This window comes from Hydrogenophaga defluvii (assembly GCF_042665235.1).
GTDB classification, from domain to species: Bacteria; Pseudomonadota; Gammaproteobacteria; order Burkholderiales; family Burkholderiaceae_C; genus Hydrogenophaga; species Hydrogenophaga defluvii_A.
This window is the reverse complement of record NZ_JBHTBZ010000010.1, coordinates 1-56,998: the sequence shown is the minus strand read 5'-3', so window position 1 is coordinate 56,998 and position 56,998 is coordinate 1. Positions and strand designations below refer to the sequence as shown.

General features: G+C 66.6%; 47 protein-coding genes, 3 pseudogenes and 1 riboswitch (1 of these 51 cut by a window edge). Of the genes and pseudogenes, 25 read left to right on the top strand and 25 right to left on the bottom strand.

The annotated features are described in order from the left end of the window. The 7 genes from ACFQU0_RS04025 to ACFQU0_RS03995 all read right to left on the bottom strand — a co-directional run. Positions 1-395: the 5' end (the start) of a Rieske 2Fe-2S domain-containing protein gene (locus ACFQU0_RS04025; RefSeq protein ID WP_382198833.1), read on the bottom strand. Its footprint begins 580 nt before the window's first position; only the first 395 of its 975 coding nucleotides appear in the window; the start codon lies at positions 393-395; its stop codon lies off the left edge, out of view. 178 nt (positions 396-573) lie between these two features. Beyond that, positions 574-1,716 (bottom strand): BMP family ABC transporter substrate-binding protein, encoded by a 1,143-nt coding sequence (locus ACFQU0_RS04020; RefSeq protein WP_382198832.1) that lies wholly within the window; start codon positions 1,714-1,716, stop codon positions 574-576. 45 nt (positions 1,717-1,761) lie between these two features. Beyond that, positions 1,762-2,682: an ABC transporter permease gene (locus ACFQU0_RS04015; RefSeq protein WP_382198831.1), complete on the bottom strand. Its 921-nt coding sequence runs from the start codon at positions 2,680-2,682 to the stop codon at positions 1,762-1,764. 1 nt (position 2,683) lies between these two features. Beyond that, on the bottom strand, positions 2,684-3,748 hold the full coding sequence (locus tag ACFQU0_RS04010) for an ABC transporter permease (protein WP_382198830.1): 1,065 nt from the start codon (positions 3,746-3,748) through the stop codon (positions 2,684-2,686). Next, complete coding sequence (locus tag ACFQU0_RS04005) at positions 3,735-5,279, bottom strand: ABC transporter ATP-binding protein (protein ID WP_382198829.1); 1,545 nt, start codon at positions 5,277-5,279, stop codon at positions 3,735-3,737. Before ACFQU0_RS04005 ends, ACFQU0_RS04010 begins: the two co-directional genes overlap by 14 nt. 106 nt (positions 5,280-5,385) lie before the next feature. Beyond that, the gene (locus ACFQU0_RS04000) at positions 5,386-6,687 is read right to left on the bottom strand and encodes an NCS2 family permease (protein ID WP_382198828.1); all 1,302 of its coding nucleotides are present in this window, start codon (positions 6,685-6,687) and stop codon (positions 5,386-5,388) included. A gap of 55 nt (positions 6,688-6,742) precedes the next feature. Then, the gene (locus ACFQU0_RS03995; RefSeq protein ID WP_382198827.1) at positions 6,743-7,693 is read right to left on the bottom strand and encodes a LysR family transcriptional regulator; all 951 of its coding nucleotides are present in this window, start codon (positions 7,691-7,693) and stop codon (positions 6,743-6,745) included. Positions 7,694-7,788: 95 nt separating this feature from the next. On the opposite strand from ACFQU0_RS03995, the gene xdhA reads away from it, so the two are divergent. Continuing rightward, positions 7,789-9,297, top strand: coding sequence for a xanthine dehydrogenase small subunit (gene xdhA / locus ACFQU0_RS03990; RefSeq protein ID WP_382198826.1), 1,509 nt, complete (start codon positions 7,789-7,791; stop codon positions 9,295-9,297). Beyond that, positions 9,294-11,600, top strand: coding sequence for a xanthine dehydrogenase molybdopterin binding subunit (gene xdhB, locus ACFQU0_RS03985; protein WP_382198825.1), 2,307 nt, complete (start codon positions 9,294-9,296; stop codon positions 11,598-11,600). The genes xdhA and xdhB overlap by 4 nt, the downstream gene beginning before the upstream one ends. 14 nt (positions 11,601-11,614) lie before the next feature. Here the strand turns inward: xdhB and ACFQU0_RS03980 are convergent, their stop codons facing one another. Continuing rightward, positions 11,615-12,448 (bottom strand): NmrA family NAD(P)-binding protein, encoded by an 834-nt coding sequence (locus tag ACFQU0_RS03980; protein ID WP_382198824.1) that lies wholly within the window; start codon positions 12,446-12,448, stop codon positions 11,615-11,617. A 111-nt stretch (positions 12,449-12,559) separates the two neighbouring features. Between ACFQU0_RS03980 and ACFQU0_RS03975 the strand changes: the two genes are divergently transcribed. Next, positions 12,560-13,510 (top strand): helix-turn-helix transcriptional regulator, encoded by a 951-nt coding sequence (locus ACFQU0_RS03975; protein ID WP_382198823.1) that lies wholly within the window; start codon positions 12,560-12,562, stop codon positions 13,508-13,510. Positions 13,511-13,520: 10 nt separating this feature from the next. Here the strand turns inward: ACFQU0_RS03975 and ACFQU0_RS03970 are convergent, their stop codons facing one another. Then, on the bottom strand, positions 13,521-14,159 hold the full coding sequence (locus tag ACFQU0_RS03970; RefSeq protein ID WP_382198822.1) for a LysE family translocator: 639 nt from the start codon (positions 14,157-14,159) through the stop codon (positions 13,521-13,523). 48 nt (positions 14,160-14,207) lie between these two features. Between ACFQU0_RS03970 and ACFQU0_RS03965 the strand changes: the two genes are divergently transcribed. Further along, positions 14,208-15,131, top strand: coding sequence for a ketopantoate reductase family protein (locus ACFQU0_RS03965; RefSeq protein WP_382198821.1), 924 nt, complete (start codon positions 14,208-14,210; stop codon positions 15,129-15,131). Between the two features lie 185 nt (positions 15,132-15,316). Here the strand turns inward: ACFQU0_RS03965 and ACFQU0_RS03960 are convergent, their stop codons facing one another. Next, complete coding sequence (locus ACFQU0_RS03960) at positions 15,317-16,960, bottom strand: PAS domain-containing protein (RefSeq protein ID WP_382198820.1); 1,644 nt, start codon at positions 16,958-16,960, stop codon at positions 15,317-15,319. Positions 16,961-17,263: 303 nt separating this feature from the next. Continuing rightward, positions 17,264-18,663: pseudogene (locus ACFQU0_RS03955) on the bottom strand (transposase). A 161-nt stretch (positions 18,664-18,824) separates the two neighbouring features. Further along, positions 18,825-18,933: riboswitch (TPP riboswitch) on the top strand. A gap of 93 nt (positions 18,934-19,026) precedes the next feature. Here ACFQU0_RS03955 and thiC point away from each other — a divergent pair. The 9 genes and pseudogenes from thiC to ACFQU0_RS03910 all read left to right on the top strand — a co-directional run bounded on the left by thiC (position 19,027) and on the right by ACFQU0_RS03910 (position 27,267). Then, positions 19,027-20,934: a phosphomethylpyrimidine synthase ThiC gene (gene thiC, locus ACFQU0_RS03950; RefSeq protein WP_382198819.1), complete on the top strand. Its 1,908-nt coding sequence runs from the start codon at positions 19,027-19,029 to the stop codon at positions 20,932-20,934. Between the two features lie 4 nt (positions 20,935-20,938). Continuing rightward, on the top strand, positions 20,939-22,012 hold the full coding sequence (locus ACFQU0_RS03945) for an FAD-dependent oxidoreductase (RefSeq protein ID WP_382198818.1): 1,074 nt from the start codon (positions 20,939-20,941) through the stop codon (positions 22,010-22,012). Then, positions 22,005-22,211: a sulfur carrier protein ThiS gene (gene thiS / locus ACFQU0_RS03940; protein ID WP_382198817.1), complete on the top strand. Its 207-nt coding sequence runs from the start codon at positions 22,005-22,007 to the stop codon at positions 22,209-22,211. Before ACFQU0_RS03945 ends, thiS begins: the two co-directional genes overlap by 8 nt. A 5-nt stretch (positions 22,212-22,216) precedes the next feature. Beyond that, entirely contained in the window at positions 22,217-23,002 is a 786-nt protein-coding gene (locus ACFQU0_RS03935; RefSeq protein ID WP_382198816.1) for a thiazole synthase, read from the top strand. A 4-nt stretch (positions 23,003-23,006) separates the two neighbouring features. Further along, the gene (thiD, locus tag ACFQU0_RS03930) at positions 23,007-24,575 is read left to right on the top strand and encodes a bifunctional hydroxymethylpyrimidine kinase/phosphomethylpyrimidine kinase (protein WP_382198815.1); all 1,569 of its coding nucleotides are present in this window, start codon (positions 23,007-23,009) and stop codon (positions 24,573-24,575) included. Between the two features lie 32 nt (positions 24,576-24,607). Then, positions 24,608-24,937: pseudogene (locus tag ACFQU0_RS03925) on the top strand (DNA-3-methyladenine glycosylase I); the annotation flags it as partial. A 65-nt stretch (positions 24,938-25,002) separates the two neighbouring features. After that, a pseudogene (locus tag ACFQU0_RS03920) lies at positions 25,003-25,236 on the top strand (DUF1653 domain-containing protein); the annotation flags it as partial. Positions 25,237-25,284: 48 nt separating this feature from the next. Beyond that, the gene (locus ACFQU0_RS03915) at positions 25,285-25,485 is read left to right on the top strand and encodes an oxidoreductase-like domain-containing protein (protein ID WP_382198928.1); all 201 of its coding nucleotides are present in this window, start codon (positions 25,285-25,287) and stop codon (positions 25,483-25,485) included. Between the two features lie 90 nt (positions 25,486-25,575). Continuing rightward, the gene (locus tag ACFQU0_RS03910) at positions 25,576-27,267 is read left to right on the top strand and encodes an AMP-binding protein (protein ID WP_382198814.1); all 1,692 of its coding nucleotides are present in this window, start codon (positions 25,576-25,578) and stop codon (positions 27,265-27,267) included. 31 nt (positions 27,268-27,298) lie between these two features. Here the strand turns inward: ACFQU0_RS03910 and ACFQU0_RS03905 are convergent, their stop codons facing one another. Next, positions 27,299-27,958, bottom strand: a complete 660-nt coding sequence (locus tag ACFQU0_RS03905; protein ID WP_382198813.1) for an FMN-dependent NADH-azoreductase — start codon at positions 27,956-27,958, stop codon at positions 27,299-27,301. A gap of 121 nt (positions 27,959-28,079) precedes the next feature. Between ACFQU0_RS03905 and ACFQU0_RS03900 the strand changes: the two genes are divergently transcribed. The 4 genes from ACFQU0_RS03900 to ACFQU0_RS03885 all read left to right on the top strand — a co-directional run bounded on the left by ACFQU0_RS03900 (position 28,080) and on the right by ACFQU0_RS03885 (position 34,186). Then, a complete protein-coding gene (locus ACFQU0_RS03900) occupies positions 28,080-29,039 on the top strand; it encodes a LysR substrate-binding domain-containing protein (protein WP_382198812.1) in 960 nt (319 codons plus the stop codon). 52 nt (positions 29,040-29,091) lie between these two features. Next, positions 29,092-31,992, top strand: coding sequence for an HD domain-containing phosphohydrolase (locus tag ACFQU0_RS03895; protein WP_382198811.1), 2,901 nt, complete (start codon positions 29,092-29,094; stop codon positions 31,990-31,992). 66 nt (positions 31,993-32,058) lie between these two features. After that, positions 32,059-32,994 carry a hydroxymethylglutaryl-CoA lyase gene (locus ACFQU0_RS03890; RefSeq protein WP_382198810.1) on the top strand — a complete coding sequence of 312 codons (936 nt, stop codon included), beginning with the start codon at positions 32,059-32,061 and terminating at the stop codon, positions 32,992-32,994. Next, the gene (locus tag ACFQU0_RS03885) at positions 32,987-34,186 is read left to right on the top strand and encodes a CaiB/BaiF CoA transferase family protein (protein ID WP_382198809.1); all 1,200 of its coding nucleotides are present in this window, start codon (positions 32,987-32,989) and stop codon (positions 34,184-34,186) included. The genes ACFQU0_RS03890 and ACFQU0_RS03885 overlap by 8 nt, the downstream gene beginning before the upstream one ends. Here the strand turns inward: ACFQU0_RS03885 and ACFQU0_RS03880 are convergent. The 8 genes from ACFQU0_RS03880 to ACFQU0_RS03845 form a co-directional block, all read right to left on the bottom strand. Next, complete coding sequence (locus tag ACFQU0_RS03880; RefSeq protein WP_382198808.1) at positions 34,171-34,662, bottom strand: thioesterase family protein; 492 nt, start codon at positions 34,660-34,662, stop codon at positions 34,171-34,173. The two genes, ACFQU0_RS03885 and ACFQU0_RS03880, sit on opposite strands and share 16 nt — an antisense overlap. A gap of 266 nt (positions 34,663-34,928) precedes the next feature. Beyond that, entirely contained in the window at positions 34,929-36,098 is a 1,170-nt protein-coding gene (locus ACFQU0_RS03875) for an acyl-CoA dehydrogenase family protein (protein WP_382198807.1), read from the bottom strand. Continuing rightward, positions 36,095-38,161 (bottom strand): acetyl/propionyl/methylcrotonyl-CoA carboxylase subunit alpha, encoded by a 2,067-nt coding sequence (locus tag ACFQU0_RS03870; protein ID WP_382198806.1) that lies wholly within the window; start codon positions 38,159-38,161, stop codon positions 36,095-36,097. The genes ACFQU0_RS03875 and ACFQU0_RS03870 overlap by 4 nt, the downstream gene beginning before the upstream one ends. Continuing rightward, entirely contained in the window at positions 38,158-39,330 is a 1,173-nt protein-coding gene (locus ACFQU0_RS03865) for an acyl-CoA dehydrogenase family protein (protein WP_382198805.1), read from the bottom strand. The genes ACFQU0_RS03870 and ACFQU0_RS03865 overlap by 4 nt, the downstream gene beginning before the upstream one ends. A 135-nt stretch (positions 39,331-39,465) precedes the next feature. Beyond that, the gene (locus ACFQU0_RS03860; protein WP_382198804.1) at positions 39,466-40,599 is read right to left on the bottom strand and encodes a DNA alkylation repair protein; all 1,134 of its coding nucleotides are present in this window, start codon (positions 40,597-40,599) and stop codon (positions 39,466-39,468) included. 4 nt (positions 40,600-40,603) lie between these two features. Next, positions 40,604-42,232, bottom strand: a complete 1,629-nt coding sequence (locus tag ACFQU0_RS03855) for an acyl-CoA carboxylase subunit beta (protein WP_382198803.1) — start codon at positions 42,230-42,232, stop codon at positions 40,604-40,606. Then, a complete protein-coding gene (locus ACFQU0_RS03850; RefSeq protein ID WP_382198927.1) occupies positions 42,229-43,110 on the bottom strand; it encodes an SDR family oxidoreductase in 882 nt (293 codons plus the stop codon). The genes ACFQU0_RS03855 and ACFQU0_RS03850 overlap by 4 nt, the downstream gene beginning before the upstream one ends. 2 nt (positions 43,111-43,112) lie before the next feature. After that, a complete protein-coding gene (locus tag ACFQU0_RS03845) occupies positions 43,113-43,772 on the bottom strand; it encodes a TetR/AcrR family transcriptional regulator (protein ID WP_382198802.1) in 660 nt (219 codons plus the stop codon). A gap of 166 nt (positions 43,773-43,938) precedes the next feature. On the opposite strand from ACFQU0_RS03845, the gene ACFQU0_RS03840 reads away from it, so the two are divergent. The 3 genes from ACFQU0_RS03840 (at position 43,939) to ACFQU0_RS03830 (ending at position 47,422) form a co-directional block, all read left to right on the top strand. Then, positions 43,939-45,366 carry an FAD-binding oxidoreductase gene (locus tag ACFQU0_RS03840; RefSeq protein WP_382198801.1) on the top strand — a complete coding sequence of 476 codons (1,428 nt, stop codon included), beginning with the start codon at positions 43,939-43,941 and terminating at the stop codon, positions 45,364-45,366. A gap of 68 nt (positions 45,367-45,434) precedes the next feature. After that, complete coding sequence (locus ACFQU0_RS03835; protein ID WP_382198800.1) at positions 45,435-46,424, top strand: tripartite tricarboxylate transporter substrate-binding protein; 990 nt, start codon at positions 45,435-45,437, stop codon at positions 46,422-46,424. Positions 46,425-46,429: 5 nt separating this feature from the next. After that, positions 46,430-47,422: a TauD/TfdA family dioxygenase gene (locus ACFQU0_RS03830; RefSeq protein ID WP_382198799.1), complete on the top strand. Its 993-nt coding sequence runs from the start codon at positions 46,430-46,432 to the stop codon at positions 47,420-47,422. Between the two features lie 18 nt (positions 47,423-47,440). On the opposite strand, the gene ACFQU0_RS03825 is transcribed toward ACFQU0_RS03830, so the two are convergent. Then, complete coding sequence (locus ACFQU0_RS03825) at positions 47,441-48,136, bottom strand: DUF599 domain-containing protein (RefSeq protein ID WP_382198798.1); 696 nt, start codon at positions 48,134-48,136, stop codon at positions 47,441-47,443. A gap of 21 nt (positions 48,137-48,157) precedes the next feature. Then, a complete protein-coding gene (locus tag ACFQU0_RS03820) occupies positions 48,158-48,859 on the bottom strand; it encodes a pirin family protein (protein WP_382198797.1) in 702 nt (233 codons plus the stop codon). A 117-nt stretch (positions 48,860-48,976) separates the two neighbouring features. On the opposite strand from ACFQU0_RS03820, the gene ACFQU0_RS03815 reads away from it, so the two are divergent. Genes ACFQU0_RS03815 through trmB form a run of 4 tightly spaced genes read left to right on the top strand, consistent with a single transcriptional unit; the run spans position 48,977 to position 52,702 of the window. After that, positions 48,977-49,924 (top strand): LysR family transcriptional regulator, encoded by a 948-nt coding sequence (locus ACFQU0_RS03815; protein ID WP_382198796.1) that lies wholly within the window; start codon positions 48,977-48,979, stop codon positions 49,922-49,924. 44 nt (positions 49,925-49,968) lie between these two features. Further along, the gene (locus tag ACFQU0_RS03810; protein WP_465262186.1) at positions 49,969-51,081 is read left to right on the top strand and encodes an NAD(P)/FAD-dependent oxidoreductase; all 1,113 of its coding nucleotides are present in this window, start codon (positions 49,969-49,971) and stop codon (positions 51,079-51,081) included. Beyond that, entirely contained in the window at positions 51,078-51,965 is an 888-nt protein-coding gene (gluQRS, locus tag ACFQU0_RS03805) for a tRNA glutamyl-Q(34) synthetase GluQRS (RefSeq protein WP_382198795.1), read from the top strand. The genes ACFQU0_RS03810 and gluQRS overlap by 4 nt, the downstream gene beginning before the upstream one ends. A gap of 35 nt (positions 51,966-52,000) precedes the next feature. After that, positions 52,001-52,702, top strand: a complete 702-nt coding sequence (gene trmB / locus ACFQU0_RS03800; protein ID WP_382198794.1) for a tRNA (guanosine(46)-N7)-methyltransferase TrmB — start codon at positions 52,001-52,003, stop codon at positions 52,700-52,702. A 7-nt stretch (positions 52,703-52,709) separates the two neighbouring features. On the opposite strand, the gene ACFQU0_RS03795 is transcribed toward trmB, so the two are convergent. Further along, positions 52,710-53,954 (bottom strand): GGDEF domain-containing protein, encoded by a 1,245-nt coding sequence (locus ACFQU0_RS03795; protein WP_382198793.1) that lies wholly within the window; start codon positions 53,952-53,954, stop codon positions 52,710-52,712. A gap of 3 nt (positions 53,955-53,957) precedes the next feature. Continuing rightward, positions 53,958-55,064: an ABC transporter substrate-binding protein gene (locus ACFQU0_RS03790; RefSeq protein ID WP_382198792.1), complete on the bottom strand. Its 1,107-nt coding sequence runs from the start codon at positions 55,062-55,064 to the stop codon at positions 53,958-53,960. A gap of 113 nt (positions 55,065-55,177) precedes the next feature. Between ACFQU0_RS03790 and ACFQU0_RS03785 the strand changes: the two genes are divergently transcribed. Beyond that, positions 55,178-56,134 carry a pseudouridine synthase gene (locus ACFQU0_RS03785; RefSeq protein ID WP_382198791.1) on the top strand — a complete coding sequence of 319 codons (957 nt, stop codon included), beginning with the start codon at positions 55,178-55,180 and terminating at the stop codon, positions 56,132-56,134. Here the strand turns inward: ACFQU0_RS03785 and ACFQU0_RS03780 are convergent. Then, positions 56,124-56,998 (bottom strand): transglutaminase-like domain-containing protein (locus ACFQU0_RS03780; protein ID WP_382198790.1); only part of this gene is annotated, 875 nt, incomplete at its 5' end. The genes ACFQU0_RS03785 and ACFQU0_RS03780 overlap by 11 nt on opposite strands.

Below are 56,998 nucleotides of genomic sequence, written 5' to 3'. Positions count from 1 at the left end.
TTGCGCAGGCGGCTGTCACTTTCGGTGGAAAACGCGGGCAAGTCCCCACTATCGCCATCCACGCACACCCAAATCAGGCCGTGCGCTTCGCGCACGCCCACGGTGCGCAAACGCTGGCTGGCGGGGGGAACGAAGTCCGGCAGCGCGGGCACATGGCGGCAGGGGCCATCGGCGTCAAAACGCCAGCCGTGGTACGGGCACTCCAACTGACCGTCACACACGCGGCCGAGGGACAGGCGGGCACCCCGGTGTGGGCAACGGTCGTGGGCGGCCGCCAGCCGGCCCTGCCCATCGCGCCACAGCACGAGGTCGTGGTCCAGCAGCCGCACGGGAAACGGCGCCGACACCGCGGCGCTCACCTGCGCCACCGGCCACCAATGTTGAGTTTCGATCATGGGGATTGGGAACAAAAAGGGCCACCCGGAGGTGGCCCTTACGAACTCACGGGTTCGAGGCGTAGCGAGCGGGTGCCAGGCTAGGCGGACGGAGCGCAGGAACCGGAACATACTTCCTGTACGTGAGGATCCCGAGCACCGCCCAACTACGCATGGTGCCCGCGCAGTAGCCGAGCGCTTATTGCGGCACCTTGCCTTCCACGCCCTTGACGTAGAACTTGATGCCACCCAGGAAGGCGTCGTCGGCCTTGGCGTCCTTGGCCAGCACTTCCTTGCCGTCCTGGCCCACGATCGGGCCGGTCCAGGGGTGGAAGCTGCCGTCCTTCAGGCCGGCCTTGACGGCGTCGACCTTGGCCTTGACCTCGGCGGGCACGTCCTCAGCGACGGACACCATGTCGATGGCGCCTTCCTTCACACCCCACCACACCGAGCCGGTCGACCAGGTGCCGTTGAGTGCATCGCCCACGGCCTTCTTGTAGTAAGGGCCCCAGTTGATGACGGCCGAACCCAGGTGGGCCTTGGGGCCGTAGGCGGTCATGTCCGAATCCCAGCCAAAGGCGCGTTTGCCCATCTTCTCGGCGGTTTGCAGCACGGCGCTGGAGTCGGTGTTCTGGAACAGCACATCCACCCCCCCGTTGATCAGCGAGGTGGCGGCTTCGGTTTCCTTTGGTGGATCGAACCAGCTGTTGACCCAGACCACCTTGGTCTTGATCTTGGGGTTGACCGACTGCGCACCCAGCGTGAAGCTGTTGATGTTGCGGATCACTTCCGGGATGGGGATGGAGCCGACCACACCCAGGGTGTTGGTCTTGGTCATGCTGCCCGCGATCACGCCCGCCATGTAGGCACCTTCGTAGGTGCGGCTGTCATAGGTGCGCATGTTGTCGGCGGTTTTGTAGCCGGTGGCGTGCTCGAACTTCACGTTTTTGAAGTCGGCGGCGACCTTGAGCATGGGCTCCATGTAGCCGAAAGTGGTGCCGAAAATCAGCGTGTTGCCTTGTTGGGCCATGTCGCGGATCACGCGCTCGGCGTCGGCGCTTTCAGGCACGCTCTCGACGAAGCTGGTTTTGACCTTGTCGCCGAACTCGGCTTCCATCGCCTTGCGGCCGTTGTCGTGCGCGAAGGTCCAACCGCCGTCGCCCACCGGGCCGACATAGGCGAATGCAATCTTCAGCGGCTCGGGCTTGGGCGCTTCGGCCACCGGGGCCGGTGCGGGCGCAGGCGCCGGCTCTTCCTTCTTGCCGCAACCGATCAGCACCGCGCTGGTGAGTGCCGAAAGGGCCACCGTTTTGAGGATGGTGCGTTTCTTCTGGTCTGTCATGTCGACTCCTGAGGGACGTGGGTTGAAAAACACAAAAACAGCAGATTATGAGCCTGGGTAGAACGGCTTGCCGATGGAGGTGGGCATGTTGACGCGAATCCACACCGGGTTGCGCGAAATCAGCACCAGCACCACCACCGTGGCCAGGTAAGGCAACATGGTCAGGAACTGACTGGGCACGTTCACGCCAATGCCTTGCAGGTGGAACTGCAACATGGTCACACCACCGAACAGGTAGGCTCCCAGCAAGACCCGTGCCGGGCGCCAAGTGGCGAAGGTGGTCAAGGCCAACGCGATCCAGCCCTTGCCGGCAATCATGCCCTCCACCCACAGCGGCGTGTAGACGGTGGACACATAGGCCCCCGCCAAGCCGCACAAGGCGCCACCGGCCACCACCGCCATCAGGCGGATGCGGCGCACCGGGTAGCCCAGCGCGTGGGCCGACTCGGGGCTTTCGCCCACGCTGCGCAGCACCAGGCCCGCGCGGGTGCGGTACAGGAACCAGATCAGACCGAGCGTGAGCGCCACCCCGACGTACACCATGGGGTGGTGTTTGAAGAGCGCATTGCCCAGGAAAGGGATGTCGGACAGCAGCGGAATGGCGTGCTGGGCCTGCTCGGGCAACTTGGCCTGCACGTAGTTGATGCCGGCAAAGGCCGAAAACCCGCCGCCAAACAGGCTGAGCGCCAAGCCCGTGGCGTACTGGTTGGTGTTGAGCCAGATCACCAGCAGGCCAAAAATGGCCGCCAGCACCGCGCCGGCGGCCATGCCCGCCGCAAAGCCCAGAGCGGTGCTGCCAGTGGTCGCTACCACCGCGAAGCCGGCCAGGGCGGCACACAACATCATGCCTTCAGCCCCGAGGTTGACGATGCCGGCCTTCTCGTTGATGAGCAGCCCCAGGGCGGCAATGGCCAACACGGTGCCGGCATTGAGCGAAGCGGCGATCAAAAGTGCGGTGGATTCCATCTCAGACTTTCTTCGCAATGAACTTGATGCGGTAGGCAATCAACGTGTCGGCCGCCAGCAGCGAGAACAGCAGCAGGCCCTGGAACACGCCAGTGATGGATTTGGGCAGCCCCAGGTGCGACTGCGCCAGTTCGCCGCCGATGTAGAACATGCTCATGAGCAGGGCCGAGAACACGATGCCCACCGGGTGCAGCCGCCCCACAAATGCGACGATGATGGCGGCGAAGCCGTAGCCTGCGGGCACATAAGGCGTGAGCTGGCCAATGGGCCCGGCGACCTCCAGCGCCCCCGCCAGACCCGCTGCGGCACCCGAGGTGAGCAGCGCAATCCACAGAGCGGTGCGAGACGAAAAACCGGCGTACCGCGCCGCCGCTGGCGCCAAACCACCCACCTGCTGGGCAAAACCCGAATAGGTGCGGAACAGGAACAGCCAGGCACCTGCGACACCGGCCAGCGCCAGCAGCAGACCGATGTTGACGCGGGAACCGTCGATCAGGCGCGGGATTTTGGTCACCGCGTCAAAGGTTTTGGTCTGCGGGAAGTTGTAGCCCAATGGGTCTTTCCAGGGGCCGTACACCAGGAAGTTGAGCACCTGCACCGCCACGTAAACCAGCATCAGGCTGACCAGGATTTCGTTGGCGTTGAAGCGGTCGCGCAGCAAGGCGGTGATGCCCGCCCAGAACATGCCACCCAGCACCCCGGCCAGCAAGATGGCAGGCACGATCCAGGGGCCAGTCGTCTTGTCGGCCAGCAAGGCAACACCACCGGCGGTGATGGCGCCGATGATGAACTGGCCTTCGGCACCGATGTTCCACACGTTGGAGCGGAAACACACGGCCAGGCCCAGGGCAATGATGAGCAACGGCGTGGCCTTGACCATCAACTCGCCAATGGCGTAGACGTTGCGAATCGGCTCCCAGAAAAACACCTGCAGACCACGCACCGGGTCTTTGCCCAGCGCCACGAACAGGATGACCCCAATGACCACCGTCACCAGCAGGGCCAGGATGGGCGAGGCGTAGCCCCAGAAGCCGGAGGGCTGGGGACGCGCTTCAAGCTTGATCATGGGCCACCTCCGCTTGCACGGCCGCCGCAGCGCCCTGGTTCCACAATCCCGACATCCATTCCCCGATCTGCGTCACCGACGCCTTGCTGCGGTCCACGCTGGGCGACAGCCGCCCTTTCGCCATCACGTACAGGCGGTCGCAAATTTCAAACAGTTCGTCCAGCTCTTCGCTCACCACCAGCACCGCACAACCGGCGTCGCGCAGGGCCAGGATTTCGCCGCGTATCTGGGCCGACGCGCCCACGTCCACACCCCAGGTGGGTTGGCTGACGATGAGCAGCTTCGGGCGGGCCTCGATCTCGCGGCCGACGATGAACTTCTGCAGGTTGCCGCCCGAAAGCGACTTGGCCGCGGCGTCCGGCCCGGCCGTCTTGACCTTGTAGCGGGTGATGATGTCTTGTGCCTGCTCACGCAACAGGCCCAGCTTGAGCCAGCCCCCGGCGCCGATGGCGTCACGGCGCGACAGCAGCAGGTTGTGTGCCAGACCCAGGGTGGGCACCGCGCCACGGCCCAGGCGTTCTTCCGGCACAAAGTGCAGGCCCAGCGAACGGCGCTTGCCCGGCCCGAAACGCGACACGTCCGTGCCGCTCACGCTGATGCTGCCGGTCGGCGCGCGGCGGTCTTCGCCCGACAGGCAAAACAACAGTTCGCCCTGCCCGTTGCCCGACACGCCCGCAATGCCCACCACCTCGCCCGCGCACACGGTGAGCTGCACGCCTTCCAGGTCGGTGCCAAACGGATCGTCGCTTTTCAGGCTCAGACCACGCACCTGCATCACGGCGGCACCGGGCCGCTGCTCGCGCAAGCCCAAGGCTGGCGGTTCGGCCCCGATCATCAGGCGGCTGAGCGACGCGTTGCTCTCCTGCTGGGGGTTGCACACACCTGTGACCTGGCCACCGCGCAGCACCGTGCAGGCGGTGCAGAGCTCGCGGATTTCGTGCAGTTTGTGGCTGATGTAGAGGATGCTGCAGCCCTCGGACGCCAGCTTCTTGAGCACCACAAACAGCTTTTCCACCGCCTGCGGCGTGAGCACCGAGGTGGGTTCGTCAAGAATGAGCAACTGCGGCTGGGTGAGCAGCGCACGGATGATCTCGACCCGCTGCATCTCGCCCACGCTCAGGGTGTGCACCGGACGCTCGGGCGCGATGTCCAGCCCGTACTCGGCGGCCTTGGCGCGGATGCTTTCGGTCACCTCCTCCAGCGTCAGGCTTTTGTCCAGGCCCAGCCACACGTTTTCCGCCACGGTCAGCGTGTCGAACAGGCTGAAGTGCTGGAACACCATGCTGATGCCCAGTGCCCGCGCCTCCTGGGGGTTGCGGATGTGCACCGGTTTGCCATTGAACAACACAGCGCCTTCGTCGGGTTTGACGGAGCCGTAGATGATCTTCATCAGCGTGGACTTGCCCGCGCCGTTTTCGCCCAGCACGGCGTGGATTTCCCCGGGGGCGACGGTCAGGTGCACGTCCTTGTTGGCCACCACGCCGGGGTAGCGTTTGGTGATGCCTGTCAGTTGCAGTCGCGATGTGGTCAATCAGTTCTCCTCGGAGTCAGATCCTGCGTAGTGGGTGGGGCGGCATTTTCGCCGCCCGGCTGGAGAGCGCCAAGCAAACATCGGGCCGATGTGGAACCGCCCCGCCTCAGTGTCCTCCGATATAGACGAATTTGAACAGGAACACGCCACCGATGGCCCACACCATCTTGTGCACTTCCTTCGCCTTGCCGGTGAACAGCTTGAGCACGGCGTAGGTGATGAAACCAAAAGCCAGGCCGTTGGCGATGGAGTAGGTGAAGGGCATGACCAGCGCGGTCACGGCGGCGGGGATCACCTCGGTGGTGTCGTCCCAGTCGAGTTCGGTGAGGTCGCGCAGCATCAGGCAGGCCACAAAAAACAGCGCCGGTGCCGTGGCGTAGGCCGGCACCACGCCGGCCAGCGGCGCAATGAACAGACAGGCCAGGAACAGCACCGCCACCGTCAGCGCCGTGAGGCCCGTGCGGCCACCGGCTTGCACACCCGAAGCACTTTCAACGTAGGCCGTGGTGCTCGACGTGCCCAGCAGCGCACCGGCAAAGATGGCACCACTGTCGGCCAGCAGCGACTTGTTCAAGCGCTCCATCTTGCCCGGCACCAGCAAGCCGGCGCGTTTGGCCACACCCATCAGCGTGCCCGTGGCATCGAACAGCTCGACCAGGAAAAACACCAGCACCACGTTCAGCAAGCCGACCGACATCGCCGCCTTGATGTCCAGTTGCAAAAAGGTGGGCGCGATGGAAGGCGGCATCGAAAAAACGCCGCGGAACTCGTTGCCGGCGAAAAAGAACGATGCGACCGTCACCGCCACAATGCCGATCAGGATGGCGCCTGGCACCTTCAGCTTGTCCAGCACCACGATCAACATGAAGCCGAGCACGGCCAGCACCACCGGTGGCTTGTGCAGTTCGCCCAGCGTCACGAAGGTCGCGGGCGATGGGGCCACGATGCCCGCGCTCTTGAGCGCAATCAGTGCCAGGAACAGCCCGATGCCCACCGTGATCGCGTAGCGCAGCGAATGGGGGATGCCTCGGATGATCAACCCGCGCAGCCCCAGCAGCGTGACCAGCAAGAACAGGCAGCCCGACACGAACACCGCGCCCAGCGCCGCCTGCCAGGTGAAGCCCATGTTCACCACCACCACGTAGGCGAAATAGGCGTTGAGCCCCATGCCCGGCGCGAGCGCGATCGGGTAGTTGGCGTACAGGCCCATGATGGTGGTGCCCAGCGCCGCAATCAGGCAGGTGGCCACAAACACGGCGTCCTTGGGCATGCCCGCATCACCCAGGATGGATGGGTTGACGAAGATGATGTAGGCCATCGTCAGGAAGGTGGTCAGGCCCGCCACCAGTTCGTTGCGCACCGTGGTGCCGTGTTCCTGCAGTTTGAACACGCGTTCGGTCCAGTTCATGGGTTGTGTCTCCTCTTTGTTGTATGTTTTGGTCAGGGGTGCGGCCAGGTGGTGGCTACGCAGCCGCCTCATGCGGCGGCGCGCGCAGCGAGGCCGCCACCGTCTTGATCTGCTCGCGCAGCCAACGCCCCGCCTTGGACGCATGGGTGCGCTCGTGCCAGAGCTGGTAATACATCATGCGAGGGAATTCCACCGGGCAAGGCAGCACGCGCACGGGCAGGCTGGCGGTGAAACGTTCGCAGTACTGGCGGCCCGTCGTCAGCACCAGCAGGCTGCCGGCCACCATGGCCGGGATGAGCGCGAAATGGGGACAACGCGCGGTGATGTTGCGCGCCAAGCCTTGTGCGGCCAGGTGGTCGTCAATGAAGCCCCGTGCACCGGGATGGGTGGGCGTGGGGGCGATGTGTTCAGCGGCGAGCCACGCGGTTTGGTCCCAGCCACGGCGCACCGCCGGGTGGTGTTTGGCCACCAGGCAAACCACCTCGTCGCCAAACAGGCTGCCCAGGTGCAGGTCGTCTGGCGGTTTGGGCCAATTGCCAATCACCACTTCGTAGTGCCCCTGGGCCAGGTGTGTGCGGTAGTCGGCGTCGGCCGACAAGGGGTGGATCTCGATCTGGCAACCAGGTGCCAGGGCCTTGATCTGCGTGACCAATTGGGGCAGGAAGGCGGGGTCGAGGTAGTCGCTGGCGGCCAGGCTGAAGGTGTGGCGGGCGGTGGCCGGGTCGAAGGCGCGCGCATCGGAAAACAGCACCTCGGCGCTGCGCAGGATGTCGGCCGCTGGCGCGATCATGCGCAGGCCGGCTTCGGTGGGCACCATGCTGGCGCCCGAACGCACCAGAAGGGGATCACCCGCGAGTTCGCGCAGGCGCTTGAGCGCCGCACTGACCGCCGGCTGGTACATGCCCAAACGCAGCGCCGCACGCGACACGCTGCGCTCGGTGAGCACGGTGTGCAGCACGCGGATCAGGTGCAGGTCAATCTTGTCGAACATGGGCATGTATTTCATACCTGGACACTGTATGCGTTGATCGTGTTCTGGACATTCCTGTCATATGGCTGAGCATATGTTGTGCCACGGAGCGGGACGCTATGCTGGCGTTCATGAAGTCTCAAACATCCGGACAAACCCTGAGATTCGTGCGCCGCGGCGAGACCGTGACGCTGAATCACGTCGCACCCGACCGCACCCTGCTGGACGTGTTGCGCGAAGACCTGCACCTGAGCGCCACCAAAGAGGGCTGCGGCGAAGGCGACTGCGGCGCCTGCACCGTGGTGCTGGGCGAACTGGTCGATGGCCAGCTGCGGCACAGGGCCATCAACAGCTGCATCCGAATGGCGCATTCGGTGGATGGCATGGCGGTCTACACCGCCGAGGACATCGCGGCGCCCACCGGCGAACTGCACCCAGCACAAGAGGCGATGGTGCAATGCCACGGCAGCCAGTGTGGCTTCTGCACACCGGGTTTCGTGATGAGCCTGTTCGGCATGTACCAGAACACCAACCACGGCCAAGGCATCACCCGCGAGCAGGCCCAAGTCGATCTCTCGGGCAACCTGTGCCGCTGCACCGGCTACCGCCCCATCCTGGATGCGGCGCAACAGATGGGCGACTTGCCCCTGCCCGCCGGTTGCACGGTGGACACCGACGCTACCGTGGCGGCACTCAAGGCGCTGAAGAAGAAGCCCACCACCGACACCCCTTACCTGCGCCCCGCCACACTGCCCGCTTTGTTGCAGGCCCGTGCCGCCCACCCCAAGGCACAGGTGGTGGCCGGCTGCACCGACGTCGGCCTGTGGGTGACCAAACAGCACAAACGTTTTGAGCAGGTGCTGGACGTGACCGCCGCGCGCGAGCTGCAACGCGTCGAAACCTACCAACACCACATCGCCATTGGTGCGGCCGTGTCGCTCACCGACGCGTTTGCGGCGCTGGTGAAGGAACGCCCCCAACTCAAAACCTTCAGCCAGCGTTTTGCAGGTTTGCCGGTACGCAACTCGGGCACCCTGGGCGGCAACGTGGCCAATGGCTCGCCCATCGGTGACTCCATGCCCTTGCTCATCGCCCTGGGCGCCAGCGTGGTGCTGATGCGCTGGAAAAAAACTGCGGCCGGCGGCGAGATCGCCCACCGCGAACTGCGGCTGGAAGACCTCTACACCGGCTACCGCACCAACGTCATGCGGCCCGACGAACTGGTGGCCTGGATCAAGGTGCCCCGTCCCACCCAGGACGAAAAACTGGCCGTCTACAAAATCAGCAAACGCTTTGACGACGACATCTCGGCCATCTGCCTGGCCATCCGGCTGGAGATCGCAGGTGGCGTGGTGCGAAGCGCGTCCATCGGCGCCGGCGGCGTGGCCGCCACACCCGCCCGTGCGCGGCACACCGAGGCCGCTCTGTTGGGCCAACCCTGGACCGAGGACACGGTGATGGCCGCCATGGACACCCTTCGAAGCGAGTTTCAGCCCATCTCCGACATGCGCGCCAGCGCGGCTTACCGGCACACCGTGATGGGCAACCTGCTGCGCCGCTTCTGGCTCGAAAGCCAAGGCCAACAGGCCATCAACCTCGAACAACTGAACGGTCTGAAAAGCCTGGAGGTGACGGCATGAACGCCCCCGATCTCAAACTGGTTGCCGACAGCACCCGCGCTGCTGGCGTCTCGCGTTTCCACGAAAGCGCGCGCGCCCAGGTGGCGGGCACCGCCACCTACATCGACGACATCCCGGAGGTGCGGGGCACCCTGCACGCGGCACCGGTGTGCTCGCCCATCGCCCACGGCAAGCTGAAAGGCCTGGACGCGAGCGCGGCCCTGGCCCTGCCCGGCGTGCAAGGCTTCATCTGCGCGGCCGATATTCCTGGCGACCCCATCCTGGCCGCCTTCGGCCACGACGAACCGGTGTTCGCGCAGGACACGGTGTTGTTCATCGGTCAGGTCGGCGGGCTCATCCTGGCCGACGACGCCATGACCGCGCGCTGCGCCGCACGCCTGGTCAAGTGGGACATCGAGGCACTGCCGCCCGTGCTCACCCCCCAGGAAGCCCACGCCAAACAAAGCTACGTGTTGCCGCCAGTGCATGTCAAGCGCGGTGATGCCGCCGCCGCGCTGGCGCGTGCACCGCACACGCTGGAAGGCCGTTTCGAGGTCGGTGGGCAGGAACACTTCTACCTCGAAGGCCAGATTGCCTACGTGCTGCCGCTGGAGCAAAACCAGTGGTGGGTCTACTCCAGCACCCAGCACCCCGGCGAGGTGCAGCACTGGGTGTCGCACGTGCTGGGCCTGCACAACCACGCGGTGAAAGTGGAATGCCGACGCATGGGCGGCGGCTTCGGTGGCAAGGAAACCCAGGCCGGCCACCTGGCGGTGTGGGCCGCCGTGGCGGCGCAAAAGCTCAAGCGCCCGGTCAAGCTGCGGCTGGACCGCGACGACGACTTCATGATCACCGGCAAGCGCCACCCCTTTGCCTACAGCTACCAGGTGGGCTTTGACGACAGCGGCCTGCTGTGTGGCCTGAAACTGGAGATGCTGGCCAACTGCGGCTTCTCCGCCGACCTGTCCGGCCCCGTTGCCGACCGCGCCATCTTCCACGCCGACAACGCCTACTTCCTCGAAGACGTGGCCATCAGCAGCTACCGCTGCAAGACCAACACCCAGAGCCACACCGCCTTTCGCGGCTTTGGTGGCCCGCAGGGCGTGATCGTGATCGAACGCATCATGAGCGACATCGCCCGCCACCTGGGCCTGGACGCGCTGGACGTGCGCCTGCGCAACCTCTACGGCATCGAGAACCGCAACGTCACCCACTACCAGATGCAAGTGGAGGACAACATCCTGGAGCCGCTGATGACCACGCTGGCGCAGACCAGCCGCTACCGCGAGCGCCACGGAGCAATAGCCGAGTGGAATGCGAGCAGCCCGGTCATCAAACGAGGCATCGCTCTCACGCCGGTCAAGTTCGGCATCAGCTTCACCGCCACGCTGTTCAACCAGGCCGGCGCGCTGGTGCACGTCTACACGGACGGCAGTGTGCAGGTCAACCACGGTGGCACCGAGATGGGCCAGGGCCTGAACACCAAGGTGGCCGCCATCGTGGCCGACGAGCTGGGCGTGCCCTTCGAACGTGTGCTCTCCACCGCCAGCGACACCAGCAAAGTGCCCAACGCCAGCGCCACTGCCGCCTCAAGCGGTACCGACCTCAACGGCCGCGCGGCCCAGTTTGCGGCCCGGAACGTGCGCGACAACCTCGCCAGTTTCGTGGCCGGGCTCGACGGCTGTGGCGCGGGTGCGGTGCGCTTCGTGAACGGGCAGGTCATCAGCCCAAGCAAAACCCGACAGTGGGAGGACGTGGTGGGCGCGGCCTACGCCAACCGCATCCAGCTCTGGAGCGATGGCTTCTACCGCACGCCCAAGATCCACTACGACAAGGTCACCATGCTGGGGCGGCCCTTCTACTACTTCTCGTACGGTGCGGCCTGCACCGAGGTGGCCATCGACACCTTGACCGGCGAGTACCGCGTGGTGGCGGTCGACATCCTGCACGACGTGGGCCAGAGCATCAACCCGGCCATCGACATCGGTCAGATCGAAGGCGCGTTTGTGCAAGGCATGGGCTGGCTCACCACCGAGCAGCTGGTGTGGAACAACAAGGGCTACCTGCAAACCCATGCGCCCAGCACCTACAAAATCCCGGCCACCGGCGACGTGCCCGAGCACTTCAACGTGGCGCTGTGGCCTGAGCCCAACCGCGAGGACAACGTGTTTGGCAGCAAGGCCGTGGGCGAGCCGCCTTTCATGCTGGGCATCAGCGTGTATGAAGCACTGCGCGACGCGGTGGCCCAGGCGGGCGGGCAGCCCGATGCGATGAACGCACCCGCCACCGCCGAGGAAGTGCTGCGCGCCGTGCAGGGCTTTTGACGCCCTGCTGAACCTCAGGCCCAGTGGGCCTTGAAGTCCTGCGCGTACCGCTCCAGGCGGATGGGCGCCTGGCCGGTGATGCGCTGGACGGCGTCGGTGGTGCGCTCGGCAAAGCCGGCCTTGAACGCGCCCAGGATCACCAGCAGGAACTCGGCGTAATCCGCTGGCAGGCCCGCGCCCAGCAACCCTTGGCGCATCGCGTCTTCGGGGATGTCGGTGTAGCCAATGGGGCGGCCCGCCGCCTGCGAAAGGATAGCCGCCACCTGGTGGTGGTCAAACGCCTCGTTGCCGGTGAGGTCGTGGGCCGCGTTCACGAAACTGTCGGACGACAACAGCTTGGCTGCCACGGCGGCCACGTCACGGGTGTCGATGAAGCTGCCTTTTGCATCACCCACCGGCAAGAAGATCTGGCCCTGGCTCTGGATGCCTTCCAACCAGAAGGTGTGGAAGTTCTGCATGAACCAGTTCGGGCGGATCACGTTCCAGGCCAGACCTGAGCGCTCCAGGTGCAGTTCGGCTCGGCGCAGGGGGATGCTCTCGTCGGCATTGGCCCCCATGGCCGACAACATCAGCAGCTTGCGCAAGCCGGCGGTCTTGGCGGCATCGATGGCGGGAATGAGCAGCTCGTGCTGGTTGGCGAAACCGGGTGGGCACATCAGGAACAGCTGATCGGCCCCCGCCAGCGCGGCCGCGAGGCCCTCACCCGTGTCCATGTTGACCGTGACTTCGCCGGCTTGTGTGGCCACGCGGCTGGTGGCGCGCCGAACGGTCTGGCCTTGGGCAGCGAGCAGATCGGCCAGGGTCGAACCGATTTGGCCGCTGGCGCCGATCACGAGGGTGGTGGTCATGAAAAAACTCCGTGTGTGGTTGAACGAGCCCTCAGTGTGTCCGGCATCGACAAGAACCTGAATGCATGAAATGCCACCATTCATGTCTGATCGTCCAGAAAATATGGCGTCATGGACATACTCTCAGACATATTGCATGTCGCTGGATTGAAGCGCCGCCTGCTCGACCTGCATGCGCTCCAACCCGAGGCCGCCCTGCGTTTTCCCTGCGACCGCAGCTTTGGTCTTCACGCGGTCACGCGCGGTCAGGCCTTTGTGCACGCGCCCAACCTCGACGCACCCTTGGCCCTGCAGGCCGGTGACCTGGTGCTGATGGCGAGGGGCTGTGTGCACCACCTGTCGCTGAACGCTGAGCCACCCTCGCACAGCACCACCGTGCCCATCGCCACGTTTGTGGGGGCCGAGCCGTCTGCGCTGCCAGGCCACAGCGGCACGCAGGTGGTCAGCGCCGCCTACCAGCTGTGGCACCCGCCGCTGCACCCTTTTTTGCGCAGCCTGCCACCTTGGTTTGTGGTGCGGGGCCACAGCCTGCCCCAGTTGTCGCCATTGCCGCTGACCCTGGGTTTGCTGGACCGCGAGCTGGGCGGTGAGGGCCTGGGCGCCACCTCGGCCACGCACGGCCTGCTGGACGCGCTGTTTGCCTTCGCGCTGCGCGAGATCGCCGAACGCGAGAACCCGGGGACACCCGGCTGGCACCACGCCATCAGCGACCGCCCCATCCGCCAGGTGCTGGGCCTCATGCACGGCAACCTCGCCCACGGCTGGACCTTGGACGAGCTGGGCCAGCAGGTGGGGCTGTCGCGGTCCGCGCTGGCCGAGCGTTTTCGCAGCGCACTGGGCGACACACCGCTCAACCATCTGCGCACGCTGCGCATGCAAAAAGCCCTGCAACTGCTCGCCGACACCCGCCAGACGCTGGAACAGGTGGCACAGGCGGTGGGCTACCAGGATGCGTTCGGTTTTTCCAAGGTCTTCAAGCGCACCACCGGGCTGTCACCGCGCCAGTTTCGCGAACTGGACGCCAGCGACCGGCAGGCACCCTTCCGCTTTCAGGAAGCGTGAACGGCGCCGCTCAGGCCACGTGGCGCCGATAGCTGGCCAGCAGCAGCGCCAGCAGGCCCATGCCCGCCGCACAACCCCAGTTGAGCCAGCGCAAGCCCGCCTGGGACAGCCAGCGCACCGCCTGCCGCCCCGCCAGGGCGTACGCCACCATGACGGCGGTGTCGATGGCGATGAACAACGCGCCCAGCAACGCGTACTGGGGCGCGAGCGCCTGCGCCGGATCGACAAACTGCGGGAGAAACGCCGCAAAAAACAGCAGGGCTTTGGGGTTGGACAAAGCCACCGTGAGGCTGCGCGTGAAAGCCGCGCGGCCTTGCACCTCACGCCCCGGCACATGGGCCAGCGTGGCCTGCACATCGGCCACCGGGCTGCGCCACAGTTGCACCGCCAACCACAACAGGTAGAGCACGCCCACCACACGCACCATCTCGAACAGCCAGGCCGACGCCAGCATCAGCGAGCCCAGCCCAATGGCCACGACCGAGATGACCACCGCGCTGCCCAGCGTGGCGCCGGCCATGCCCCAGGCGGCCCGGCGCAGGCCACCGCTCATGCCATTGGACAAGGCCAGCAACATGGTCGGGCCGGGAATCACCGCCAACGCCAGGGACGCGGTGGCAAACATCAACAAGGTCTGAAGGCTGGGCATGGTGGCGGGCTCGGCTTCTTGAGAAACAGGGCTCCTAGAATACCGCGCATGACCTCCCCCACCCCCTCCCCGTTGCGTGTTGCCGTCATCGGCGCCGGTGCCGTTGGCTGCTTCTACGGCGGCATGTTGGCGCGCGCCGGTCACGCCGTCACGCTGATCGGCCGCGCGCAGCACGTGCAGGTGTTCGAGCGCGATGGCCTGCGCATGCAGACCTTGTCCTTCGATGAACAGGTGCCGGTGGCCGCGAGCACCGAAGCGGCGGCCGTGGCCGGTGCCGACGTGGTGCTCTTTGCCGTCAAATCGCCCGACACAGAGGCCACTGGCGAGCAGATGCGCCCCCACCTCAAGGCGGGCGCCTTGGTGCTGTGCCTGCAAAACGGGGTGGACAACGCCGAACGGCTGCGCGCCGTGTTGCCCGGCGTGGATGTGGCCGCCGCTGTGGTCTACGTGGCCACCGAAATGGCCGGCCCTGGCCACCTGCGCCACCACGGGCGCGGTGAGCTGGTGATCGAACCCTCAGCCGGCAGCGCGCGCCTGGCGCAGGCGCTCATGGCTGCCGGCGTGCCCACCGAGATCAGCGACAACGTGCGCGGCTCGCTCTGGGTCAAGCTCATCCTCAACTGTGCATACAACGCGCTGTGCGCCCTGGGCAAGCTGCCCTACGGCCCGCTGGTGGAGCGCCCCGGCGTGCGCGACGTGATGGCCGATGTGGTGGCCGAATGCCGCGCCGTGGCCGCCGCCGATGGCGTGACCCTGCCCGGCGACGTGGACCTGGCGGTGCGCCGCATCGCCGAAACCATGCCGACGCAACACTCATCGACGGCGCAAGACCTGATGCGTGGCAAGCCCACCGAAATCGACCACCTCAATGGCTATGTGATGCGACGTGGCGCGGCGCTGGGCGTGCCCACACCGGCCAACCGCGTGTTGTGGACACTGGTGAAGTTGGCGGAACCAGAAGGCCCGCGCTGAGCCGACCGCACGGAACGGCCACGCCTGCACGACAGTGACCGTTTGGCGCGCGGCCGGCGACATCGCCAACGCTGGCAGCTTGATTGACGAGTACGGGCACGAGCTGCCAGGGACGGCTACGCAGCGGTTGCTGCCGGTCGTCAGATAGGCGCCGTCGGATCGCTCTCGGCACCATGAACTGACATTCAGGCGCTGGAGCGACAGGCAGGTTGAAACACGCACACGCCCAATGACTGGCTTTTGGCCTGGTACATGGCGGTGTCTGCGGCACGCAGGTAGTCGTCCACCGTCGCCAGCCTGGATGCACTGCTGACCAGTCCAATACTCGCGCCACTGATCACGGTGTGTTCGCCGACCACGTAAGGCGCTGCGAGGGCGGCAGCGATCTGTTGGGCGCGGTTGCTGGCTTCTGCGGGATCAATGGACTCCAACAGCACATTGAACTCGTCGCCACTCATGCGGGCGACCAGATCAACCGCCCGCACGCAGGATTCGAGCCGCCGCGCCACCTGCTGCAACAGCCGGTCGCCCACATGGTGCCCGTAGTTGTCATTGACGGCCTTGAACCCGTTGAGATCCAGCAGCAGCACGGCGAACATGGTGGCGTCATCGCGTGTGGGCACACCATCACCGTTCGCAGCGTCGTTCTGGTGGAGCGCCATGAGATTCGCGAGGCGATCGCGGAACAAGGGCCGGCCGGGCAAACTGGTCAGCGCATCGTAGGAACTGCCACGGTCAGCCAGATCGCTCAACGAGCCCGCCATGCGCACCGCAACGCCGTCTTCAAACTCGGCGAGCCCGCGCCAATTGACCCACACCAGTCGTCCAGCGGCGTGGAACGCGCGGAAATCCACCGAAAAGTTCGGGCAGTTCCCCGACAGGTGCCTGCGGTAGGCCGCCTGCACACGCACCCGATCTTCGGGATCGATGAGCTGCTCCAGAAAGCTCCAGCCACCGTCGTGAACATGATCGCCGCTGCCCAGCCCGACGATCTGGTGAAAGCGCCCGGACACATGCAGGGCGTCCGTTCGCAAGTCCCAGTACCAGATGCCGTCATTGGATCCGCGCGTCGCCAGCGAATAGCGGTTTTCAGAGCGCAACAACTCGAGTTCGGCGTTCTTCTGCTGGGTGACGTCGATCATCAGGCCGATCATGCGGTTCGGTCGCCCCGGCTCGACCACTGCGCGGCACAGATCGCGCACCCACACGACCTTGCCGGATTTTGCAATCAGCCGATAGCTCATCTCGTAGGCATAGCTGTGCGTGGCGTTGTAGGCGGCATCATCGATAAGCAGGGCCTGTGCCAGATCATCGGGGTGCACATGCGCCCGCCAAAAGCCCGGGTCAGACCGCCACTCCTCCACGGAGTAGCCGAACAACCGTTCGACCTGCGGGCTCAGGAAAGTATTGCCCACGCCGATTTCAGCCTCCCAAACGACGCCATCAATGGTTTCCAGTAAGCGCAAAAAGCGCTGGCGAATCTCCACCAGCACCTGCTCGGTGACCTCGGTGATCTCGATCAGGACACCCTGGCGGCTGATCACCCGCTGCGCCGCATCCGTCTCCGGGTAGAGGTTCAGACGCACCCAGCGATAGTCCGCGTCGGCAAATCGCAACCGAAATACCGGCATGCCCGAGCGCATGGTGCCAATGTCGCCGGGATGCACAAATTCAAGCAGAGACCTGCCGAGCGCTGCTTCCACCGAATGGCCGGTGAGCGTGGTCCACGCCGGATTCAGGTAAGTGATCTCCCACAGCGCATCGGTTTGCATCACCGCCTCGGGCAGCAGTTGCAGCAGTTTTGTGGACGGCGTGAGAGTGGTAGGCATGCAGGGCTGTCGCAAAAAGGGGGTCAGGCGAATCCAACGGATAAGAAAATCAACCACACCAGATTAAGTATGGCAGGGGTTTTGGGCAGGCTCGTGCCATACACCACTGACGAGTCGTTCGTCGATTGGCTGGTCATGACCGAAGCAGTTGCTCAGCCCGTCGAACGTGAATGACTCCAGTCAGCCAATTTTGTTGAAAAACTCGTTTCGACGCCCCGGTCGGGTCGCCGTTTTCTGTCAGTGAGGATGATTTTGTTTGTTGGGTCGCACGCTTTTGGCGACTATCCCTCCACTTGATCCCCTTTACCTCGCTATCGCCGCCTGCATGCCCGGTGCAAGTGGCAACCACTTGGCCATTCTTCGCAGGTTCTGCGCCGTGGCCGCCAAGATGAACTCGTCGCGCGCACCTGCCAAGCCGCGCAGCCGCAGTCGGTCGAGCTTGAGGATGCGCTTGAGATGGGCGAAGAGCATCTCAACCTTCTTGCGCTGTTTGCTCGATTGCTTGAACTCATCTGTTTGTGCAATCTGTCGAGCAACGTCACGAGCACCCTCATAGATACTGCGAGCGATCTTGCGATGCGGGGTATTGGGACAGCACTCCAGTTTGCGCGAGCAATTGCTGCAGTCAAGCGAGCTGGCCCGATACACGATGGTGTCCGCCTGTGTCACATGGTCGCGTGGATTCTTGAACCGCCGCCAGTTCGACTTCAACGGCTTACCTTCCGGGCAACGGTACTCATTGGCGGTCTCATTCCAAAGAAACTCGCTGCTCGACAGGGTCTCGTCCTTGCGCTGGGTTCTGTCCCAGACCCTGACGTGCGGTGCAATCCCTTTGTCGTTGACCATCCAATCAAGCATCGGCGCTGTGCCATAAGCGGTATCGCCCACCAGTCGACTGGGTTTGATACCGAATCGGTCTTGCACACGTTGCACCATGGCCTTGGTGGCTTCCACCTCCAGCGTGCGATGCGCCTGCGTGGCTTCGACATCCACGATGATCCCCGCCTCCAGATCGATGAGATAGTTGGTGGAGTAGGCAAAGAAGGCGGGGCCACCTGGCGCTGCGGTGTATCTGGCTTGTGGGTCCGAAAGAGAAACTGTTCTGGGGTTGGCTATGGGGACCGTATCGCTTGAGACCGGATTGGTATCTTCCAGCGCTGCAAGGTACTCGCGTACCGCAGGACTTGGCTTGTCGCCTCCGGCCAATCCTTGGGATCTTCAGGCGTTGTCACGTTGGCCCGATTGGCATCGGCCTTGATGACGCTGGCATCCACGGCGAAGCCTTCACCACGAACCAGTCCCTCGGTCATGCATCGACCCAGAACGACTTCAAACACATGACGGAAGGCTTCGCTCTCGCGGAACCGGCCGTGGCGGTTCTTTGAGAAGGTGGAGTGATTGGGGATTTTGTCTTCCAGTCCGAGCCGGCAGAACCACCGATAGGCCAGATTCAGATGCACCTCCTCGCAGAGTCTGCGCTCGGAGCGGATGCCGAAGCAATACCCAATGACCAGCATTCGGATCATCAGTTCGGGATCGATGGATGGCCGTCCTGTGTGGCTGTAGAACGGCGCAAGATGTTCGCGCAAAGTGCTGAGGTCGAGGAACTGGTTGATGCCCCTCAGCAAATGGTCGGATGGGATGTGCTCTTCCAAGTTGAAGGCATAGAAGAGCTGATCCTGGTTCGCCGTGTGACCCATCATGGTTTGCACCTCCGTAAAGGAGAAACCGCATGCAAGTCACGGGCCAGACAACTCAAAAATCAGTGTTTTTCAACAGAATTAGCCTGAAGCCGCCAACTGACGAGCAGCCCGCCACGCCCATCTCCGCTCAACCACCGCCCCTCGGATTCCCAAGTACACTTCCACCCGCTCCGGGGTGCACGTATGGCGTGCTGAGATGGCGGACTTGACCGCCGGAACCGCGAACTTGATCTGGTTAGTACCAGCGTAAGAAGAGCTGCAGCGCCGTTGGCGCGTGCGTCCGTCCCTGTGTGGCGGGCATGCGCGCCTGCACCACCGGCGTCGAGGCGGGGCATTTTTCCAACCACTTTGGAGACTGCCTCGATGAACGCCCCCGACAAGCTGCAGCAACTGCTTTCGCTCACCCGCAAACCCTTCCCCCAGTCCCGCAAGGTCCATGTGCCTGGCACGCAAGACGGCGTGCACGTGCCCATGCGCGAAATCGCGTTGACCAATGGCGAGACCGTCACGGTCTACGACACCTCGGGACCCTACACCGACCCGACCGCCCACATCAACATCCGCCAAGGCCTGAAACCGGTGCGCAGCGAATGGGTGGCTGCGCGCGGCGACACCGAGGCCTACACCGGCCGCAGCCGGGTGGCGCTGGACGACGGCGGCAAACACGGCCCGAACGGCGAAGATATGGCGGACACCCGCATCGAAGCCCTGCGCGCCGAGGCCGCCGCGCTGCAACGCACGCCGCTGCGCGCCAAGCCCGGCGGCAACGTCACGCAGATGCACTACGCGCGCCAAGGCATCGTCACGCCCGAAATGGAGTTCATCGCCATCCGCGAGAACGGCAAGCGCGAGTGGATGCGCGCCTACCTGGGCGACGCCGAGCGCGAGGCGCGTCTGAAAGGCAACCCGCTGGGCGCGCGCATCCCCGACATCATCACGCCCGAGTTCGTGCGCGACGAGGTGGCGCGCGGCCGTGCGGTGATCCCGGCCAACATCAACCACCCCGAGCTGGAGCCCATGGTCATCGGGCGCAACTTCGGCGTGAAGATCAACGCCAACATCGGCAACTCGGCCGTCACCTCCTCCATCGAGGAAGAGGTGGAAAAACTGGTGTGGTCCATCCGCTGGGGCGGCGACACGGTCATGGACCTGTCCACCGGCAAGAACATCCACACCACGCGGGACTGGATCGTGCGCAACTCGCCCGTGCCCATCGGCACCGTGCCCATCTACCAGGCGCTGGAAAAAGTGGGCGGCGTGGCCGAGGACCTGAGCTGGGCCATCTTCCGTGACACCCTGATCGAGCAGGCCGAGCAGGGTGTGGACTACTTCACCATCCACGCCGGCGTGCGCTTGGCCCAAATCCCCATGACGGCCAAGCGGCGCACCGGCATCGTTTCGCGCGGCGGCTCCATCCTGGCCAAGTGGTGCATCACCCACCACAAGGAGAACTTCCTCTACACCCACTTCGAAGAGATCTGCGAGATCATGAAGGCCTACGACGTGAGCTTCTCGCTGGGCGATGGCCTGCGCCCCGGCAGCGCCGCCGACGCCAACGACGAGGCCCAGTTCGCCGAGCTGCGCACCCTGGGCGAGCTGACACGGATCGCCTGGCAACACGACGTGCAGACCATGATCGAAGGCCCGGGCCACGTGCCCATGCACCTGATCCAGGCCAACATGGAAGAGCAGCTCAAGCACTGCCACGAGGCGCCCTTCTACACCCTGGGCCCGCTGACCATGGACATCGCGCCGGGCTACGACCACATCGCCAGCGCCATCGGCGCCGCCATGATCGGCTGGATGGGCACGGCCATGTTGTGCTACGTCACGCCCAAGGAACACCTGGGCCTGCCCGACCGTGACGATGTGAAGCAGGGCATCATCGCCTACAAGATCGCCGCCCACGCCGCCGACATCGCCAAGGGCCACCCGGGGGCCCGCGCGCGCGATGACGCCATGAGCAAGGCGCGCTTCGAGTTTCGCTGGCGCGACCAGTTCGCCCTGGGCCTGGACCCGCAGACCGCCGAGGCCTACCACGACGAAACACTGCCCAAGGACAGCAGCAAGGAGGCGCACTTCTGCTCCATGTGTGGCCCCAAGTTCTGCAGCATGAAGATCACGCAGGACGTGCGGGATTACGCAGCGAACCAGGGCGTGAGCGAGGGCGAGGCCCTCGCCCGTGGCATGGCGCAGAAAAGCGCCGAGTTCAAGGCCACCGGCGGCGAGTTCTACGTGCCGCTGGACGCACTGACCACGAAGAAGGCCTGACGCCGTGGCCCGCATAGGCATTGCCGGGGCCGGCGTGCTCGGACGGCTGCTGGCCTGGCGGCTGGGCCACGCCGGGCACGCGGTCACGGTGTTTGACCCGGCGCCCGGCCCCCAGGCGCCGGCCACCGGGCAACTGGCCGACACCACCCCACACGCCGCCGGCTTCACCGCCGCCGGCATGCTCAGCCCGCTGGCCGAGCTGGACAGCGCCGGCCCGGCCATCGCGCGCCTGGGCTGGCGCTCGCTGGCACTGTGGCGCGACATCGCACAGGCGCTGCGCAAGCAAGGTTGTGGGGCACCACTGTTCGCGCAGCACGGTAGCCTGCTGCTGGCGCATGGTGCCGACCTGGGAGCGGCGCGCCGGGTGTTGGCCCGCTTGCAGGCTGCGCCCGACCTGCCCGCGCCGCAGCCGCTGGACCGCGACGCCCTGGCAGCGTTGGAACCCGCGCTCGCACGCGACCTGCACGGCTGGCTGCTGCCCGACGAAGGCCAGGTGATGGCCCGCGACATGCTGCACGCCTTGGCCACCCACGCGCCCGGCGTGGACTGGCGCTGGAGCCAGCGGGTTCAAACCGTAGGGCCCGGTGCCTTGCACACGGACAACGGCACGCCCAGCCGTTTCGATCTCGCCATCGACGTGCGCGGCCTCGGCGCCCGGCCGGCGCTGCCCCTGCGCGGCGTGCGCGGCGAGCTGCTCTGGCTGCACGCGCCCGGCCTGCGCTTGCTGCGCCCGCTGCGCCTGCTGCACCCGCGCCACCGCGTCTACATCGTGCCGCGCCCCGGCAACCTCTTCGTGGTGGGCGCCAGCGAGATTGAGAGCGAGGACCGCTCGCCCGTGAGCCTGCGCAGCGCGGTGGAGCTGATGGCCGCCGCCCACAGCGTGTTGCCCGAGCTGGCCGAGGCCCGCATCGTGCACATGGAAAACAACCTGCGCCCCGCCCTGCCCAACAACGAACCCCACACCCACACAGCGCCCGGCCTGCTGCGCATCAACGGCCTGTTCCGCCACGGTTGGTTGCTGGCGCCGGCGCTGGTGGAGGACGCACTCGCCGCCCTGGGAGATCTCAAGCATGTCTGACACCCTGCACTTCAACGACCAACTCCTGCCTTGCCAGAACGGCCTCACGCTGGCCGAACTGCTGCGCCAGCAAGGCCTGGACGGGGCCGCACTCGCCACCGCCGTCAACGGCCATTTCGTGCCGCGCGAACGCCGTGAGCACCATCCACTGCAAGCGGGCGACCAGGTCCTCACCTTTCAAGCCATCGTCGGAGGTTGACGCGCATGACCCATTCCAACTGGACGCCCTACGGCGTCGAACTCGGCAGCCGCTTTCTGCTCGGCAGCGCCGGCTACCCCTCGCCCCAGGTGCTGGGCGAAGCCATCGTGGCCTCGGGCACGCAGGTCGTCACCGTGGGCCTCAAGCGCAGCTTGGCCGGGGCCGGCGACAATGGCTTCATCGCCGGCATCCTGGCCAGCGGTGTCCGGCTGCTGCCCAACACGGCCGGCTGCCGCAGCGCACGCGAGGCCATCACCCTGGCCCACATGGCGCGCGAGCTGTACGGCACGCACTGGATCAAGCTGGAGGTCGTGGGCGACGAACACACCCTGCAGCCCGACCCCTGGGGCACGGTGGAGGCCGCCGCCGAGCTGGTGCGCGAAGGCTTTGCCGTGTTTCCCTACTGCACCGACGACCTCGTCACCTGCCGCCGACTGCTCGACGCCGGGTGCGAGCTGCTCATGCCCTGGGGCGCGCCCATCGGCTCGGGCCAGGGCCTGCTCAACCCCTTCGCGCTGCGCACCCTGCGCGCGCGCCTGCCCGGCGTGCCACTGGTGGTGGACGCCGGCATCGGCGCGCCCTCGCATGCCGCCGCCGCCATGGAACTGGGCTTTGACGCCGTGCTGCTCAACTCCGCCGTCAGCCAGGCGGTGGACCCGGTGCGCATGGCGCGCGCCTTCGGCCAGGCCATCGCCGCCGGCCGCGCCGCCTTCGAGGCCGGCGTGATGGCGCCACAAGACATGGCCGTTGCCTCCACCCCGGTGCAGGGCCACCCCTTTCTGATCGGATGACCCCATGAACCAGCCCCCCGTGATCTGGAGCGTGGCCGGCACCGACAGCGGCGGCGGTGCCGGCCTTTCGGCCGACCAGCGCACCGCCGACGCCTTGGGTGTGCACCTGTGCCCGGTGGTGGCCGCCGTGACGGCGCAGAACACCGTGGCCGTCACCCACATCCACACCACGCCGCCCGAACTGCTCGACGCGCAACTGGCCGCCCTGGCCGACGACCTGCCCCCGCGCGCCATCAAGACCGGCCTGCTCGGCAGCGCCGCCAACGCACGCGTGCTGGCCCGCTGGGTGGACCGGCTGCGCGAGCGTGGCCCGCTGGCCCTGGTGGTGGACCCGGTGCTGCGCGCCAGCACCGGCGCGGCCTTCGCCGATGCCGAACTGCTGGCCGCCTACCGCAACGAGCTGTTGCCCCGCTCCACCGTCATCACCCCCAACCAGCGCGAAGCCCAGGCCCTGCTGGGCACGGCAGATCAGGATGTGCCGGCCCAGGCCGGCGCCCTGCGCGCGCTCGGCGCCCAGGCGGTCTGCATCACCGGCGGTGACGCCGCCACCCCGGCGCTCTCGCGCACACTCTCACATGACTGGCTGGACACGCCCCACGCGCGCGGCTGGCTGGCCCTGCCCCGGGTGGACACGCCCCACCACCACGGCACCGGCTGCACCTTCGCCAGCGCCCTGGCCGCCGCCCTGGCGCTGGGCTGGGTGGCGGCCGACGCCGCCGTCCTCGCCAAGATGGCCACCACCCACGCCCTGCGCCACGCACGCGCCGTGGGCAGCGGTGCCGGGCCGGTGGTGGCACGTGCCGGCTTCGGCACCGACCCCACACTGCTGCCCCGCCTCTCGCTGGGCTATCAGCCGGTCGCGTGGCGTGCAACGCGCCGAGGCCGCGACCCGGGCCTCTACGCCATCGTCAACAGCGCCGAACGCGCCGAGGCGGTGCTGCGTGTGCGACCCACGGTGGACACGTTGCAACTGCGGATGAAACGCCCGACCCACATCGACGACACCCGCTGGAGCCAACAACTGCACGATGCCATCGTTCGCAGCCAGCGCGCGGCCGACGCGGCCGGCGTCACCCTGGTCGTCAACGACCACTGGCACACCGCGCTGCGGGCCGGCGCCCGCGCCCTGCACCTGGGCCAGGAAGACCTGCTGACCCTCACGCCAGCCGACCACGCCACCCTGCAGGCCGCGCGCGACCGAGGCGTCGAACTCGGCCTCAGCTCGCACAGCCTGTGGGAGCTGTGCCGCGCCGCCGCCCTGGCGCCCGACCTGATTGCCTGCGGTCCCATCTGGCCCACCACCACCAAAAACATGCCGTGGCACCCACAAGGTCTGGACAACCTGGCGTGGTGGGCCCACATGGCCCCCGCGCCGGTGGTGGGCATAGGCGGTGTGCTCGAACCCGGGCAGCTGGCGGACATCGCGGCCACGGGCGCGGCTGGCGGCTGTGTGGTGCGGGGGCTGGGCAAAGACCCGGTCCTCACCCTGCCGGCGTGGCGGGCCGCTTGGCGTAAGGGGCTGGCGCGGCGAAAACCGCCACCTCCCGAGCTGCCGCACCCAACCTTGGCTTGAAGCCCGGGTACCTGCCCCCGTAACATCGCCCAATGAACACCACCCTTCCCGGTCCCGATGGCCGCCCGCGCTGCCGCTGGTGCGCCTCGGCGCCCGAGTTCCTGCCCTACCACGACCACGAATGGGGTTTTCCAGTGGCCGACGACCGCCGCCTGTTCGAGAAGCTGTGCCTGGAGGGATTTCAGTCGGGTTTGAGTTGGCGCACCATCCTGGCCAAGCGCGAGCACTTTCGCCGCGCCTTCGTGGGCTTCGACTTCGAACAACTGGCCCACTTCGGCCTGGCCGATGTCGAGCGCCTGCTGCAGGACCCGGGAATCGTGCGCCACAGGGGCAAGATCGAGGCGGCAGCCGCCCGCGCGCGCTTCAAAGTGCCACAACGGTGACGCGGCCGGGTGGGGGCGACCTCAGGGCATTGGACAATGCCCCCATGACGACCGACCAAGACCTTGCCCCACTGAACAGCACGCCACCCGGCCTGTACCGCCACCACAAGGGTGGCTGGTACGAGGTGCTGGACACCGTGCGCTGCAGTGAAACGCTGCTAGGCATGACGCTGTACCGCGCCTTGTACGGCGCGCACGGCCTGTGGGTGCGGCCCGCTACCATGTTTGCCGAAGAAGGCCAGTGGGGCGGCCGACTGCAGCCGCGCTTCACGCCCATAGCCTGGCGCAGCTTGTTTCCCCAGGACCTGCCCACCGCACAGGCTTTGGTGGCCCACGTCTCGCGCCTGCTGGGGGAGGCCGGGGCCACACACCGCCCGCCCCCGCCCGAACCCGACACCTGCTGTGGCCGTGGCTGCAACGGCTGTGTGTGGGAGGGCTTTTACGCCGCACTCGTGTGCTGGCGTGATGACGCCGCCGCGCTGCTGAGCGCCAGCACACCGCCGGCGCATGTTCAACGCCTGGGGTGACAGGGAAAACCCACTGCACGAAACCCGTCCCCCAAGGTAGCGTCTCGCTCAGGTGCCCGCATCCCGCAACCACAACCCACAGGACGCCCCATGCCATCCGTCTCGCCCGACCTGCTTGCCCTGCAGCGGCTGTACCACTGGGAGCAGGCCGACCCATCGCGCATCACCCTGACCCAGCCCATGGGCGACGGCAACACCCAGACCTGGACCTGGGGCCAGGTGGCCGACCAAACGCGGCGCATGGCCGCGCACCTGCAGGCGCAGGGCTGGGCGCCGGGCTCCAAGGTGGCCATCCTGTCCAAAAACTGCGCCTGGTGGCTGATGAGCGACCTGGCGATCTGGATGGCCGGTTACGTGTCGGTGCCGCTTTACCCCACGCTGGCGGCTGACACGGTTCACCAGATCCTGACCCACAGCGAGGCCAAGGCCTGCTTCATCGGCAAACTGGATGGCTGGGCGGGCATGAAGCCGGGCGTGCCAGCGGGCCTGCCCTGTTTCAGCTACCCGCTGTCGCCCGCCGATGCCGTGGCCGCGTACGACGGCTGGGACGCGATTGTGGGCCGCACCGCACCACTGGCCGGCCGGCCCACCCGCCCCAGCGACGAGCTGGCCACGTTGATCTACACCTCGGGCACCACCGGCAAACCCAAAGGGGTGATGCACAGCTTTGGCAACTTCGCGTGGGCCATCACCAGCGGCCTCCAACGGGTGCCCATGTCGGCCGACGACCGCATGTTGTCCTACCTGCCGCTGGCGCATGTGGTCGAACGGGTGCTGGTCGAACACGGCTGGCTGCAAACCGGCATGAACCTGTACTTCGCCGAATCGCTGGACACCTTTGCCGCCGACCTGCAACGTGCCCGGCCCACCATCTTCTTCTCGGTACCGCGCCTGTGGGTGAAATTCCAGCAAGGCATTCACCACAAAATGCCGCCGGCCAAGCTGCAGCGGTTGCTGGGCATCCCTCTCATCGGTGGGCTGGTGCGCAAAAAGGTGAAGAAGGCCTTGGGCCTGGACCAATGCCGCTTTGCGGCTGGGGGCGCAGCGCCCATGCCGATGGAGCTGCTGCAGTGGTACAGCCACCTGGGCCTGCACATCAACGAAGGTTATGGCATGACCGAAAACCTGGCGGTCTCGCACATCACCGTGCCGGGCAAAAACCAGCAAGGCACGGTGGGACCCACCTATGAGGGGGTGGACCACCGCATCGACCCCCAGAACGGTGAAATCCAGATGCGCAGCCCGGCCTTGATGCTGGGCTACTACAAGGAACCCGAACAAAGCCGAGGCGCCTTCACGGCCGATGGCTGGCTGCACACCGGCGACAAGGGCCAGATCGATGGCAAAGGCAACCTGCGCATCACCGGCCGGGTGAAAGACCTGTTCAAAACCGGCAAAGGCAAATACGTGGCGCCGGCGCCGATTGAAGACCGGCTGGTGATGCACGAGGCGGTGGAAGCCTGTGTGGTGACCGGGGCCAACCTGGGCCAGCCGCTGGGCATCGTGATGCTCAATGCGGAGGCCGTGGCCACCTGCCGCCAAGCCAGCCTGCGCGCGGTGCTGGAAACTTCGCTGGCGCAGCACCTCCAACACATCAACGCCGCCCTCGATCCCCACGAACAGTTGCAGTGCATTGTGGTGGTCACCACCCCGTGGACGGTGGACAACGACGTGATCACGCCCACCTTCAAGGTCAAGCGCAACCGCATCGAAGACCTGTACGCGCGCCACTACCCCGCGTGGGAAGCGGCCGGACAGACAGTGATCTGGGCGGACGGTTGAGCACCCGACCGGGCGGTCGGGTGTGTGGCTGTCAGGCGGTGGCGACCGCCGTGTCGGCCTCAGCCCCGCTGCGGCCGGCGGACACGGCCCGGATGATGTCGGCGCCGGCACTGGCCAGCGCCTGCGCCTTAGCCGCATCGCCCATGGCCACACCTTCAGCACGCACAAAACGCACGTCGGTGATGCCAAAGAAGCCGAACACCGTGCTCAGGTAGCTTTCCTGGTGCTCCAGGGCACGGCCGCCTTCGCTGGTGGAGTACACACCGCCCCGGCTGGAGGCCACGATCACCGTCTTGCCGCCGGCCAGGCCTTGTGGGCCCTTTTCGGTGTACTTGAAGGTGCGGCCCACCTGCGCCACGCGGTCGATCCAGGCCTTGAGCTGGCTGGGGATGGAGAAGTTGTAGAGCGGTGCGCCCACCACCACCACGTCGGCGGCCAGGAACTGCGACACCAGGCGCTCGGACACCACGTTTTCAGCGCGTTGCACCTCGCTCAGTTCGGCCGCGTCCACCGGCAGGCGAAAGCCCAGCGAGTCGGCCGACAGGTGGCTGGGGGCGCTGCTGGCCAGGTCCAGGTGCTCGACCTGAGTACCCGGGTGGGTGGCCACCCACTGGTCAACGATCTGGGCGGTGAGTTGGCGCGAGACGGAATGGGCGCCGAGCACGCTGGCGTCGATGTGAAGCAGTTTCATGGTCTTGTCCTTGGGTGGATACCGCGTGGTGCGGCGATGGATGAAGTATTCCCTATAGAACAATGTTTGATAAGTTGGCAAAATGAGAACTTATCGTTCTATAAATAGGACAATAAACACCATGCAAGACCTGAACGACCTGATTTATTTCGCCGAAGTGGTGGAGCACGGTGGGTTTGCGGCGGCCGGGCGCAGCCTGGGTGTTCCAAAGTCCAAACTGTCGCGGCGGGTGGCCGATCTGGAAAACCGGCTGGGCGTGCGCCTGCTGCAACGCACCACCCGCAAGCTCTCGCTCACCGCCGTGGGCGAGCAACTGCACCGCCACTGCGTGGCCCTGCGCGAAAACGCCCAGGCCGCCGATAACGTGGTGGCCCTGGCCTTGAGCGAACCCAGCGGGCTGCTGCGCATCGCCTGCCCGGTCACGCTGGCGCAAACCACCGTGGGGCCGTTGCTGCCGCTGTACCTGAAGCGCTACCCCAAGGTGCGGGTGGACATGCGGGTGAGCAACCGCGTGGTGGACTTGGTGGAAGAAGGCGTGGACGTGGCCTTGCGGGTGCGCCAGACGCTGGACGACAGCGGCAGCCTGGTGGTCAAGCGGCTGGCGCTGTCACAAACCGTGATGGTGGCCAGCCCCGCCCAACTGGCCCGCCAGGGCACACCCGACAGCCTGGACGCACTGCAGGCCATGGACACGGTGAGCATGTCGGCCCACGACGGCTTGGCCAGCTGGACGCTGGTGGGGCCCGATGGGCAGGCACGGCCTTTCAACCACCGCCCGCGTGTGGTGGCCGACGATCTGCTAAGCCTGCAGTACGCGGTGCGCATGGGCACCGGCGTGGGCATGCTGCCCGACTACCTCTGCCGCGACGATTTGCGCCAGGGCCATTTGCGGCAGATCCTTCCCGGCTGGTCCACACCGCCCGGCATTTTTCACGCGGTGTTCCCCTCGCGGCGCGGTCTGGTGCCCTCGGTGCGCGCCTTCCTCGACCTGCTGGCCGAGTACGTGGCACGGGGTGGCCTGGACCTCGCGCCCACCACTGCGGCGCCCGCGCCACACCCAGAAGCTGGCAGCACAATGTGAACATTAATTAACAGTTATAAGCAGGGCTACCGTCACCACACGCCACCCGCACATGACCACGGGCCCCAACAGCGCGAAAACACCTGCTCTGCCACCGCTCCCCGGCTGGCCCATCCGGTTTTCCATCGCTTCGGTGGTGGTGGTGGCCATGCTGGTGCTGGCCGTGGCGGTGCTGGCGCTGGGCAGCTACGGGTCGCGCCAGAACGCGATTGCCACAGCCACACACACCGCGCGCGATGCCGGCAAGCTGGTCACCGAACAGGCCCGGCGCATGCTGGAACCCGCACAGGCCACGGTGCGCCAGCTGGGTTTTGACCCCATCGCCACCGCCACAACGCTGGAAGAGCGGCTGCAACGCATCTACGTGTTGTCCGAAGAGCTGGCGGTCAACGAACTGGTGTCGGCCATCTACGTGGGCTACGACAACGGTGACTTCGTGCTGGCACGCCCACTGGACCGGCCCGAGGTGCGGCGCCGGTTCGACGCCCCGCCCATGGCCAACTTCCTGGTCCAGTCGGTCACGCGGCAGCCCGATGGCAGCCACCGGGGCGACTACCACTTTTTCACCGCCAATGGCAAAAACATCGAACGCCGTCCCCAGCCCGACTACCACTTCGACCCACGCACCCGGCCCTGGTACCAGGCGGTGGCCCACTCCGGCGCGCCCGAACTCTCGTTGCCCTATGTGTTTTTCACCACCCAGCAGGTGGGCATCACCCTGAGCCAACGCAGCCGCGACGGCGGCGCCGTGATCGGCATCGACGTGGTGCTGGACGACCTGGCCAGCAGCCTGAGCGACCTGCGGGTGACGCCGCGCACCCAGTTGGCCCTGGTGAATGCCCAGAACGAAGTGCTGGCCTACCCCGACATGGCCCGGGTGCTCAAACGCGGCGACAGCAGCTTCGATTTCAAAACCCTGCAAGAGCTGGACGAACCCAGCCTGTCGCCGCTCAACGACTTGTTGAGTGCGGACAGCCCCACGGCCCTGTACCAGGTGCAGGGCCAGGAGTGGCTGGGGGTGAGCATGGACTTTGACGTCTGGCGCAGCCCAGGCATGCGCCTGCTCGTGGCCATGCCCAGCAGCGAACTGATGGGCGAACTCGAACGCCGGCGCCTGCAGGTGATTGCGCTCATCATCGCCGTTGTGTTGCTGTTGCTGCCTCTGGGCTGGTGGGCGGGCGCAGGCATTGGCCACAGCCTGGACCGGTTGTCATGGCGGGCGCACCGCATTGGCCGCTTCGACTTTGCCCGGCCGGCCCAAACAGAACCGAGCTGGGTGCGCGAAGTCAACCAGCTGTCAACCGCCATGGACGGCATGGGCCGCACCATCGAGACGTTTTTGCGCATCAGCGAAACCATGGCCACCGAACCTCACGTGGAGCGCATGCTGGGCGCGGTGCTGCAACAGTTTCTGGCCGCCACCCGCTGTGACGGCGCGGCCGTCTACCTCTGGAACGAAAGCGCAGGCCACATGACCCGGGCCGCCGCCGAAGGGCAGTTGCCCGTTTCGCTGGTGGGGCGCTTCGCTTTTGACGCCCAGCGCACGGTGCGTGCCGGCATCCGCCGGGTGGACGAGGACGTGCACCAGATGGAGCTGGAACTGCGTGGGCGCACCGGGCAACTGCAAGGGCTGCTGGTGCTCAACCACCAGGGCGACGACGAACACGCGGACGAGGCCTTCATCGCTTTCGCCAAACGCCTGTCGGGCATGCTGGCCGTGTCCATCGAAACGCGCCAGCTCATCGACGCGCAGAAAAACCTGCTGGATGCGGTCATCCGACTCATGGCCGACGCCATCGACGCCAAGAGCCCCTACACCGGTGGCCACTGCGAACGGGTGCCCCAATTGGCCACCATGCTGGCCGACCGCATGCACGCCGACCGCGACGGCCCCTACGCCAGCTTCGCCATGACGGAAGACGAGCGCTACGCCTTCTACCTGGCCGCGTGGCTGCACGACTGCGGCAAGGTCACCAGCCCGGAGCACATCGTCGACAAGGCCACCAAGCTGGAGGTGATCTACAACCGCATTCACGAACTGCGGCTGCGCTTTGAGGTGCTGTGGCGCGACGCCGAGATCGCCCACCTGCAGCGTGTGGCCGGCGGGGCAGACACACCAGCGTCAGAAACCGAACGCGACGCCCGCCACGCCCAGCTGCAAGACGACTTTGCCTTTGTCGCCCAATGCAACGTGGGCGGCGAGTTCATGGCCGATGCCGCCATCGAACGCCTGCACACCATCGCCCGCCAAACCTGGCAACGCCACTTTGACAACCGCCTGGGCCTGTCCAGCGAAGAGCTCAAGCGTGTGCAGGCCGCCGAACCACAGGCGCCGACCTTGCCGGTGGCCGAAGCCTTGCTGGCCGACCGGCCCGAACACCTGGTGCCCTGGACCAACGACCGCCCCCCGGTGGAAAAAGGCCATCCGGACAACCACTACGGCTTCGACATGGTGCTGCCGCCCCACAAACAGAACATGGGCGAGCTCCACAACCTCGTCATCCGGCGCGGCACGCTGACCGACGAAGACCGCTTCAAGATCAACGACCACATCGTCCAGACCTACATCATGCTCAAGGGCCTGCCCTGGCCAAGGCCGCTGGCGCAGGTGCCCGACATCGCCGCATCGCACCACGAAAAAATGGACGGCAAGGGCTACCCTCGGCGCCTGTCGGCCGAACAGCTGGGCACCGCCGACCGCATCATGGCCCTGGCCGATATCTTCGAAGCCCTGACCGCCGCCGACCGCCCCTACAAAGCGCCCAAATCACTCTCGGAATCCCTCAAGATCATGGCCTTCATGTGCAAGGACCAGCACCTGGACACCGAACTGTTCCGCTACTTCCTGCACAGCGGCGTCTGGCGCGATTTCGCCTTGCGTTTCATGTTGCCGGCCCAGGTCGATGAGGTGGACATCGCGGCCATCGAAAAGCTGCTACCCGCGTCGGCCTGACGGCCCCGCGCCGCCGCACCTGGGTACCATCGGCGGTCCCGCCCCGCCGATGTTCCACCTGCCCTCATGACACCCGCCCCCTTGAGACCCGACGTGCTGATCAGCGAAGTTGGCCCCCGCGACGGCCTGCAAAGCGTGCAGGCCACCATGCCCACCCCACACAAGTTCGCCTGGATAGACGCCTTGCACGACGCCGGCCTGCGCGAGATCGAGGTCTGCTCCTTTGTGCCCGCGCGCTTGCTGCCACAAATGGCCGATGCGGCAGAGGTGGTGGCCCATGCGCTGACCAAACCGGGTTGGACGGTGATGGCATTGGCGCCCAACCTGCGTGGCGCACAGGCGGCCCTAGCGGCCGGTGTTCACAAGGTCACGCTGCCCGTGTCGGCCAGCGAAGCTCACTCCCTGGCCAACGTGCGCAAGACCACCGCACAGATGGTGGACGAAGTGCGCGCCGTGGTGGCGCTGCGCAACAACACCGCGCCCGGCGTGCACATCGAGGTTGGCATCTCCACCGCGTTTGGCTGCACCTTGCAAGGTGAAGTGCCCGAAGACGGCGTGGTGCGCCTGGCCGCCGCGCTGGCGGCCTGTGGCGTGGACGAGATCGGCCTGTCCGACACCACCGGCATGGCCAACCCGGCCCAGGTGCGGCGCCTGTTCCAGCGCGTGTTTGCCGAGATCGGTGAGCGCGCCGGCGCGGCCCACATGCACAACACACGCGGCCTGGGCCTGGCCAACTGCCTCGCCGCCTTTGATGTGGGTGTGCGCACCTTCGACAGCTCGCTCGGCGGTCTGGGCGGCTGCCCCTACGCGCCCGGCGCATCCGGCAACGTGGTCACCGAGGACCTGGTCTTCATGTTCGAGGCCATGGGTGTGCGCACCGGCGTGGACATCGCCCGCCTGATCGCGGCGCGCGAGCCCCTGCGTGCCGGCCTGCCCGGCGAGCCGATCTACGGCATGACGCCCGAAGCCGGGCTGCCCCACGGATGGAGCCAACATGTCTGACACGCCCCAAACCCTGCCATACGCGGGCATACGCGTCGTCGAATTCACGCACATGGTCATGGGCCCCACCTGCGGCATGCTGCTGGCCGACCTGGGCGCCGATGTCATCAAGGTCGAACCCGTGGGCCATGGCCGCGAGGGCGACGCCACCCGCAAGCTCATCGGATCGGGCGCGGGCTTTTTCCCTATGTTCAACCGCAACAAGAAGAGCGTGGCGCTGGACCTGTTGACGCCCGAAGGCAAGGAAGCGGCCCTCAAGCTCATCGCCACCGCCGACGTGGTGAGCGAGAACTTCAAACCCGGCACCATGCAGAAACTGGGGCTGGATTACGCCAGCCTGAAAACCCTGAACCCCCGCCTGATTTACGTCAGCCACAAAGGCTTTCTGCCCGGCCCCTACGAACACCGCACCGCACTGGACGAGGTGGTACAGATGATGGGCGGCCTGGCCTACATGACCGGGCGCCCCGGCGACCCACTGCGCGCGGGCACCAGCGTCAACGACATCATGGGCGGCATGTTCGGCGCCATCGGCGCCATGGCTGCGCTGGCGCAGCGCGAGAAAACCGGCCAGGGCCAGGAGGTGCAAAGCGCGCTGTTCGAGAACAACGTCTTCCTCGTGGCCCAGCACATGATGCAGTTTGCCGTCACCGGCAAGGCGGCTGCGCCCATGCCGGCGCGCATCTCGGCCTGGGCGGTGTACGACGTGTTCCAAGTCAAGGACGGCGAGCAGATTTTTCTGGCCGTGGTCAGCGACAGCGCCTGGAAAACCTTTTGTGAGGCCTTCGGATTTGCCGATCTGTTGGCCGACGAGCGCCTGCGCAGGAACAACGACCGCGTGCGCGCCCGTGAATGGATGTTGCCCGAGCTGCGCCAGCGCCTGGCCAGCCACAGCGCTGCCGAACTGGGGGCCGTGTTCGAGGCCAATGCCCTGCCCTTTGCACCCATCACCCAGCCGCATGATTTGTTCGACGATCCGCACCTCAACGCCACCGGTGGCCTGGCCCCCATCGCCCTGCCCGACGGCCGGCCGGCCAAGGCGGTGTTACTGCCGCTCACGCTCGATGGCGAGCGCCCGCCGGTGCGGCTGTCGCCGCCCAAGCTGGGCGAACACAACGTGGAAGTGCTGACGGCGCTGGGCTACACCCCCGAGCAGGCGCAGGCGCTAGGGGTATCTCAGGACACGATGTAAGCGCCGCTGCCGGTGGACAGCAGCTTGCCGTCTGGCCCGCGCATTTCCATTCGGGTGGAGCACACCCGCGAGCCCAGGCGCAGCACCTCGGCGTAGACATCGAAATACTCGCCGATGCCGGGCCGCAGGTAGTCGATGCGCAGATCGATGGTGCCGAGTTTGGCGAAGCGCAGCATGCGCTGGGCCGGCGCCTCATCCATGTGGCGCGCACCAATGGCCGCCATCGACGCCAGCCCGCCCATGCCATCCAGCACAGCGCTGTTGACGCCGCCGTGCAGCCGGTTGTAGGCGTAGTGGCCCACCAGCTCCGGTCGCATGAGGATGCGGCCCTTGCACCACTGGGGCTTGATCTCCGTGATCTTCAGGCCCAGCACCTTGTTGAAGACGATCTTCTCTTCGAAGATTTCACGGACGCCTTCGATGAACTCGGGCTCGAAGTCCACGGGCACGGTTTCGATCTTGCTGTTTTTGCTCATTGAACTTATCCGTCAGTTATTTGGGGCCGCGCAAGCGTCTTTTTGGGATGGGATGCCAGGCGCAAAACGCAGCTGGGCTGATGCCCAGCAAGGCTTTGCAACGCCGCAGACCGCCCAAAAAGACACTTGCCCTTCGGGTTGGGACGAAATCGGGCGATTTGCACACCCAGCCTCTTGCATGGGCCTCCAGCCCATGCTGCGCGGCCTGGGCGCGCAACTCATCCCGATTGCGTCCCAACGCGGCCTCAAATAACTGACGGATAAGTTCATAGCCCCAATTGTCGTGCGGCGAGGTCTTTCATGATCTCCTCGGCGCCGCCGCCGATCATCATGACCTTGACCTCGCGGTAAATGCGTTCGCTCACCGTGCCGCGCATGAAGCCCATGCCCCCCAGGATTTGCACCGCCTGATCGGCGCAGAACTGCATGGTCTGGGTGGCATGGTTCTTGAGCATGCACACCTCAGCCACCCAGGCTGGCGAGGTGTCGCCCGCATCGGCCCGTGCGGCGATGGCCTGCAGCCAGGCCTCGGTGGACGCGATGCGCATCCACATGTCCACCAGCTTGTGGCGGATCACCTGGCGCTCCACCAGCGCCGCGCCAAAGGTCTTGCGCTGGCGCGCCCAGGCCAGGGCTTCGTCGTAGCAAGCCTGAGCAAACCCCAGCGCGCCCGCCGCCAGGCCAAAACGCTCGGCGTTGAAGTTGCTCATGATGATCTTGAAGCCGTCGCCCTCGCGGCCAATGAGGTGACTGGCCGGCACCCGCACGCCATCAAAACGCAGGTGGGCCGTGTCCGAGCAATGCCAGCCCATCTTCTGCAGCGGGCTGCGGCTCAGGCCCGGCGCATCGCCGGGGATGAGCAGCATGGACACACCACCGGCACCCTTGCTGCCGGCTTCACCCGTCCGCACCGCAGCGGTGATCCAGTCGGCCCGCACGCCCGAGGTGATGAACACCTTCTCGCCGACCACCACGTAGTGGTCGCCATCGAGGCGCGCCGTGGTGCGCAGCGCGGCCACGTCGGAGCCACCGCCCGGCTCGGTGATGGCCAGCGCCGCAATCTGCTCGCCGCGCAACACACCGGGCACCACCTGGCCTTGCAGTGCCGCCGACCCATGCGCCACCACCGGCGGCAAACCGATGTTGTGCGAAAACAAGCTGGCCAACACACCGCCACTGCCACCGTGCCGGCACAACGCCACCCACACCGGCAGGCGCATGGCGTAACCGGCGGGCGTGCCGCCCAGGTGCTCGGGGTAGCCGATGGCCAGCAGGCCCAGTTCGGCCGCACGGCGGTACAGCGCACGCGGGAATTCGCCCGCCGCATCCCAGTCGTTCACATGCGGCGCAATCTCTTCGCGGGCGAAACGTGCCACGCTGTCGTAGAGGTCTTGCAGCTCGGCAGCGTTCATCGTGGGGGGTGCGGCGGGGTTCATGCGGTTTCCTTCGCCTGCGCCACCAAGCGCAACAGCACCTGTCCGGGCGCGGCCTGCTGGCCGGGCGACACCAGCACCGCCTCCACCACGCCGCTGCGCGGTGCCGCCAGGCTGTGTTCCAGCTTCATGGATTCGAGCACCAGCACCGGCGCCCCCTGCTCGACCACATCCCCTGGCGCCACATGCAGCGCCACCACCTTGCCGTTGAAGGGCGCGCGCAGCTGGTCGGCCGCACCCGCCGCCCCGCCCTGGCGCTGCGGCAGCAGCGACAGGTCGTCAAGCCACAGGGCCACACCATCCACCAGCACCTGCCAGCGGGGCGCGCCGTCCAGCGCGGCGCTGCCAGCGCGCACCACGGCCGCATGGCGGCGCACGCCATCCACCTCCAACGCCCAGTGCCCACCCGCATCGCGCTGCCAAGTGATCTGGTGTTCGGTTTCGGTGTCACGCAGACGCGCTTGGGCCGGCCCCGTCGCGGTGAAGCCCCAGTGGCTCACCACCCCTTCGTGCCGCACGCGCACCGGACGCTCGTAGCCGCAGCCCAGGCTCAGTGTCGGCGGCGCTTCGGCCAGCAGCATGGCCAACACGGCGGCGGGTATGGCAGCACGTTCGCGCGCCAGCAATTGCGCGCGCAGCACGTCGCCATGTTCGGCCAGGAAAGGAATCAGCGCCTGACCGGCACGGAACACCGGGTGGTCCAGGCAAGCGCCCAGAAAGTCGCGATTGGTGGGCAGGCCCAGCAACTGCAACTGGCGCAAAGCGACATGCAACTTCGCGATGGCTTCATCGCGCGTGGGCGCGTGGGCGATGAGTTTGCCCAGCATGGCGTCGTAAAAGGGCGAGACCACCGCGCCGTCTTCCAACGCGTGGTCGAGACGCAGACCTCTGCGCTCGAAAGCGGCGTGTGGCGGCGCGCGGAAGCGGGACACCACACCGGTGTGCGGGCGGAAGTCAGCGTCCTCGGCGCACAGGCGCAGCTCAATGGCGTGGCCTTGCAGGTGCACCTGGTCTTGCGTCAGCGGCAACGCCTCGCCGCGTGCGATGCGGAGTTGCCACTCGACCAAGTCTTGCCCAATAAGCGCTTCAGTGACAGGGTGCTCCACCTGCAAACGCGTGTTCATCTCCATCAGGAAAAACTGAGCCCCCACGCTCCCCGCTTCGCGTGGTTCGCTGCCCCCCAAGGGGGCTGCCCCGCCTTGGGGCGGCCCGGCGGCGGGCCACTCGCCGCCATCAAGCAGAAATTCCACCGTGCCCGCGCCCACGTAGCCGGCCGCCTGGGCCAATGCCACCGCACACGCGCCCATGCGCTCGCGCAAGGCTGCGTCCACCGCCGGGCTCGGCGCTTCTTCGATGATCTTCTGGTGCCGGCGCTGTACCGAGCAGTCGCGTTCGCCCAGGTGGATGCAGTGGCCGTGGGTGTCGGCAAACACCTGCACCTCCACGTGGCGCGGGTTGAGCAACGCGCGCTCGATCAACAGGTCGCCGTTGCCGAAGGCGCTCACAGCTTCGGAGCGGGCGCTCTGCAAGGCCGCCGGCAGTTGCGCCGCATCCAACACCAGCCGCATGCCGCGCCCACCGCCGCCCGCCACGGCCTTGACCATGACCGGGTAACCGATGCGTGCGGCCTCGCGCACCAGCGTGGCCTCGCTCTGATCGGCGCCAAAGTACCCAGGCAGGCAAGGCACGCCGTGGGCCAACGCCAGCGCCTTGGCGCCGGACTTGCTCCCCACCGCATGGATCGCGGCAGGTGGCGGCCCCACCCAGGTGAGCCCCGCATCAATGACGGCCTGCGCGAAGTCCGCGTTTTCGCTCAGGAAACCGTAGCCGGGGTGGATGGCGTCGGCGCCGGTTTTGCGGGCAGCTTCGATCAGCTTGTCCATGCGCAGGTAGCTGTCGCTGGAAGCGCTGCCGCCCAGGGCCACGGCCTCACCGGCCTCGCGCACATGCAGGGCTTTGGCGTCGGGGTCCGAAAACACCGCCACCGTCGCGATGCCCATCTTGTGGGCGGTGTGGATGACACGCCGGGCGATTTCGCCCCGGTTCGCGATCAGCAGCTTTTTCATGCCGAGGGCTTCTTGGCGATGCCCATGATCTTGGACAGGATGCCCATCATCACCTCGTCGGCACCGCCGCCGATCGACGCCAGACGCCCGTCGCGGTACATGCGCGAGACCTTGTTCTCGTAGGTGAAGCCCATGCCGCCCCAGAACTGCAGGCAGGTGTCGGGCACGGTGCGGTTCAGGCGCCCGGCCTTGAGCTTGGCCATGGTGGCCCATTCGGTCACGTCCTCCCCGGCCACGTAGTGCTCGCAAGCCTGGTAGGTGAGCGCGCGCAGGGCCTCCACCTCGGTCTTGAGCTCGGCCAGCTTGAACTGCACCCACTGCTGGTCGGCCAAACTTGCGCCAAACAGCTTGCGCTCGTGCGCGTAATCGATGGTCCACTGGATGCAGTTGTTGAGCGACTGCAGCGTGCTCGCCGCGCACCAAAGGCGCTCTTCCTGGAACTGTTGCATCTGGTAGACGAAGCCGGCGCCCTCCTTGCCGATGAGATTGCGCTGCGGCACACGCACCTCGTCGAAGTAGATCAGTCCGGTGTCGCTGCTGTGCATGCCGATCTTGCGGATCTTCTTGCCCACCTCAATGCCTTTGCGCAGCTTGCCGTTCTCGCGCATGGGCACCACGATGAGGCTTTTGTTCTTGTGGATCGGGCCATCCCCCGTGTTGACGAGCATGCACATCCAGTCGGCCTGCAAGCTGTTGGTGATCCACATCTTCTGCCCGCTGATGACGTAGTCGTCCCCGTCCTTGCGCGCCGTGCTCTTGATGCCCGCCACGTCGGAGCCCGCGCCGGGTTCGCTCACACCGATGCAGCCCACCATGTCGCCCGCGATGGCCGGCGCCAGGAACTCGCGCCGCAGCTCGTCGCTGCCGAAACGCGCCAGGGCCGGCGTGCACATGTCGGTCTGCACGCCAATGGCCATGGGGATGCCGCCGCAGTCGATGTGGCCCAAGGCCTCGGCCATGGCCACGCTGTAGCTGTAGTCCAGCCCGGCGCCGCCAAAGGCCTCGGGTTTGGTCAGGCCCAGCAGGCCGAGGTTGCCCATCTTCTTGAAGACCTCGTGTGCGGGAAAGATTTCGGCCGCCTCCCACTCGTCCACGTGGGGATTGATCTCTTCGTCGATGAAGCGCTTGAGCGTCTTCTGGATCTCGCGGTGCTCGTGGGTGAACTGCATGGTTGTCTCCTTGGTTTGAAAGTACCCCCCGCGCCGCCTTCGGCGTCACCCCCCAGGGGGCGGCACCAGCCGTCCGGCAAAGCCGGCCCGGCGGTGCCCCACAAGGGGCATGACCTCGTGCGAGAGGGGATGGGTTTACTGAATCAGGTCGAAAGCTCCAATGGGATGAACCCGTCCGTTGAGCAGCAAAGCCACCGCGTGGCGGCCGGGGTAATGGGTGCGGGTGGTCATCTGCGCGAGTGACAGCGTCTTGCCCAGCGTGACCGTTTCGCCGGGGGCAAGCTCCAGCGTGCTGAGCTTGAAGACTTTGGGCGATGCTTCGCCGCTGGCCTTGACGTAGTGCACCTGCAAATCGGCGAGCACACGCTGCGGGCGTTGGGTGGGGTTGTGCAGATCGGCCTCGATGCGCAGCTTGCCGCCGATGGCTAGGTGCGCGGGCGTGATGCGCGCAGCAGCCACGTCCAGTTGCACCGCGTGGCCCACACCCAGTGTTTCGAGCGCACCCGCATGGCCTTGCTTGACGAGGAAGCGCAGGCCATGCCGCACCAAGGTCTCGCGCTCAGCGCTGGCACCACGCAGCCAGTTGCGGGCGGTGTCGGTCGCCACGCCGGGGTGGTCCTTCGCGATGTCGCCCAGGTGGTTGGCCACCGAGCGGCGCACGTAGCTCGACGGGTCGTCCTTCAAGGCATCCAGCAGCGGCAGCGCGAACGTGGGGTCCTTCTGGAACGCGGGCAGGCGCGGTGCCCAAGGCAGGCGCGGGCGCGTGCCTTCGCTGGCGGCGCGGCGCACGTGGGCGTTGTTGTCCTGCGCCCAGGCGCGCAAATGCTTGAGCGTGGCCTCACGGTGGTGCAGCAAGTAAGGCCGCAGGCTGAATTCGGCCGTGAAGCGCTGCGTCAGCGCATGCTGCGCGCGCATCGCATAATCCAGGTGGGGCAAACCGTGGGCGGCGATGTACATGCTGTGTGGCAAATACAAAAATGCGCTGTAGGGCCGGTCGCCCGCGTCGGGCTCACCCTTGGCATCCAGGCCCATGGGTGGGTCCAGCGAATCGGTGAGCACGGCCAGCGCTCGTGGCACATCGGTCGGCAGGTGCGCGTGCAGGGCATCAGCAATGCGCTGGCCGCGCTGCATCAGCTCCAGCCCTTCGTAGCCCGGCTCTATCTGGCGCAAGAAGGCTGCGGTGTCGAAGCCGCGCCAGGCGCGCCTGACCATGGCCGCAATGCGCGGTGGCACGCCATCGTTCAGCAGGTGTTTGAGGGGTTCGGCCACTGGCTCACATCCTCGCGACGCCGAACTGCATCGGACGCACAACACGCGCCTCCGCCTCGGCGCAGATGTGCAGGCACTGCGCCAGCACGGCGCGGGTCTCGCGCGGGTCGATGATGCCGTCGTCCAGGCCCAGGCCGCTGGTGTAGAAGGCGTCGGCCTGGCTTTCGAAGAGCTCGACGATGCGGTCGTACTGCTGCTGCATCTCGGCTGGGTCGGGCGTGATGCCTTTGCGCAGCAGGCCGGCCTCGGCCACGGTGCGCATGGTGCTGGCGGCCTGCTCACCGCCCATCACCGCCGTGCGGGCGTTGGGCCAGCTGAACAGAAAACGCGGCGCGTAGGCGCGGCCACACATGCCGTAGTTGCCGGCGCCATAACTGGCGCCACACTGGAGGGTGATCTGCGGCACGGTGGCGTTGGTCACGGCCTGGATCATCTTGCTGCCGTGTTTGATCATGCCGCCTTGCTCGCTGTCCTTGCCCACCATGTAACCGGTGGTGTTCTGCAGGTAGATCAGCGGGTGGCCCAACTGGCACATCTGCTGGATGAAGTGGGTGGCCTTGTTGGCGCCGGCCACGTCGATGGGGCCGTTGTTGCTGATGAAGCCCACCTCATGCCCTTCGATGCGCGCCTGCACGCACAGCGTGGCCGCACCGTACAAGGCCTTGAACTCCAACAGCTCCGAGCCATCGGCCAGCCGCGCCATGACCTCGCGCATGTCCACCGGCTCGCGCAGGGTTTCGGGCATGAGCGAGAGCAAATCGTCCGCCGGGTACAGCGGCGGCTGCCCCCTCTCCCTCTGGGAGAGGGCTGGGGTGAGGGCATTCGCCCGCCAACCCAAGCGCCCCACCACCTCGCGCGCCATGCCCAGCGCCTGGCGGTCGTCCTCGGCCAGGTGCTCACCCAGGCCCGACACGCCTGTGTGCATCTCGGCGCCGCCCAGCTCTTCTTCGGTCGCGGTCTCGCCAGTGGCGGCCTTGAGCAGCGGCGGCCCGGCCAGAAAAGCGCGCGAGCGACCGCGCACCATGATGACAACGTCGCTCAGGCCCGGCATGTAAGCGCCACCGGCCGTGCCCGAGCCATGCTGCACGGTGATGACGGGCAAGCCAGCGGCCGACAGCCGCGCGAGGTTGCGAAACAACCCGCCACCCAACACAAAACCCTCGACGCGGTACTTCATGAGGTTGGCGCCCGCGCTCTCCACCAGGTGGATGAAGGGCAGCTTGTTCTGGAGTGCGATCTCCTGCACACGCAGGATCTTCTCCAGCCCGCCGGCCCCAATGGCGCCAGCATCGATACCCGAATCGCTGGCCACCACCATGCAACGCACGCCGCTTACGAAGCCAATGCCCGCCACCATGCCGCCACCGGGCACCGTTTTGCTGGGGTCCTTGTGGTCTTGCAGGTAGCCCGCCAGCGAACACAGCGGCAGCCAGGGCGCGCCCGCATCCAGCAGCAGAGCCACGCGCTGGCGCGGCAGCAACTGGCCACGTTTTTCAAACACCGGCAGCGACTTGGCCGAGGCAGCGGCGGCGCGTTCCTCCAGGGCACGCCACTGGCCGATGCGCGCCAGCATGGCGGCGCGGCGGGCCTGGGCCACTGGGGTGGTGGCATCAAAACTGGAGACAAAACTCATTGGAAAACCTTGGGGGTGACGTAGCGGTGAAAGCCGTTGAAAGGCCGCACGGCCTCGCGCTGTTGCGCCTCAAGGGGTGCGGCCACCTGGCCCCAGCCCAAACGCACCTGCGGGCGGGCGCCATCGATGCGCAGCACCGTGCCGCTGATGAAGCTGGCGGCCGGGCTGAGCAGGAAGACGATGCCGGCGGCCGTCTCGGCCTCGGTGCCAAAGCGACCCAGGGGCACGGTCTGCGCCATTTCGCGCAGCATGGGGCCGGCCTCGGGCGGGTAATGGTCCATGCCGCTGGAGGCGATGTAGCCCGGCGCCACCGCGTTGACGCGCACGCCGCTTTTGGCCCATTCCACGGCCGCCGTTTCGGTGAAGCTGACCATGCCTGCGCGCGCCGCGCCGCTGTGGCCCATGCCGGGCATGGAGCCCCAGATGTCGGCCACGATGTTGACCACGGCCCCGCCATGCGCCTGCATCGATTGCAGGTAGCACTCGCGCGCCACCAGAAAGCCGCCGGTGAGGTTGGTGTCGATCACCGCCTGCCAGCCTTTGGCGCTGATCTTCTCCAGTGGCGTGATGTACTGGCCGCCGGCGTTGTTCACCAGGCCGTCGATCTGCCCGCGCGCGGCCACGATGCTGGCCACCATGGCTTGCACCGCCGCCTCGTTGCGGATGTCGCAGACGTGGAAGCTGGCGTCGCCGCCATCGGCCTGAATTTCGGTGGTGGTGGCTTGCAACTTTTCGGCGTTGCGGCCCACCAGCACCACATGCGCGCCGAGGGCGGCCAGCTCGTGTGCGGTGCAACGGCCAATGCCCGAACCCCCGCCGGTGACAACGATGGTGCGGCAGGCGAACAGGCCGTGCGCGAAAACCGATTGGTAGCTCATGCTCATGCGGGCTCTTTCAGAAACAGTTGCAAGGCGGCATCGGCCACGTCGTCCAGCGAGGCGCGGCGCCCGGCCTCAAACCACTGGGCCGTCCAGTTCAAGGCGCCGAACATCAGCAGACGCGCCAGCGCCGGGTCGCCGCGCAGCAGGCCGGCGGCGTGCAGCTCGGCCAGCAACGCACTCCACGGCGCCTCGTAGGTGTTTTTCAAATCGACCACCGCCTCGCGCTGCGCGGGCGTGAGGCTGCGCCACTCGTAGAGCATCACGGGAATGAAGTCGCTGTCCGGGCCCAGCAACACATCGAGGTGGCTGCGCACCATGGCACGGAAACGCGGCACCAGTGGCTGGCCCGGCGCACCCGCGCCGGCCAGCACCTCGGCTTGCCGCGCGATGGCAAAACGCATGCCCTCGGCCATCACCGCTTCGAGCAAGGCCTCTTTGCTGTCGAAGTGGTAGAAGGGCGAGCCCGAGCGCATGCCACAGGCGGCGGCGATGTCGCGTGTGCTGGTGGCGGCAAAACCCTGCTGGCGAAACAGGTGGGCGGCGGCACGGATCAGCTCCTGGCGGCGGTTGCCGTCGTCACGCGCCTCGGGGGATTTGCGCGGCCGGCCACGTGGCCGACGCTCGGCTGGAGGGGTCGAAGAGGGTACCGATGCGGTCATGGAAACGGACCATACCAGCTTGATTTATTTTTGACAAGCAAACGCTTTGCAAAAATAAACACCGTGCGCCGCTGCAACACGGTAGCGCCAACCATAGGAAATAACCTATGGATCAAGGGAGCAGGTCGTATTGGTGGCCGGCGCCATCGGCTCCCATACTGCGTTCATGCCTTTGTCACAAATCCCCACACCGGCTTGTGCCGACTTTTTGAGCGCGCTGACCGACACCCTGGGCGCGGATGCGGTGCGCAGCGGCGACGCCATTCCCAGCGACCGCCACACCGACTGGAGCGGCACCGCCCCGCTGGCCCCCCTGGCCTGGCTGCGCCCGGACAGCACCGCCCAGGTTTCGGCCGCGCTGCGCATCTGCCACGCCCATCGGGTGCCGGTGGTGCCACAGGGCGGCCTCACCGGCCTGGCCGGCGGCGCGGTGCCCACGCCCGGTGCGGTGGTGCTGTCGCTGGACCGGATGAACGCCATCGAATCGCTGGACCCTGTGGCCCGCGTTGTCACCGTGCAGGCCGGCGCCACGCTGCAGGCGGTGCAAGAGGCGGCATTGGCCGCCGGCTGCCTGTTCGGTGTGGACCTGGGTGCGCGCGGCAGCTGCCAGATCGGTGGCAACCTGGCCACCAATGCCGGTGGCAATGGCGTGGTGCAGTTCGGCATGATGCGCGAGCAAACCCTGGGCCTGGAGGTGGTGCTGGCCGACGGCAGCGTGCTTGACATGCTGCGCCCCATGGTCAAGAACAACACCGGCTACGACCTCAAACATTGGTTCATTGGCAGCGAGGGCACGCTGGGCGTCATCACCCGCGCCCAACTGCGCCTGCAGCCCGCGCAGCCGGCACGCGCCACCGCCCTGGCCGCGGTGCCCGACGTGGTCAGCGCCCTGGCGCTGCTGGGCCAACTGCAAGCGCGCTGCCCTGGCGGCGTGGCCGCGTTTGAACTGATGTGGGACGACTTCGTGCAGCACGCCCTGGCCTGGACCGGCCAGCCCCGCCCCTTTGACCAAGACCACCCGCTGCTGGTGCTGACCGACCTCAGCGGCGCCGACGAAAGTGCTCTGGCGCAGGCACTGGAAGCCGTGCTGGGCAACGCCATGGAAGATGGGCTGGTGTTGGATGCGGTGCTGGCGCAATCGCAAACACAGGCCGCTGGCCTGTGGCGGCTGCGCGAGATCACCGCCGAATTCCCCTCGCGCCTGGCACCGATCAACTTCGACATCAGCCTGCCGCAGGCGGCCATTGGCGACTTTGCCGACCGCTGTGTTGCCGCGCTCTCAAGCCGTTTTCCGGGGCACCGATCGCTGCGATTTGGCCACCTGGGCGACGGCAATCTGCACCTGAGCACCGATGCACGGTCCTTGGGCGACCTCAGCTTTGCCGAAGCCGAACACGCGGTTGAAGCCATCGTCTACGGCCTGGTGGCCGAGGCCGGGGGCAGCGTGTCGGCCGAACACGGCATTGGGCTGCACAAAAAACCCTACCTGGGTGCCAGCCGCAGCCCAACCGAGCTGGCCACCATGCGGGCCATCAAACACGCGTTAGACCCCTTGAACCAACTCAACCCCGGCAAGGTGTTTGACATGGCATGAGCCAGGCACGTCGCTTGCAACCCATTCGGTCTTCTTTCATTTTCATCCCCCTCCCTGGAGTTCCCACCATGAAACGACGCCCCGCTCTCCAAGCCCTTGTGGCTTCTGCTTCTGCCGCCGCCGCGCTGCTGCTGGCCCACGGCCCGGCCCTGGCCGATGGCCCGCCCATCAAAATCCTGGTGGGCTTTCCCGCCGGCGGCAGCAGCGATGCGATTGCCCGCCACCTGGCCCAGGGCCTGCAGCAAGAGCTGGGCCGCAGCGTGGTGGTGGAAAACAAACCCGGCGCTGGCGGCCAGATCGCGGCCCAGACGCTCAAGGGCGCCAAGCCCGACGGCAGCACGATTTTTCTGTCGAACAGCCACACCGTGGCCATGATCCCGCTGACCATCAACAACCCCGGATTCGACACCGCCAAGGACTTCATCCCAGTCGCCATGGTGGCGGTCAACCCCGACGTGTTTGTGGTCAACACCACCGTCATCGGCAACCCGAACGCCGGCATGAAGGAATTTGCCGCTTGGGTCAAGGCCAACCCTGGCAAAGGCAATGTGGGCGTGCCCGCCCCCGCCAGCGCGCCTGACTTTGCGGTGGGCGTGGTGGCCAAGGCCCTGGGCCTGGACTTGAAGTCGGCCCCCTACCGGGGCGACGCCCCCATCGTGCAAGACGTGATGGCCGGGCAGATCCCGGCCGGCATCGGCTCGGTGGGTGCCATGTCGCAGCCGGCCAAGGCGGGCAAGCTGCGCATCGTGGCGGTCAACGGCACCCACCGCCTGTCGCTGCTGCCCGACGTGCCCACCTACGCCGAGCTGGGCATCAAAGGCTACGAGGACATGATTTTCAACGGCGTGTTCGCACCGGCTGGCACACCCGCCAACCTGATTGAAAGCTACAGCAGCGCGATCACCAAGGTGGTCAAGTCCGCCGACTTCGTCGAGAAACTGTCCAACCTCGGTATCCAGGCCCAGGCAGGCAGCGCCGCCGACCTGAATGCCCGCCTGAAAGCCACGCAGGACTTATCGGCCACCATGGTCAAAAACGCCGGCTACAAGCCGCAATAAGCGCCATGAACACCCTCATCCAAGCCACACCCATCACCGGCCCGGCGGTCTGGAAAGGCCCGGCCATCGCCAACGACACGGCGTGGGTGCATCACCTCACACCCGACACCATCGCCGTGTTCGACGCCGCGCTGGCACATCTCAAGGCCCGTGGCCTGAGCTTTCCCCACTTTGGCAAGGACGACTTCCCCCTCCACGCACTGGCGCCCGATTTCGCGCGCTACGCCGACGAGCTGGAAAACGGCCGTGGCTTCCTGCTGCTGCGCGGCCTGCCCGTGCACCGCTACACCGAAGAAGAGATCAACTGCCTCTACTACGGCCTGGGCCTGCACATGGGCACGCCCGTGCGCCAGAACCCGCGCGGCGAGCTGCTGGGCGCGGTGATGAACGTGGGCGACGTGACCAAGAAGTCCACCCGCGTCTACGAAACCAACCTCTACCTGCCCTACCACTCCGACCCCTCCGACGTGGTCGGCCTGCTGTGCATACGCAGGGCCAAACAGGGTGGCCTGAGCAGCCTGGTCAGCGTGGCCGCGATCTACAACGAAATCCTGGCGCGCCGCCCCGAATTCATCGGCCTGTACTACCGGCCGATGTACTTCGAGCACCTGTGCGAGCCCATGCCCAGCCTCTCGCCCATCTTCAGCTTCCACCAGGGCAAGCTCAGCTGCCGCTACCTGCGCCAGTACCTGGAGCTGGGGCACGAGATCATGAAGCAGCCACTGTCGCGGGTGGAGATCGCCGCACTCGACCTGTTCGACGAGGTCATGCACGACCCCGCCATCCGCCTGGACATGATGCTGGAGCCGGGCGACATCCAGTTCGCCAACAACTACGCGGTGCTGCACTCGCGCAACGGGTTTGAAGACGACGAGGACCTGGCCAAACGCCGCAAGATGATCCGACTGTGGCTCAAGATGGGCAACGCCCGCGAACTGGCACCGGAGTTTCCGGGCCGCAACGGGTTTCCGGCGCCGGTAGAGGCGGTGGCCGCCTGACGAAAACCCGCCGCGCGCCTACTCGCGCAGGATGCCCAGCACCTCGGAGTGGAACTCGCGGCGGTAGAGGATGAGCACCACCAGCAGGGTGCCACCCACCATGGCCAACGGTGAAAAGAACCACGCCAGGGCGGCAAACGAAAAGTAGTAGGCACGCAAACCGTCGTTGAAGGTTTCGGCGGCGGCGCCCACCATGTCGGCGGCGCGCTGGACAAAACGCTCGCGGTCGAACTTGCCCGACTCAAAATCCTTGGGGTCGGGCAAACCACCGATGAGCAAGGACACAAAGGTGTACTGCCGCATCGACCAGGAGAAGCGGAAGAAGGCGTACACGAACACCGCCAGCAGCACCAGCACCTTCAGTTCGAGCACCGCCAGCGAGGTGGCCTGCGCAAACGGCATTTCGCTGACCATTTCGGCGGCTTTTTCTGTGGTGCCCAGCACCGCAAACAGACCGCCGATGATGAGGATGGAGGTTGAGCAGAAAAACGCGGGTGTCTGCGACAGGCTCTGCGTGATCAGGCCGTCAAGCATGCGCGGGTCGCGCGCCGTGGCCTGCAGCATCCAGAAACCCCGGTAGCGGTTGGTGGTGACCAGCAGGGACGGCTTGCGCAGGCCCCAGCTTTTGGCAAACCAGGCGTAACCCGCCCACAAGGCCACAAAACAGACCAGCGCCAGCCAGTCTGCCCAGGGAAGCACGGCGATGAATTTCATGCCGCGAATGTTAAGCGCGGTTCAGGGCGCGAGATCGAACACCAGCACCTCGGCGTCCTGGCCCTGCGCCAACGCCAGCCGCGATTCGCCCTCGATCAGCGCGGCGTCGCCGCCTTGCAGGGTTTCGCCATTGACCGACAGGCTGCCGCGCACCAGGTGCACATAGGCCTTGCGCGCCGGGTTCAGCGCCAGCTCGGCCTGCTCAGCGCCATCAAACAGCCCGGCGTACAGAGACGCATCGGCGTTCATGCTCACCGAACCCTCGGCACCGGTGCGCGACGCCACCAACCGCAGGCGGCCGCGCTTTTCGGCCTCCGCAAACGCCTTTTGTTCGTAGCCAGGCTTGACGCCGGTGAACTTGGGCTCGATCCAGATCTGCAAGAAGTGCGTCTGCTGGTTGGGCGCATGGTTGAACTCGCTGTGCATGACGCCGGTGCCGGCGCTCATGCGCTGCACCTCGCCGGGCGGGATGCCCTTGACGTTGCCCATGCTGTCCTTGTGCGCCAGTTCACCCGACAACACGTAGCTGATGATCTCCATGTCGCGGTGGCCGTGGGTGCCAAAGCCGGTGCCGGGGGCGATGCGGTCTTCGTTGATCACCCGCAGGTTGCCCCAGCCCATGTGGGCCGGGTCGTAGTAGCCGGCGAACGAGAAGGAATGGAAGCTCTTGAGCCAGCCGTGGTCGGCGTAGCCACGTTCCTGGGATCGTCTGATTGTCAGCATCTGGGTTCTCCTTCGTGTGGGTGGTCGATGTCCATGACTGTAGGCCTCGCCCGCCCTTGCCGGGGGCTGGGGCTTTGATGCCATCATTCAAAACTATTGAATAAAATTTTGCCCATCATGCAAAACCCACGCAGTGCACTTTCGCCCGAAAACCTCAAGCTCATCGACACCGTGGCCCGCCAGGGCAGCATGGCTGCAGCGGCGCGCGAACTGGGCCTGGTGCCCAGCGCCCTGACCTACCGCGTGCGCCAGGTGGAGGACGCGCTGGACGTGCTGCTGTTCGACCGCAGCGCCCGCCGCGCCCAGCTCACCCCGGCCGGAGCAGAACTGCTGCGCGCAGGCGAGCACCTGCTGCTGGAACTCGACGCCGTGGCCCAACGCGTCAAGCGCATCGCCACCGGCTGGGAACCCCAACTCACCATCGCCGCCGACGCCATCATCGCACGCAGCACCTTGTTCGAGTTGTGCGAAGCCTTCTACGCCCTGGGCGCACCCACCCAGCTCAAGCTGCGCGCCGAAACCCTCACCGGCACCTGGGAAAGCGTGCTCAGTGGCAACGCCGACCTGGCCCTGGGCGTGGCCGCCGACCTCACCCCGTCCACCGGCATCGCGCTGGCCGACATGGGCCACCTGCCCTTCATTTTTGTGGTCGCGCCCCACCACCCGCTGGCGGCACTGGAAGGCAAATTGACCGACGCCCAGCTGCAGCCGCACCGGGTGGTGGCCGTGGCCGACTCCACCCAACGTGGGCGCAGCGTGAGTCTGGGCATTCTGCCGGGGCAAGACGTGCTGACAGTGCCCACCATGCAGCACAAACTCGAAGCGCAACTGCGTGGCCTGGGGTGTGGCTTTCTGCCCCAGCCACTGGTACAGCCCTACATCGATGCCGGCCTGCTGGTGACCAAACCGGTGGCCCGCCCCACCCGCGTGGTGCGTGTGGCCTACGCCTGGTGCGTCAGCGGCACCGGCCGCAAAGTCGAAGGGCGCGCGCTGAACTGGTGGCTGGACCAATTGCGCCACCGCAACACCCGCCAGGCCTTGCTGGAAAACCACCACCGCAGCTGACGCGGCGGCTGTTACAGTGGCTTCAACAACTCCCCACGGTGACCATGAACAAGAAGCGCCCTTCCGCCCCCAAAGCCACCCGCCCCCCGGACCCCGCTGCCACCACCGCACCACAGCGCCATATCGCCGTCATTGGCGCCGGCATGGCCGGTGTGGTGTGCGCCCGCACCCTGGTGCAAGCCGGCCACCGCGTCAGCCTGTTTGAGAAAAGTCGGGGTTTCGGCGGCCGCATGGCCACCCGCCACACCGAGTTTGGCGACTTCGACCACGGCGCCCAGTACTTCACCGTGCGCGACCCGCGTTTTGTGACCCTGCTCAAAACCGTGCCAGCCCTGGCCCGCCCTTGGAGCGCCAACACCGTGCGCGTGCTCGACGAACTGGGCCACGTGCTGGCCAGCGCCCCCCCTCCCAGCGAGGCGCACTTTGTGGGCGCACCCAGCATGAACACCCTGGTGCGCCACTGGGCCCAGCCGCTGAACGACGGCAGCCTGAGCGCCGACACCCTGCTTGAAACACGCGTCACCCACATCGAACGCGACGCGCTGGATGCCACCCGTTGGCAACTGCGCACCGAAGGCCCGGCCGACGCCCAGCATGTGTACGGCGGGTTCGACCAGGTGTTGCTGGCCCTGCCCAACGTGCAGGCCGACAGCCTGCTGCGCGCCAGCGGCCTGCTGCCCGCCCTGCGCGAAGCCATGGCCCACGTGACGGTGGCCCCCTGCTGGACGCTGATGGTGGCCTACCCCAACGCGATGCAACCCGGCCTGAGCCACCTGGGGCCCCACTGGAACGCCGCGCGCAGCACCCACCACCGCATCAGCTGGCTGGCGCGTGAATCGAGCAAACCTGGGCGCAGCCCCATCGAGCGCTGGACCATTCAGGCCAGCCCTGCCTGGTCGGCCGAGCACCTGGAAGACGACGCCGAACGCGTCAAGGCCAAGATGCTCAAGGGTTTTGCCCAGATCACCGGCATCCGCGCCGAACCCGGCCACGCCGTCACCCACCTGTGGCGCTACGCCCAGACGCAGCAGCCCCTGGGCCAGCCCTTCCTGTGGGACGCAGAAGCCGGCATTGGCCTGTGTGGCGACTGGTGTTTGGGACATCGGGTGGAAAACGCCTTCGTGTCGGGTCTTGAGTTGGCCTTGAAAGTCGCTTGACCAGGAACTACATCGGTCGGTTTGCGCCCTCCCCCACGGGGCCGCTGCATGCGGGCTCGCTGGTCGCGGCCCTGGCCAGCTGGCTTGATGCCCGCGCCCACGGCGGCGCATGGCTGGTGCGCATCGAAGACGTGGACACGCCGCGCTGTGTGCCCGGTGCCGACCGCCTGATCCTGCAGCAGTTGGCCGCCGGTGGCCTGGTGAGTGACGGGCCGGTGCTGTGGCAGTCCCAGCGAGGCCCTGCCTACCAACAGGCCCTGGACACGCTGATCGCGCGGCAACACGCCTACCCCTGCGCGTGCTCGCGCAAAGACATCGCTGCGGCGCAGACCAACGCCCACAAAGCCCGGCATGGCGAACTCGTCTACCCCGGCACCTGCCGACCTGAAAACGGCGGTTTGCGGGGGCGTGCCGCGCGGGCCTGGCGGTTTTTCATCCCTTCGGCCCAAGCCCCCGTGCATTGGCACGACCGGCGCTTGGGCGCACAGCAACAAGACGTGGCCCACGATGTGGGCGACTTCGTGCTCCAACGCGCCGATGGCCTGTGGGCCTACCAGCTCGCGGTGGTGGTGGACGACGCCGCCCAAGGCGTGACCCACGTGGTGCGTGGCGCCGACCTGGCCGACAACACGCCACGGCAGATGCTGCTGCAACGGGCACTGGGCCTGCCCACGCCGACCTACCTCCACACCCCGCTGGTGCTGGCAGCCGACGGACACAAGCTGAGCAAACAGACCGGCGCCGCCGCCCTCGACCTGAGCGAACCGCTGGCCGCCCTGAACCGCGCGGCCCAGGTGTTGGACCTGCCCTCTGCCACAGGCGGGGTGGCAGAGGCACTGGCCACCTGGACCACCCAATGGGCCAGCGTTTGGGCACTGGCCTGAGGCCGATAGAATCGGTGCCCCAAACAGGCACCCCCATGACCGACACCCCAGACCCCAGCGACGCCGTCCCGTTCCGGCGCGTCATCAAAAGCTACGTGCTGCGCGCCGGGCGCACCGGCCCCGGCCAGCAACGTGCTTACGAGCAGTTTGGCCCACGCTTTCTGCTGCCCTACCGGCCCGAGCCGCTGGACACCACGGCCGCCTTTGGCCGCAGCGCGCCGCTCATCATGGAAATCGGTTTTGGCATGGGTGGGGCCACGGCGCACATCGCCCAGGTGAGGCCCGACGACAACTTTTTGTGCTGCGAGGTGCATGAGCCCGGCGTGGGCGCCCTGCTCAAGCTGTGTGGCGAACAAGGCATTGAGAACATCCGCATCTTCCGCCACGACGCGGTGGAGGTGCTGGACCACATGCTGCCGGAGCAGAGTTTGGACGGCGTGCACATCTTCTTCCCCGACCCTTGGCACAAAACGCGCCACCACAAACGCCGCCTGATCCAGGGGCCTTTCGTGCAGCGCCTGGCGCGCCACCTCAAGCCCGACGGCTACCTGCACCTGGCCACCGACTGGGAGCCCTACGCACAACAGATGCTGGAGGTGCTGAGTGCCGAACCGCTGCTGGTCAACACCGTGGCCGACTACGCACCCAAGCCCGCCTACCGGCCGCTGACCAAGTTCGAGAACCGTGGCCTCAAGCTGGGCCACGGCGTGTGGGATCTGGTTTTCAAACGCCGCTGAGGCGGCTTCAGGTGCTGGACGCCACGCGGTTGCGCCCCGCCAGCTTGGCCTCATAGAGCAAGGCGTCGGCGCGCGCCAGCAAGGTGCTGCTGTCGTCGCCTTCGCGGCAAGCGGTCACGCCAAAGCTGGCCGTGATGCTCAGGTTCAAGCCGCCGTCCAACACGATCAGCTCGGCCGCGATGCGCTCGCGCAAGCGTTCCGCTGTGGCCACCGCCGAGTCCAGCGGCGTCTCGGGCAAGACCACCAGAAACTCCTCGCCGCCGTAACGCGCTATCCAGTCCACCCCGCTGCGCAACCGCTCGCGCACGCAGTTGGCCATGTGGCGCAGCACCACGTCGCCCACCGGGTGGCCGTGGCTGTCGTTGATCTGTTTGAAGTGGTCCAGGTCCAGGAACAGCACCGACAGGTCACGCCCATAGCGGTGCGAACGCTCCACCTCGGACGGCAGGCGGTCGTCTATGGTGCGGCGGTTGTAGGCACCCGTCAGCGCGTCGGTCATGGACAGGCGGTGGATCTCCTCCACCAGCAGTTCCAGCTTCTCGGTGCGCTCGGCCACCAGGTCGTCCAGGTTGGCGATGTGGCCCCGCAAACCGGCCTGCAATTTGCTGATGCCATCGGCCAGCACGTCGATTTCGTCGACCCGCCCCTGGCGCGTGGGCCGCTCGATCTGCAAGGGTTTCGTCAATTGCTCCGGGGTGAGTTCGGCTGCAAAACGCGCCATGCTTTCCAGCGGTGTTTGCAACTCGCGGCGCAACATCACCGCGATCAGCACACACAAGGCGGTCACCAGCACGCCGTAGCCCATCAACATCTGCAGCGCGTTGCGACCCACCACCGAGCGCAAATGGGCCGGATCGGCCACCAGTTCCAGTTGTCCCACGGGGGGGCCACCGCGCGGCGCGCTGATCTCGACCACGTGCGAATGGGGCGCTCCCGCCAGTGACGCGTCACCCCCTACGAACACCTGGCCCGTGGCAGCACGCACCCGCACATGGCCCACCTCGGGCCAGCTGGCGATGGCGCGCACCTGCAGTTGCACGGCCTGCGGCTCGATGTCCCACAAGGCCACCCCCAACAAAGGCACATGCGTGCTGCCCACGGTTTCCACCACCTCCACCAGACGCTGCCGGTGTTGTTGCCACAACAACCAGGTCTGCAAGGCCAACACCACGGCCACACACAGCGCCGACAACACGATGGTGCGGCGGATCAGGCGGGCCGCAATGGGGCGGAACAGCGGCGAGTCGGTCATGGTTCAGCGCAGCAACTGCGCGAAGCCAAATTCGTAGCGCCGCACCTGCGGGTTGAGCACCTTGCTGTAACGCCGGTAGTCCACTGGCTCGGCGCTCGGACCGAAGCGCGCCAGAAAAACATCCGCCGTGCGCTCATTGAACAGCGTGAACATGGAACGCTCCAGCGCCAGCCCTTCGTCGGCGAAATCGTGGCCATGGTGGTGGTCATGGATCATGACCAGCGCCCAGGCGCCGGTGATGAAATGGCCGCCGGCCAGTGCCGCCAGCCGCCCCGATTTGAGCGCCGCCATGGCTTCGCTGGAGGTGTTGATGCCACTGAACCAAGCGGTTTTGCCCGGCGTGCCACCCCGTTGCTCCCAGGCCGCCATGGCGCCAAAAGCCATCAAATCGTTGCCAGCCCACACCAGCTTGGCATGGGGGTGGCGTTGCCACAACCAGGTCGCCTGCTCAGTGGCTTTTTCGCGCGACCAGTCGGCGTACACCTCCTGCACCAGCAGCACGTCGCCGGCCTCGCGCACGGCGCGGCGCATGCCTTCGTTGCGCAGCACCGAGGCAGTGGTGCTGCGGTCGCCCGCGATGGCCAGCAGGTGCAATTTGCCATCGGGCGCCTGCGCGCGGGCCGCACGCCCTTTCTCGATCAAGGCGCGGGCCGTGAGGTAACCCGCATCCTCGGCCCGGGGTTCCAGCGAACCCACCCAGTGCTTGAAGTGTTCACGTGGCCGGCCGGCGCCGCTCGGGCCGTCGGGTGGAGGCTTGCTGAAGGCGAGGAAACAACGGATGCCGCTGCCTTCGAATATGCGCAGCAATTCGGCGCCGGTGCCGTAGTCGTTGGAAAACACCGCGTAGTCCGGGCGCTCGCTCGGCGCACGGGCCACCAGTTCGCGCGCGAAAGTCAACGCGCGCAGATGCTCACGCTCGGCGTAGAACACCTCCAGCGACTGACCCAGACTGCGCGCCGCCGCCTGCATGGACTGCGCCGCGGCGGCCCAATAGGCCTCGTCCTTTTTGCCCGGATTGATGAAGACCACCCGCTGCGCCCACAGTGGCCCGGCCATCAGCGTCAGCCACACCCCCAGCACACACCACAGTCCCAGTTTCGTTTTTTTCATTTTTTTCACTGCGCCGCGCCCAGCGGACGGATTGTGAAACTGTATCAAATTGGCGCCGACAACACCATGGTGACAATACCGCCTCCACCCCTGCGCCCCACCCGCCCCACACCATGACCCGCGCCCCCCGCCCCGCCCACATACCCGCCCGAGGTGGCCTGGATGCGAGCGCCGTCGCCTTGCCAGGCGCTGGCCCCTGGCCCGGTGTGGTGGACTACCTGGCGTGGCGGCTGCCGGCGCTGGACCGCGCGGGCTGGGCCGCGCGCATGGCCGCGGGCGAGGTGCTGGACGAAAGCGGCCAGGCCCTGGCTCCCAACACGCCGTTTCTGCGCAACACCCGCATCTGGTACTACCGACATGTGGACGCCGAGCCGCCGTTGCACGACAGCGAAAGCTTGCTGTTTCAGGACAACTGGCTGGTGGTGGCCGACAAGCCCCACCACATGCCCGTGGTGCCCGGCGGTCGCTACGTGCGCAACAGCCTGCTGGTGCGCCTGCGCGAGCGCCTGGGCCTGCCGGAGCTCAGCCCCCTGCACCGCATCGACCGCGAAACCGCTGGCCTGGTGGTGTTCGCGGTGCAGGCCCACACCCGTGCGGCCTACCAAAACCTCTTCCGCGAGCGCGCGGTGCACAAGGTCTACGAAGCCCTGGCCCCGTGGCGCGCCGACCTGCCCCTGCCCCATGTGCAGCGCAGCCGCCTGGCGCCGGTGGAGGGCTTCTTCACCATGCAGGAAGTGGCCGGCGAGCCCAACAGCGAAACCCGCATCGAAATGGTGGAACACGTTGCCGGGCTGGCCCGCTACCGGTTGACGCCGGTGACGGGCAAACGCCACCAACTCCGTGCCCACATGAACGCGCTGGGCCTGCCGCTGCTGGGCGACCGCTTCTATCCTCGCGTGTTGCCGGCCGACCTGGCGGACGACACCGAACACCCGCTGCAGTTGCTGGCCCAGGCGCTGGCGTTTGACGACCCCTTCACGGGCGAGGCGCGGCACTTCACAAGCCAGCGCCGCTTGCTGCCCTTGAGCGCCTGGGCCGGTGCAAAAGACGCTCAGCCTGTCAGGCCTTGATCTCGGTGGCCGTGATCTGGTACTTGAAATCGTCGGGCGCGTAGGGGTCCACGCGCTCGCCACCGGTTTCGGCCATGGGGTACATCAAGAAGCCCAGCTCCGGGCCTGCCGAGCCGGGCAGCTTCAGGTCGTGGCCCATGTTCCAGGCCAGCCAGTTGCCCTCCCAGCCACCAAACAGGCGCTGGTTCACCGGGGCCACCACCGGGTGCTGGGTGGTCTTGACCCATTCCGGCGTTTCCAGGCGCATGACCTTGGCCACGTCAGCCGGGTCCATGGCCACCCAGCCGTGACCGGCCAGGTGCACCTCGGCACGGCAGTGCTGCGCGCCCTTGAGGCTGCTCGGGTTGCCGCTGAGTTCCTTGTAGCCAAAGGCCGAGGGTGCCAGACGGATGCCGTACACATCGCGCGCCGGCAGACCGGCCGCACGGCACAGGCCCACGAAAATGGCATTGAGGTCGGCGCACTTGCCACCCAGGTTGCCGGTTTCCAGCATGGTCTTGATGTCGCCTTCGCCACAGCCTCGCACCTTGGGTTCGCGGTAGGTGTTGGCCACCACCCAGTCGTAGATGGCCTGGGCTTTTTGCACGTCGGTGCGCGCACCCTGGGTGGCCTTGCGCGCGGTCTCGCGCACGATGCCGTCGGTGGGCAGCAGGCGGGTGGGCTGGGTCCAGAAGCGCAGCGAGGCCGCATCTTCGCTGGCGGCGGCGGCAACGGTGGTTTTGTGCGACCAGTCGGTGGCGCGGTTGCGGGTGCTCACGCGGCTGCTGAGTTCCACAAAAGGCTGCGACACACCGGCGTCGAACTGCACGTGCAGCATCTTCACGCCATAACGGCCGTCCTCGGTCAGGCGGGCTTGCCCGTTGG

Excerpts from the sequence above, each read along its gene's own strand:
- ACFQU0_RS04020 (WP_382198832.1), bottom strand. The coding sequence starts at position 1,716 with ATGACAGACCAGAAGAAACGCACCATCCTCAAAACGGTGGCCCTTTCG.
- ACFQU0_RS04015 (WP_382198831.1), bottom strand. The coding sequence starts at position 2,682 with ATGGAATCCACCGCACTTTTGATCGCCGCTTCGCTCAATGCCGGCACC.
- ACFQU0_RS04010 (WP_382198830.1), bottom strand. The coding sequence starts at position 3,748 with ATGATCAAGCTTGAAGCGCGTCCCCAGCCCTCCGGCTTCTGGGGCTAC.
- ACFQU0_RS04000 (WP_382198828.1), bottom strand. The coding sequence starts at position 6,687 with ATGAACTGGACCGAACGCGTGTTCAAACTGCAGGAACACGGCACCACG.
- ACFQU0_RS03995 (WP_382198827.1), bottom strand. The coding sequence starts at position 7,693 with ATGAAATACATGCCCATGTTCGACAAGATTGACCTGCACCTGATCCGC.
- xdhA (WP_382198826.1), top strand. The coding sequence starts at position 7,789 with ATGAAGTCTCAAACATCCGGACAAACCCTGAGATTCGTGCGCCGCGGC.
- xdhB (WP_382198825.1), top strand. The coding sequence starts at position 9,294 with ATGAACGCCCCCGATCTCAAACTGGTTGCCGACAGCACCCGCGCTGCT.
- ACFQU0_RS03980 (WP_382198824.1), bottom strand. The coding sequence starts at position 12,448 with ATGACCACCACCCTCGTGATCGGCGCCAGCGGCCAAATCGGTTCGACC.
- ACFQU0_RS03975 (WP_382198823.1), top strand. The coding sequence starts at position 12,560 with ATGGACATACTCTCAGACATATTGCATGTCGCTGGATTGAAGCGCCGC.
- ACFQU0_RS03970 (WP_382198822.1), bottom strand. The coding sequence starts at position 14,159 with ATGCCCAGCCTTCAGACCTTGTTGATGTTTGCCACCGCGTCCCTGGCG.
- ACFQU0_RS03965 (WP_382198821.1), top strand. The coding sequence starts at position 14,208 with ATGACCTCCCCCACCCCCTCCCCGTTGCGTGTTGCCGTCATCGGCGCC.
- ACFQU0_RS03960 (WP_382198820.1), bottom strand. The coding sequence starts at position 16,960 with ATGCCTACCACTCTCACGCCGTCCACAAAACTGCTGCAACTGCTGCCC.
- thiC (WP_382198819.1), top strand. The coding sequence starts at position 19,027 with ATGAACGCCCCCGACAAGCTGCAGCAACTGCTTTCGCTCACCCGCAAA.
- thiS (WP_382198817.1), top strand. The coding sequence starts at position 22,005 with ATGTCTGACACCCTGCACTTCAACGACCAACTCCTGCCTTGCCAGAAC.
- ACFQU0_RS03935 (WP_382198816.1), top strand. The coding sequence starts at position 22,217 with ATGACCCATTCCAACTGGACGCCCTACGGCGTCGAACTCGGCAGCCGC.
- thiD (WP_382198815.1), top strand. The coding sequence starts at position 23,007 with ATGAACCAGCCCCCCGTGATCTGGAGCGTGGCCGGCACCGACAGCGGC.
- ACFQU0_RS03910 (WP_382198814.1), top strand. The coding sequence starts at position 25,576 with ATGCCATCCGTCTCGCCCGACCTGCTTGCCCTGCAGCGGCTGTACCAC.
- ACFQU0_RS03905 (WP_382198813.1), bottom strand. The coding sequence starts at position 27,958 with ATGAAACTGCTTCACATCGACGCCAGCGTGCTCGGCGCCCATTCCGTC.
- ACFQU0_RS03900 (WP_382198812.1), top strand. The coding sequence starts at position 28,080 with ATGCAAGACCTGAACGACCTGATTTATTTCGCCGAAGTGGTGGAGCAC.
- ACFQU0_RS03895 (WP_382198811.1), top strand. The coding sequence starts at position 29,092 with ATGACCACGGGCCCCAACAGCGCGAAAACACCTGCTCTGCCACCGCTC.
- ACFQU0_RS03890 (WP_382198810.1), top strand. The coding sequence starts at position 32,059 with ATGACACCCGCCCCCTTGAGACCCGACGTGCTGATCAGCGAAGTTGGC.
- ACFQU0_RS03885 (WP_382198809.1), top strand. The coding sequence starts at position 32,987 with ATGTCTGACACGCCCCAAACCCTGCCATACGCGGGCATACGCGTCGTC.
- ACFQU0_RS03880 (WP_382198808.1), bottom strand. The coding sequence starts at position 34,662 with ATGAGCAAAAACAGCAAGATCGAAACCGTGCCCGTGGACTTCGAGCCC.
- ACFQU0_RS03875 (WP_382198807.1), bottom strand. The coding sequence starts at position 36,098 with ATGAACCCCGCCGCACCCCCCACGATGAACGCTGCCGAGCTGCAAGAC.
- ACFQU0_RS03870 (WP_382198806.1), bottom strand. The coding sequence starts at position 38,161 with ATGAAAAAGCTGCTGATCGCGAACCGGGGCGAAATCGCCCGGCGTGTC.
- ACFQU0_RS03865 (WP_382198805.1), bottom strand. The coding sequence starts at position 39,330 with ATGCAGTTCACCCACGAGCACCGCGAGATCCAGAAGACGCTCAAGCGC.
- ACFQU0_RS03855 (WP_382198803.1), bottom strand. The coding sequence starts at position 42,232 with ATGAGTTTTGTCTCCAGTTTTGATGCCACCACCCCAGTGGCCCAGGCC.
- ACFQU0_RS03850 (WP_382198927.1), bottom strand. The coding sequence starts at position 43,110 with ATGAGCTACCAATCGGTTTTCGCGCACGGCCTGTTCGCCTGCCGCACC.
- ACFQU0_RS03845 (WP_382198802.1), bottom strand. The coding sequence starts at position 43,772 with ATGACCGCATCGGTACCCTCTTCGACCCCTCCAGCCGAGCGTCGGCCA.
- ACFQU0_RS03840 (WP_382198801.1), top strand. The coding sequence starts at position 43,939 with ATGCCTTTGTCACAAATCCCCACACCGGCTTGTGCCGACTTTTTGAGC.
- ACFQU0_RS03835 (WP_382198800.1), top strand. The coding sequence starts at position 45,435 with ATGAAACGACGCCCCGCTCTCCAAGCCCTTGTGGCTTCTGCTTCTGCC.
- ACFQU0_RS03830 (WP_382198799.1), top strand. The coding sequence starts at position 46,430 with ATGAACACCCTCATCCAAGCCACACCCATCACCGGCCCGGCGGTCTGG.
- ACFQU0_RS03825 (WP_382198798.1), bottom strand. The coding sequence starts at position 48,136 with ATGAAATTCATCGCCGTGCTTCCCTGGGCAGACTGGCTGGCGCTGGTC.
- ACFQU0_RS03820 (WP_382198797.1), bottom strand. The coding sequence starts at position 48,859 with ATGCTGACAATCAGACGATCCCAGGAACGTGGCTACGCCGACCACGGC.
- ACFQU0_RS03815 (WP_382198796.1), top strand. The coding sequence starts at position 48,977 with ATGCAAAACCCACGCAGTGCACTTTCGCCCGAAAACCTCAAGCTCATC.
- ACFQU0_RS03810 (WP_465262186.1), top strand. The coding sequence starts at position 49,969 with ATGAACAAGAAGCGCCCTTCCGCCCCCAAAGCCACCCGCCCCCCGGAC.
- trmB (WP_382198794.1), top strand. The coding sequence starts at position 52,001 with ATGACCGACACCCCAGACCCCAGCGACGCCGTCCCGTTCCGGCGCGTC.
- ACFQU0_RS03795 (WP_382198793.1), bottom strand. The coding sequence starts at position 53,954 with ATGACCGACTCGCCGCTGTTCCGCCCCATTGCGGCCCGCCTGATCCGC.
- ACFQU0_RS03790 (WP_382198792.1), bottom strand. The coding sequence starts at position 55,064 with ATGAAAAAAACGAAACTGGGACTGTGGTGTGTGCTGGGGGTGTGGCTG.
- ACFQU0_RS03785 (WP_382198791.1), top strand. The coding sequence starts at position 55,178 with ATGACCCGCGCCCCCCGCCCCGCCCACATACCCGCCCGAGGTGGCCTG.